The sequence below is a fragment of the Parafrankia irregularis genome (genome assembly GCF_001536285.1).
In the GTDB taxonomy this organism is placed as follows: domain Bacteria; phylum Actinomycetota; class Actinomycetes; order Frankiales; family Frankiaceae; genus Parafrankia; species Parafrankia irregularis.
The window spans coordinates 324,131-380,675 of record NZ_FAOZ01000008.1; the positions used below are offsets into that span (position 1 = coordinate 324,131).

54 protein-coding genes and 1 pseudogene (2 of these 55 cut by a window edge) are annotated in these 56,545 nt (G+C 70.8%); 32 read left to right on the top strand and 23 right to left on the bottom strand.

What is annotated here, in order from left to right:
- The 6 genes from AWX74_RS16080 to AWX74_RS16105 all read right to left on the bottom strand — a co-directional run.
- Nucleotides 1–316, bottom strand: partial view of a thiolase family protein gene (locus AWX74_RS16080; protein WP_091277549.1) — the beginning only. 830 nt of this gene lie to the left of the window's left edge; the window shows 316 of its 1,146 coding nt (coding positions 1–316); the start codon lies at nucleotides 314–316; its stop codon lies off the left edge, out of view.
- 10 nt (nucleotides 317–326) lie between these two features.
- Nucleotides 327–770 carry a Zn-ribbon domain-containing OB-fold protein gene (locus AWX74_RS16085; protein ID WP_091277407.1) on the bottom strand — a complete coding sequence of 148 codons (444 nt, stop codon included), beginning with the start codon at nucleotides 768–770 and terminating at the stop codon, nucleotides 327–329.
- A 67-nt stretch (nucleotides 771–837) separates the two neighbouring features.
- Nucleotides 838–2,019, bottom strand: coding sequence for an NADH:flavin oxidoreductase (locus AWX74_RS16090; protein WP_091277409.1), 1,182 nt, complete (start codon nucleotides 2,017–2,019; stop codon nucleotides 838–840).
- A complete protein-coding gene (locus AWX74_RS16095) occupies nucleotides 2,019–3,170 on the bottom strand; it encodes an acetyl-CoA C-acetyltransferase (RefSeq protein WP_091277411.1) in 1,152 nt (383 codons plus the stop codon). The genes AWX74_RS16090 and AWX74_RS16095 overlap by 1 nt, the downstream gene beginning before the upstream one ends.
- 43 nt (nucleotides 3,171–3,213) lie before the next feature.
- A complete protein-coding gene (locus AWX74_RS16100) occupies nucleotides 3,214–4,035 on the bottom strand; it encodes an SDR family oxidoreductase (protein WP_242666264.1) in 822 nt (273 codons plus the stop codon).
- A gap of 5 nt (nucleotides 4,036–4,040) precedes the next feature.
- Nucleotides 4,041–5,276 carry an acyl-CoA dehydrogenase family protein gene (locus AWX74_RS16105; RefSeq protein WP_091277553.1) on the bottom strand — a complete coding sequence of 412 codons (1,236 nt, stop codon included), beginning with the start codon at nucleotides 5,274–5,276 and terminating at the stop codon, nucleotides 4,041–4,043.
- A 128-nt stretch (nucleotides 5,277–5,404) separates the two neighbouring features.
- On the opposite strand from AWX74_RS16105, the gene AWX74_RS16110 reads away from it, so the two are divergent.
- The 6 genes from AWX74_RS16110 to AWX74_RS16135 are packed head-to-tail and all read left to right on the top strand — an operon-like array spanning nucleotide 5,405 to nucleotide 11,391.
- The gene (locus tag AWX74_RS16110) at nucleotides 5,405–6,331 is read left to right on the top strand and encodes an enoyl-CoA hydratase (RefSeq protein WP_091277413.1); all 927 of its coding nucleotides are present in this window, start codon (nucleotides 5,405–5,407) and stop codon (nucleotides 6,329–6,331) included.
- Complete coding sequence (locus AWX74_RS16115; protein ID WP_091277415.1) at nucleotides 6,328–7,503, top strand: acyl-CoA dehydrogenase family protein; 1,176 nt, start codon at nucleotides 6,328–6,330, stop codon at nucleotides 7,501–7,503. Before AWX74_RS16110 ends, AWX74_RS16115 begins: the two co-directional genes overlap by 4 nt.
- The gene (locus AWX74_RS16120; RefSeq protein ID WP_091277417.1) at nucleotides 7,500–8,567 is read left to right on the top strand and encodes an acyl-CoA dehydrogenase family protein; all 1,068 of its coding nucleotides are present in this window, start codon (nucleotides 7,500–7,502) and stop codon (nucleotides 8,565–8,567) included. Before AWX74_RS16115 ends, AWX74_RS16120 begins: the two co-directional genes overlap by 4 nt.
- Before the next feature lie 2 nt (nucleotides 8,568–8,569).
- Nucleotides 8,570–9,703 carry an acyl-CoA dehydrogenase family protein gene (locus AWX74_RS16125; protein WP_091277419.1) on the top strand — a complete coding sequence of 378 codons (1,134 nt, stop codon included), beginning with the start codon at nucleotides 8,570–8,572 and terminating at the stop codon, nucleotides 9,701–9,703.
- Between the two features lie 39 nt (nucleotides 9,704–9,742).
- On the top strand, nucleotides 9,743–10,621 hold the full coding sequence (locus tag AWX74_RS16130; protein ID WP_091277427.1) for a CoA transferase subunit A: 879 nt from the start codon (nucleotides 9,743–9,745) through the stop codon (nucleotides 10,619–10,621).
- Nucleotides 10,618–11,391 (top strand): CoA-transferase subunit beta, encoded by a 774-nt coding sequence (locus AWX74_RS16135; protein WP_091277429.1) that lies wholly within the window; start codon nucleotides 10,618–10,620, stop codon nucleotides 11,389–11,391. The genes AWX74_RS16130 and AWX74_RS16135 overlap by 4 nt, the downstream gene beginning before the upstream one ends.
- A 91-nt stretch (nucleotides 11,392–11,482) precedes the next feature.
- On the opposite strand, the gene AWX74_RS16140 is transcribed toward AWX74_RS16135, so the two are convergent.
- The 4 genes from AWX74_RS16140 to AWX74_RS16155 form a co-directional block, all read right to left on the bottom strand.
- Entirely contained in the window at nucleotides 11,483–12,253 is a 771-nt protein-coding gene (locus AWX74_RS16140) for an SDR family oxidoreductase (RefSeq protein ID WP_091277433.1), read from the bottom strand.
- Nucleotides 12,254–12,292: 39 nt separating this feature from the next.
- Nucleotides 12,293–13,240 carry a TIGR03619 family F420-dependent LLM class oxidoreductase gene (locus AWX74_RS16145; RefSeq protein ID WP_091277435.1) on the bottom strand — a complete coding sequence of 316 codons (948 nt, stop codon included), beginning with the start codon at nucleotides 13,238–13,240 and terminating at the stop codon, nucleotides 12,293–12,295.
- A 123-nt stretch (nucleotides 13,241–13,363) separates the two neighbouring features.
- On the bottom strand, nucleotides 13,364–14,149 hold the full coding sequence (locus tag AWX74_RS16150) for a MaoC/PaaZ C-terminal domain-containing protein (RefSeq protein ID WP_091277436.1): 786 nt from the start codon (nucleotides 14,147–14,149) through the stop codon (nucleotides 13,364–13,366).
- A complete protein-coding gene (locus AWX74_RS16155) occupies nucleotides 14,146–15,057 on the bottom strand; it encodes an SDR family oxidoreductase (protein WP_091277437.1) in 912 nt (303 codons plus the stop codon). The genes AWX74_RS16150 and AWX74_RS16155 overlap by 4 nt, the downstream gene beginning before the upstream one ends.
- Nucleotides 15,058–15,198: 141 nt before the next feature.
- Between AWX74_RS16155 and AWX74_RS16160 the strand changes: the two genes are divergently transcribed.
- The 3 genes from AWX74_RS16160 to AWX74_RS16170 are packed head-to-tail and all read left to right on the top strand — an operon-like array spanning nucleotide 15,199 to nucleotide 17,718.
- Nucleotides 15,199–15,957, top strand: a complete 759-nt coding sequence (locus tag AWX74_RS16160; protein ID WP_091277438.1) for an enoyl-CoA hydratase family protein — start codon at nucleotides 15,199–15,201, stop codon at nucleotides 15,955–15,957.
- Nucleotides 15,954–17,030, top strand: coding sequence for an NAD(P)H-dependent flavin oxidoreductase (locus AWX74_RS16165; protein ID WP_091277439.1), 1,077 nt, complete (start codon nucleotides 15,954–15,956; stop codon nucleotides 17,028–17,030). The genes AWX74_RS16160 and AWX74_RS16165 overlap by 4 nt, the downstream gene beginning before the upstream one ends.
- A 40-nt stretch (nucleotides 17,031–17,070) precedes the next feature.
- Entirely contained in the window at nucleotides 17,071–17,718 is a 648-nt protein-coding gene (locus AWX74_RS16170) for a TetR/AcrR family transcriptional regulator (protein WP_091277440.1), read from the top strand.
- 46 nt (nucleotides 17,719–17,764) lie between these two features.
- On the opposite strand, the gene AWX74_RS16175 is transcribed toward AWX74_RS16170, so the two are convergent.
- Nucleotides 17,765–18,523: an SDR family NAD(P)-dependent oxidoreductase gene (locus AWX74_RS16175; protein WP_054569900.1), complete on the bottom strand. Its 759-nt coding sequence runs from the start codon at nucleotides 18,521–18,523 to the stop codon at nucleotides 17,765–17,767.
- Nucleotides 18,520–19,710: an acyl-CoA dehydrogenase family protein gene (locus AWX74_RS16180; protein WP_091277555.1), complete on the bottom strand. Its 1,191-nt coding sequence runs from the start codon at nucleotides 19,708–19,710 to the stop codon at nucleotides 18,520–18,522. The genes AWX74_RS16175 and AWX74_RS16180 overlap by 4 nt, the downstream gene beginning before the upstream one ends.
- A 160-nt stretch (nucleotides 19,711–19,870) precedes the next feature.
- Between AWX74_RS16180 and AWX74_RS16185 the strand changes: the two genes are divergently transcribed.
- The 6 genes from AWX74_RS16185 to AWX74_RS16210 all read left to right on the top strand — a co-directional run bounded on the left by AWX74_RS16185 (nucleotide 19,871) and on the right by AWX74_RS16210 (nucleotide 25,875).
- Nucleotides 19,871–20,458, top strand: coding sequence for a TetR/AcrR family transcriptional regulator (locus AWX74_RS16185; RefSeq protein ID WP_165615655.1), 588 nt, complete (start codon nucleotides 19,871–19,873; stop codon nucleotides 20,456–20,458).
- Nucleotides 20,459–20,704: 246 nt separating this feature from the next.
- Nucleotides 20,705–21,109 carry a hypothetical protein gene (locus tag AWX74_RS16190; protein WP_091277442.1) on the top strand — a complete coding sequence of 135 codons (405 nt, stop codon included), beginning with the start codon at nucleotides 20,705–20,707 and terminating at the stop codon, nucleotides 21,107–21,109.
- A gap of 105 nt (nucleotides 21,110–21,214) precedes the next feature.
- Nucleotides 21,215–21,964 carry an enoyl-CoA hydratase-related protein gene (locus AWX74_RS16195; RefSeq protein ID WP_054569904.1) on the top strand — a complete coding sequence of 250 codons (750 nt, stop codon included), beginning with the start codon at nucleotides 21,215–21,217 and terminating at the stop codon, nucleotides 21,962–21,964.
- Between the two features lie 67 nt (nucleotides 21,965–22,031).
- Entirely contained in the window at nucleotides 22,032–23,159 is a 1,128-nt protein-coding gene (locus AWX74_RS16200) for a dihydrodipicolinate reductase (protein ID WP_226930771.1), read from the top strand.
- A gap of 22 nt (nucleotides 23,160–23,181) precedes the next feature.
- Nucleotides 23,182–23,958, top strand: a complete 777-nt coding sequence (locus AWX74_RS16205; protein ID WP_091277443.1) for an SDR family NAD(P)-dependent oxidoreductase — start codon at nucleotides 23,182–23,184, stop codon at nucleotides 23,956–23,958.
- 420 nt (nucleotides 23,959–24,378) lie between these two features.
- Complete coding sequence (locus tag AWX74_RS16210) at nucleotides 24,379–25,875, top strand: recombinase family protein (RefSeq protein ID WP_091277444.1); 1,497 nt, start codon at nucleotides 24,379–24,381, stop codon at nucleotides 25,873–25,875.
- Here the strand turns inward: AWX74_RS16210 and AWX74_RS16215 are convergent.
- From AWX74_RS16215 to AWX74_RS16225, 3 genes are all read right to left on the bottom strand, one after another.
- Nucleotides 25,872–26,174: a hypothetical protein gene (locus tag AWX74_RS16215; RefSeq protein ID WP_091277445.1), complete on the bottom strand. Its 303-nt coding sequence runs from the start codon at nucleotides 26,172–26,174 to the stop codon at nucleotides 25,872–25,874. The genes AWX74_RS16210 and AWX74_RS16215 overlap by 4 nt on opposite strands.
- A gap of 234 nt (nucleotides 26,175–26,408) precedes the next feature.
- Nucleotides 26,409–26,888, bottom strand: coding sequence for a hypothetical protein (locus tag AWX74_RS16220; protein ID WP_193209634.1), 480 nt, complete (start codon nucleotides 26,886–26,888; stop codon nucleotides 26,409–26,411).
- A 1,193-nt stretch (nucleotides 26,889–28,081) separates the two neighbouring features.
- Nucleotides 28,082–28,279 carry a helix-turn-helix transcriptional regulator gene (locus AWX74_RS16225; RefSeq protein WP_063793075.1) on the bottom strand — a complete coding sequence of 66 codons (198 nt, stop codon included), beginning with the start codon at nucleotides 28,277–28,279 and terminating at the stop codon, nucleotides 28,082–28,084.
- A gap of 149 nt (nucleotides 28,280–28,428) precedes the next feature.
- Here AWX74_RS16225 and AWX74_RS16230 point away from each other — a divergent pair, with 149 nt between their 5' ends.
- Both AWX74_RS16230 and AWX74_RS16235 read left to right on the top strand, forming a co-directional pair.
- On the top strand, nucleotides 28,429–28,842 hold the full coding sequence (locus AWX74_RS16230) for a hypothetical protein (RefSeq protein WP_091277447.1): 414 nt from the start codon (nucleotides 28,429–28,431) through the stop codon (nucleotides 28,840–28,842).
- Between the two features lie 572 nt (nucleotides 28,843–29,414).
- Entirely contained in the window at nucleotides 29,415–30,884 is a 1,470-nt protein-coding gene (locus AWX74_RS16235; protein WP_091277448.1) for a DUF6119 family protein, read from the top strand.
- A gap of 421 nt (nucleotides 30,885–31,305) precedes the next feature.
- Here the strand turns inward: AWX74_RS16235 and AWX74_RS40035 are convergent, their stop codons facing one another.
- Nucleotides 31,306–31,578, bottom strand: coding sequence for a hypothetical protein (locus tag AWX74_RS40035; protein WP_165615657.1), 273 nt, complete (start codon nucleotides 31,576–31,578; stop codon nucleotides 31,306–31,308).
- Nucleotides 31,579–31,830: 252 nt separating this feature from the next.
- Here AWX74_RS40035 and AWX74_RS16245 point away from each other — a divergent pair, with 252 nt between their 5' ends.
- From AWX74_RS16245 to AWX74_RS16265, 5 genes and pseudogenes are all read left to right on the top strand, one after another.
- Nucleotides 31,831–33,348 carry a helix-turn-helix domain-containing protein gene (locus tag AWX74_RS16245; protein ID WP_091277451.1) on the top strand — a complete coding sequence of 506 codons (1,518 nt, stop codon included), beginning with the start codon at nucleotides 31,831–31,833 and terminating at the stop codon, nucleotides 33,346–33,348.
- Between the two features lie 14 nt (nucleotides 33,349–33,362).
- Entirely contained in the window at nucleotides 33,363–33,686 is a 324-nt protein-coding gene (locus tag AWX74_RS16250) for a 4a-hydroxytetrahydrobiopterin dehydratase (RefSeq protein ID WP_091277453.1), read from the top strand.
- A gap of 106 nt (nucleotides 33,687–33,792) precedes the next feature.
- Nucleotides 33,793–35,079 (top strand): annotated as a pseudogene (locus AWX74_RS16255) (HNH endonuclease); the annotation flags it as partial.
- Nucleotides 35,080–35,196: 117 nt separating this feature from the next.
- Entirely contained in the window at nucleotides 35,197–36,399 is a 1,203-nt protein-coding gene (locus AWX74_RS16260) for an SfnB family sulfur acquisition oxidoreductase (RefSeq protein ID WP_091277457.1), read from the top strand.
- 146 nt (nucleotides 36,400–36,545) lie between these two features.
- Complete coding sequence (locus tag AWX74_RS16265; protein WP_091277459.1) at nucleotides 36,546–37,736, top strand: LLM class flavin-dependent oxidoreductase; 1,191 nt, start codon at nucleotides 36,546–36,548, stop codon at nucleotides 37,734–37,736.
- A 9-nt stretch (nucleotides 37,737–37,745) separates the two neighbouring features.
- On the opposite strand, the gene AWX74_RS16270 is transcribed toward AWX74_RS16265, so the two are convergent.
- Both AWX74_RS16270 and AWX74_RS16275 read right to left on the bottom strand, forming a co-directional pair.
- Nucleotides 37,746–38,648 (bottom strand): PaaI family thioesterase, encoded by a 903-nt coding sequence (locus AWX74_RS16270; RefSeq protein ID WP_226930769.1) that lies wholly within the window; start codon nucleotides 38,646–38,648, stop codon nucleotides 37,746–37,748.
- Between the two features lie 161 nt (nucleotides 38,649–38,809).
- Entirely contained in the window at nucleotides 38,810–39,574 is a 765-nt protein-coding gene (locus AWX74_RS16275; RefSeq protein ID WP_226930768.1) for a nitroreductase family protein, read from the bottom strand.
- A gap of 379 nt (nucleotides 39,575–39,953) precedes the next feature.
- Here AWX74_RS16275 and AWX74_RS16280 point away from each other — a divergent pair, with 379 nt between their 5' ends.
- Nucleotides 39,954–40,289: a hypothetical protein gene (locus AWX74_RS16280; RefSeq protein ID WP_091277463.1), complete on the top strand. Its 336-nt coding sequence runs from the start codon at nucleotides 39,954–39,956 to the stop codon at nucleotides 40,287–40,289.
- A gap of 97 nt (nucleotides 40,290–40,386) precedes the next feature.
- Here the strand turns inward: AWX74_RS16280 and AWX74_RS16285 are convergent, their stop codons facing one another.
- Nucleotides 40,387–41,070: a TetR/AcrR family transcriptional regulator gene (locus tag AWX74_RS16285; protein ID WP_091277465.1), complete on the bottom strand. Its 684-nt coding sequence runs from the start codon at nucleotides 41,068–41,070 to the stop codon at nucleotides 40,387–40,389.
- 86 nt (nucleotides 41,071–41,156) lie between these two features.
- Between AWX74_RS16285 and AWX74_RS16290 the strand changes: the two genes are divergently transcribed.
- The 7 genes from AWX74_RS16290 to AWX74_RS16320 all read left to right on the top strand — a co-directional run bounded on the left by AWX74_RS16290 (nucleotide 41,157) and on the right by AWX74_RS16320 (nucleotide 49,694).
- Nucleotides 41,157–42,062, top strand: coding sequence for a TIGR03564 family F420-dependent LLM class oxidoreductase (locus tag AWX74_RS16290; RefSeq protein ID WP_091277467.1), 906 nt, complete (start codon nucleotides 41,157–41,159; stop codon nucleotides 42,060–42,062).
- A gap of 256 nt (nucleotides 42,063–42,318) precedes the next feature.
- Nucleotides 42,319–43,629: a cytochrome P450 gene (locus AWX74_RS16295; RefSeq protein ID WP_242666261.1), complete on the top strand. Its 1,311-nt coding sequence runs from the start codon at nucleotides 42,319–42,321 to the stop codon at nucleotides 43,627–43,629.
- Nucleotides 43,626–44,504, top strand: a complete 879-nt coding sequence (locus tag AWX74_RS16300) for an SDR family NAD(P)-dependent oxidoreductase (protein WP_091277471.1) — start codon at nucleotides 43,626–43,628, stop codon at nucleotides 44,502–44,504. The genes AWX74_RS16295 and AWX74_RS16300 overlap by 4 nt, the downstream gene beginning before the upstream one ends.
- A gap of 142 nt (nucleotides 44,505–44,646) precedes the next feature.
- Complete coding sequence (locus tag AWX74_RS16305; protein WP_091277473.1) at nucleotides 44,647–45,813, top strand: aromatic ring-hydroxylating oxygenase subunit alpha; 1,167 nt, start codon at nucleotides 44,647–44,649, stop codon at nucleotides 45,811–45,813.
- Nucleotides 45,810–46,931, top strand: coding sequence for a hypothetical protein (locus AWX74_RS16310; RefSeq protein ID WP_091277474.1), 1,122 nt, complete (start codon nucleotides 45,810–45,812; stop codon nucleotides 46,929–46,931). The genes AWX74_RS16305 and AWX74_RS16310 overlap by 4 nt, the downstream gene beginning before the upstream one ends.
- Nucleotides 46,932–46,963: 32 nt before the next feature.
- Nucleotides 46,964–48,538, top strand: coding sequence for a class I adenylate-forming enzyme family protein (locus AWX74_RS16315; RefSeq protein ID WP_091277476.1), 1,575 nt, complete (start codon nucleotides 46,964–46,966; stop codon nucleotides 48,536–48,538).
- 4 nt (nucleotides 48,539–48,542) lie between these two features.
- Nucleotides 48,543–49,694, top strand: coding sequence for an acyl-CoA dehydrogenase family protein (locus AWX74_RS16320; RefSeq protein WP_091277478.1), 1,152 nt, complete (start codon nucleotides 48,543–48,545; stop codon nucleotides 49,692–49,694).
- Between the two features lie 102 nt (nucleotides 49,695–49,796).
- Here AWX74_RS16320 and AWX74_RS16325 read toward each other — a convergent pair whose 3' ends face one another.
- The 4 genes from AWX74_RS16325 to AWX74_RS16340 are packed head-to-tail and all read right to left on the bottom strand — an operon-like array spanning nucleotide 49,797 to nucleotide 54,614.
- Nucleotides 49,797–50,522, bottom strand: a complete 726-nt coding sequence (locus tag AWX74_RS16325; RefSeq protein ID WP_091277480.1) for an ABC transporter ATP-binding protein — start codon at nucleotides 50,520–50,522, stop codon at nucleotides 49,797–49,799.
- Nucleotides 50,519–51,310, bottom strand: a complete 792-nt coding sequence (locus AWX74_RS16330) for an ABC transporter ATP-binding protein (protein WP_091277482.1) — start codon at nucleotides 51,308–51,310, stop codon at nucleotides 50,519–50,521. The genes AWX74_RS16325 and AWX74_RS16330 overlap by 4 nt, the downstream gene beginning before the upstream one ends.
- Nucleotides 51,294–53,360: an ABC transporter permease gene (locus AWX74_RS16335; RefSeq protein WP_091277484.1), complete on the bottom strand. Its 2,067-nt coding sequence runs from the start codon at nucleotides 53,358–53,360 to the stop codon at nucleotides 51,294–51,296. The genes AWX74_RS16330 and AWX74_RS16335 overlap by 17 nt, the downstream gene beginning before the upstream one ends.
- A gap of 36 nt (nucleotides 53,361–53,396) precedes the next feature.
- Nucleotides 53,397–54,614, bottom strand: coding sequence for an ABC transporter substrate-binding protein (locus AWX74_RS16340; RefSeq protein ID WP_091277486.1), 1,218 nt, complete (start codon nucleotides 54,612–54,614; stop codon nucleotides 53,397–53,399).
- Nucleotides 54,615–55,214: 600 nt separating this feature from the next.
- Here AWX74_RS16340 and AWX74_RS16345 point away from each other — a divergent pair.
- On the top strand, nucleotides 55,215–55,859 hold the full coding sequence (locus tag AWX74_RS16345; protein WP_091277488.1) for a TetR/AcrR family transcriptional regulator: 645 nt from the start codon (nucleotides 55,215–55,217) through the stop codon (nucleotides 55,857–55,859).
- 235 nt (nucleotides 55,860–56,094) lie between these two features.
- A protein-coding gene (locus AWX74_RS16350; RefSeq protein WP_207550341.1) for an aldehyde dehydrogenase crosses the window boundary here: on the top strand, nucleotides 56,095–56,545 show its beginning. It continues 980 nt past the right edge of the window; only the first 451 of its 1,431 coding nucleotides appear in the window; it begins with the start codon at nucleotides 56,095–56,097; the stop codon falls past the right edge of the window.

Genomic DNA, 56,545 nt, shown 5'->3' on the forward strand with positions numbered 1-56,545 from the left:
CCAGCCCGACGGCGACGGCGATCTCGCACTGACCGGTCCGGATGGCACTGGCCGCCTGCTGGATCGCGCTGGCCGCCGTCGCGCAGGCGTTGAAGACGTTGATGAACGGGATACCGGTCAGGCCGAGCAGCCCGGTCAGGGGGTCGGTCTGCGCCACCTCCCAGCTGCCCCCGCAGGCGAACTGGACGTCCTGCCAGCCCACTCCCGCGTCGGCGAGCGCGAGGTCGATCGCCTCCGCGCCCATGGCGAACGCCGACTTGGCGCCGAACCGGCCGAAGGGATGAAGACCGGCTCCGATGATCGCGACATCGTTCATCGTGGACTCCTCAGCGGCCATCGGTGCTGTCGGTGCTGTCGGAAACCGGCGCGAAGGCGAAGGTCATGACCTCGTCACCGGTGTCGTCGACATAGAAGGGAACGATCGACAGCTCCATCTCCATGTCAAAAGCCAGTTTCGCCGGGTCGTTCTCCGTCAGCCTCGACTCGACCCGGATGACATCGTCCAGCTGCACGAGGCCGACCCCGAACGGAGTGAATCCATCCGCCTTGTCGGATCCCGCGTAGGGCAGCTTGGGAACGAAACCCTGTGTCGTCCAGGCCACCAGCCGGCCGCGCCTCGGCAGGAGCAGCTCGGCCATGCTGGACCGCCCGCAGCGGGGGCAGCGGGACTGCGCGGGAAACGTCGTCGCCGCGCAGTCGCCGCACCGACTGCCGATCAGCTGCGGCGTGTCGTGCGGCCAGGTGAAGACTTCGGCCAGTGGCCTTTGCATGAGCGCCTCGCCCTCTGCTCGATCGACGCCGCTCACCATAACACCAAATGTCTAGAGGTTTCACGGGTCACGGCGACCCGTGCGGCCGCTCGACACGGTAGACGCAGCGCGTCCTCGAGTAGATGGTCGGCATGCACTCGTTGCAGTGCACACAGGCGGACCGGGTGGATTCCTCCGCCTGGATCCGCAGGAGCAGGTCCGGCTCGCGCAGCAGAGCGCGGCCCATGGCGACGAGGTCGAAGCCCTCCGCCATCGCCTGGCGCATCATGTCCAGGTTCGTGATGCCGCCGAGCAGCACCAGCGGCATGGACAGCTCGCGGCGGAACTGCCGGGCCCGCTCGAGCAGGTATCCGTCCCGGTAGGGGTACTCCCGGAGGAAGGGGCGGCCGACCAGCCGGAATCCCCAGCGCGCCGGCGGCGGGAGGGCCTGCGCGAAGGACTTCCGCGGTGCGTCGCCGTGGAAGAGCAGCATCGGGTTGAGCAGCGAGCTGCCGGCGGTCAGTTCCAGTGCGTCCAGCGCGCCGTCCGTCTCCAGCCAGACCGCCACCTGCAGCGACTCGGGAACCGTGAGGCCACCCGAAACCCCGTCCTCCATGTTCAGCTTCGCGATCACCGCCAGCCGGCCGCCCACCGCCTCCCGCACCGCACGGGCGACCTCACGCGCCAGTCGGGCCCGGTTCTCCAGCGGCCCGCCGTAACGGTCCCCGCGCCGGTTCAGCCTGGGGCTCAGGAACGAGCTGACCAGGTAGTTGTGGCCGAAGTGGAGCTCGACCGCGTCGAACCCGGCCTGCTCCGCCAGCTTCGCCGCATCCGCGTGGGCGGCGACGACCCGCGCGATCCCGTCGATGTCGGGAACCTGCACCGGCCGCATCGCGAGCGGGCTGAACATCCGGCTGGGTGCGAGGGCGGGGGCCCGGTTCGAGGCCGCGTTGGCCACCGGGCCGGCGTGCCCGATCTGCGCGCTCGCCGCCGCGCCGTGCGCGTGGACCGCGTCGGTCAGCCGGCGCAGTCCCGGGACGGCCTGCGGGCGCATCCAGATCTGGTGGCGGTCGGTGCGCCCGCCCGGGGCGACCGCGCAGTAGGCCACGGTGGTCATCCCGACCCCGCCGGCGGCGACCTCCCGGTGGAACTCGATCAGCTCGTCGGTCACCAGGGCGTCCGGGGTGCGGCCCTCGAACGTCGCCGATTTGATCACTCTGTTGCGCAGGGTGATCGGGCCGAGCGCGGCCGGAGCGAAGACCTCGTTCATCAGAGGCGTTCGATGATGGTGACGTTTGCCTGGCCGCCGCCCTCGCACATCACCTGCAGGCCGTAGCGGCCGCCGGTGCGTTCGAGCTCGTGCAGCAGAGTCGCCATCAGCCTGGTGCCGGTGGCACCGATCGGATGCCCCAGCGCGATGGCGCCGCCGTTGACGTTGGTGCGGTCGTGGTCGGCGCCGGTCTCCCGCAACCAGGCCAGCACGACGGAGGCGAACGCCTCGTTGACCTCGAACAGGTCGATGTCGTCGATTGACATCCCGGCGCGTTCCAGCGCCCGCCGTGTCGCCGGGATCGGCGCGGTGAGCATCCACACCGGGTCGTCGGCGTACGCGCTGAGGTGGTGGACGCGGGCCCGCGGGGTCAGCCCATGGGTGCGCACCGCCGCCTCGGACGCCACCAGCAGCGCCGAGGCCGCGTCGCTGATCTGGGAGGCGACGGCGGCGGTGAGCCGGCCGCCTTCGGTCAGGGTGCGCAGGCCGGCCATTTTCACGAGCGAGGTCTCCCGGCGCGGCCCCTCGTCCACCGCGAAGTCGCCGACCGGCTCGATCTCCCGCGCGAAACGACCCTCGTCGATCGCCGTGAGCGCACGCTGATGGCTGGCGAACGCGAACTGTTCCATCTGCTCACGGGAGGCGCCCCACTTCTCGGCGATCATCTCCGCGGCGCGGAACTGGGAGACCTCCTGGTCGCCGTAACGTTCCCGCCAGCCGGGTGACTGTGCGAACGGCGTGCTGAAACCGAACTGCGCGCCGACGGTCATCGCCGCGGAGATCGGGATCGCGGACATGTTCTGCACCCCGCCGGCGACGACGAGATCGGCCGTCCCGGACAGGACGCCCTGCGCGGCGAAGTGCACCGCCTGCTGGCTGGAGCCGCACTGCCGGTCGACCGTCACCCCCGGGACGTGCTCGGGCAGGCCGGCGACCAGCCAGGACGTCCGGGCGATGTCGCCGGCCTGGGAGCCGAGGGTGTCGGTGCAGCCGAAGATCACGTCGTCGACGGCGCCCGGGTCGATCCCGGTGCGCCGCATCAGCGCGCGCAGCGCGTGCCCGCCGAGGTCGGCGGAGTGCACCCGCGCCAGCGAGCCACCGCGGCGGCCGACCGGCGTCCGCACCGCGTCGATGATGTAGGCCTGACCCACCTGAGTCTCCCGTCGCTCACGGATACCGGCCACGAATCGCCGGCTATGGATGCTGGCTGCTGACCGAGACGACCTCGCCGGTCAGGTAGGACGAGTAGTCGCTGGCGAGGAAGACCATGACGTTCGCGACCTCCCACGGCGCCGCGGCGCGGCCGAACGCCTCCCGGCCCCTGAGCTCGGCGAGCAGGTCGGCGCTCGTCACCTTCTCCAGGAACGGATGCATCGCCAGGCTCGGGGCGACCGCGTTCACCCGGATGCCGTGCGCGGCGACGTCGATGGCCGCGCACCTCGTCAGCGCCATCACGCCGGCCTTCGCCGCCGCGTAGTGGGCCTGGCCTTCCTGCGCGCGCCAGCCGACGACCGAGGCGTTGTTGACGATGACCCCGCGGGTACCGCGCTCGATCATCCGCCGGGCGGCGGCGCGCACGCAGCGGAACGTGCCGTTGAGCGTGACGTCCAGAACCTTCGACCACTGCTCGTCGGTCATGTCCACGATGGAGGCGGTGCCACCGAGACCAGCATTGTTGATCATGACGGAGACTCCGCCGAACCGTTCCGCCGCGTCGATCAGGGCGGCGACGTCGGCCTCGCGGGTGACGTCGCAGACCAGCGAAGCGACACGCTCGGTGCCGAACTCGGCGCCGAGGGCCTCGGTCGCCTCGGCGAGCCGCCGGGAGTGGGTGTCGCTGAGCACCACGGCGCGGGCGCCCTCCTCCAGGCAGCGGCGGACCACGGCGGCGCCGATGCCGGCGCCCGCCGCGGCCGTCACGACCACCGTCCGCTCCGCGAGCAGCCCGTGCCCGGGCACGTACGGCGGCGTCGGCGGCACCTCCGCCGGCCCGCCACCGCTGCTGGTTCTGGACACCCCGGTCAACCGCGTGGCTCCTTCGGGAGACCGAGCACCCGCTCGGCGATGATGTTGCGCTGGATCTCGTCGGAGCCGCCGTAGATCGTGTCGGCCCGGCTGAACAGGTACAGAGCCTGCAGCCGGTCGAGGCCGTAGGGCGGCTCCGCGACGGTCAGGCCGGCGGCGCCGCGCACCGCCATCGCCAGCTCGCCGAGGTCACGGTGCCAGCGCCCCCACAGCAGCTTCGAGACCGAGGCGGCGGACGCCGACACCGCCGACTGCGAGGACGCCGCCGACGACGACACCGATGCCGCCGGCACCGCGGAACCGGCGTCGTCGGCGCTCAGCGTCCGCAGCGCGTGGGTGCGCAGCACCTCCAGACCGAGCCGGGCCCGCGCGAGGCGATCGGCGAGCACCGGGTCGTCGACCGCGCCGGTGCGCCGCGCCTCGGCGACCACCGCGTCCAGCTCCCGGGCGAAACCGACCTGCTGGCCGACGGTGGACACCCCGCGCTCGAACCCGAGCGTCGCCATCGCCACCCGCCACCCGTCGCCCGGGGCGCCAACGACCAGGTCGGCGGCGGTCCGCGCGCCGTCGAAGAAGACCTCGTTGAACTCCGACGTCCCGGTCAGCTGCACGATCGGACGGACCTGCACCCCGGGCTGGTCCATCGGAACCAGCAGGTACGACAGGCCGGCATGGCGACGCGAGCCCGGATCGGTGCGGACGACGGCGAAACACCAGTCGGCCTGCTGCGCCAGCGACGTCCACACCTTCTGCCCGTCGATCACCCACTGGTCGCCGTCGCGCCGCGCCCGGGTGCGGACGGAGGCGAGGTCGGAGCCGGCGTCCGGCTCCGAGTAGCCCTGGCACCACAGCTCGGTCGCCGCGGCGATGCCGGGCAGGAAACGGGCGCGCTGCTCGTCGGTGCCATGCGCGATCAGCGTCGGGCCGAGCAGCTCCTCGCCGAGGTGGTTCACCCGGGCCGGCGCGTCGGCCCGGGCGTACTCCTCGTGGAAGATCACCTGCTGGAACAGGCTGAGCCCACGCCCGCCGAACTCGACCGGCCAGCCCAGGCACGTCCACCCGGCGGCGGCCAGGTGCCGGTTCCAGGCCACCCGGGCCTCGAACGCCTCGTGCTCGCGGCCGGAGCCGCCGAGCCCGCGCAGGGCGGCGAACTCTCCAACGAGGTTCTCGGCGAGCCACTGCCGCACCTGCTGACGGAACTCCTCGTCGGCAACGGAACTGGTCAGATCCATGGCGACCTCCCGGCCCACCGTCCGGTGCCGGCAGCGGGCGGCCACACACTATCCCACCAAGCACTTGTTTGGTACGGTCACGGCCGGCCCGCACAGTCTGGAGACCCGCACGGCCTGGAGGCGCGACCTTGAAGACGCAGGAGCCCGCCGACGACACCGACTCAGTCGTCACCTACGAGGTGCGCGGCCCGGTCGCGGTCGTGACCGTCAACCGCCCGCAGTACACCAACGCGCAGAACTCGAAAGTCACCTACGCACTGGACGCCGCCTTCGTCCGCGCCACCGATGACGACGATGTGAAGGTCATCGTGCTTGCCGGCAATGGCAGACACTTCAGCGGCGGGCACGACATCGGCACCCCCGGCCGTGACATCGACGAGACCTTCGACCGCCGGGCCGTGATCTGGTGGGACCACGTCGGCCGGCCCGGCCTCGACGGGCGCTTCGCCCGCGAGTCGGAGGTCTACCTCGGCATGTGCCGGCGCTGGCGCGAGATCCCCAAGCCGATGATCGCCATGGTGCAGGGCGCCTGCATCGCCGGCGGCCTGATGCTGGCCTGGAGCTGCGACTTCATCATCGCCTCCGACGACGCCTTCTTCTCCGACCCGGTGGTGCGGATGGGCATCCCGGGGGTGGAGTACTTCGCCCACCCCTGGGTGATGAACCCGCGGGCGGCCAAGGAGTTCCTCTACACCGGCGACCGTTTCCCGGCGTGGCGGGCGCACCAGCTCGGGATGGTCAACCACGTCGTGCCCCGCGCCGAGCTCGCCGACTTCGTGTTCGCGATGGCCGGGCGGATCGCCGCGATGCCGAGGCTGGGCCTCGCGCTCACGAAGAAGGCCGTCAACCAGGTCGAGGACATCCAGGGCCTGCGCACCGGGATGGACTCCGCGTTCGGCCTGCACCACGCCGCGCACGCGCACAACGCCGAGGTCGGTGCCGACTCCCTCGGCGGCCTGGACGCGAAGGCCATGGCCCGCACCAACAAGCAGGCGGCTGGTGAGGCCATGCCGGACGAGGCCGCCGCGCGCGGGGCAACGGCAGGCGACGCATGAGCCTGGAATTCACTCCGCGGGAGCTGGCGTTCCGCGCCGAGGCGCGGGCCTGGCTGACCCGGAACAACCCCGGCCGGCTGCCGTCGATGGACACCCCGGCCGGTGCCGCCGAGCACCGGGCCTGGGAGCGGGCGCTGGCCGCCGGGCGCTGGTCGGTCGTCGCCTGGCCGGCCCGGTTCGGCGGGCGCGACGCGACGCTCACCGAATGGGTGATCTTCGAGGAGGAGTACTACCTCAGTGGCGCGCCGACCCGGATCGCCCAGAACGGCATCTCGCTGCTCGCCCCGATCCTGTTCGAGCACGGCACCGCCGAACAGCGCCGGCGCTACCTGCCCCCGATGGCGGACGGCACCGAGGTCTGGGCGCAGGCCTGGTCGGAGCCGGAGGCCGGCAGCGACCTCGCGGCCCTGCGTGCCCGGGCGCGCCGCGACGACGAACGCGGCGGCTGGCTGCTGACCGGGCAGAAGACGTGGAGCTCCCGGGCCCCGTTCGCCGACCGCGGGTTCGGCCTGTTCCGCACCGACCCGGGCGCCGAGCGCCACCGCGGCCTGACCTACTTCCTGTTCCCGCTCGACGCCCCCGGGGTCACCGTCCGTCCCATCGCGCAGCTCGACGGCGACGCCGGCTTCGCGGAGATCTTCTTCGACGACGTCCTCGTTCCCGACGCCGACGTCCTCGGCGCGGTCGGCGACGGCTGGCGGGTGGCGATGAGCACCGCCGGCAACGAGCGTGGGCTGTCACTGCGCGCCCCGGGCCGGTTCCTCGCCGCCGCCGGGCGCCTGCTCGAGCTGTGGCAGGAGCGCGGCGCCGACGCCGGGCACCTGCGGGACCGGGTGGCCGACGCCTGGATCGGCGCGCAGGCCTACCGCTGGTACACCTGGGGAACCGTCGACCGGCTGCGCGCCGGCGCGGACATCGGCCCGGCGGGCAGCGTCAACAAGCTGTTCTGGTCGGAGCTGGACGTCGACCTGCACGAAACCGCCCTGCAGCTGCTCGGCCCCGACCAGGAGCTGCGCGGCCCGGGAGCACCGGCCGGGGGAGCCTGGCTCGACGACTACCTGTTCGCCCTCGGCGGCCCGATCTACGCCGGGACGAACGAGATCCAGCGCAACATCGTCGCCGAGCGGGTGCTGGGCCTGCCCCGCGGGGACAGCCGGCGGGCCGGCGCATGAGGTTCTCGCTCTCCCCCGAGCAGGGCGCGTTCGCGGCGGCGCTCGACGACCTGCTCACCGCCTCGGACGTACCAGGCGCCCACCGGGCGTGGGCCGGCGGTGACACCGCCCCGGGAATCGCGCTGTGGGAGCGGCTGGCCAAGCTCGGTGTCACAGCCCTCGCCATCGGGCCGGAGCACGGCGGCCTCGGTGGCAGCCCTCTCGACCTGGCCGTCGCGTTCGAACGGCTCGGCTACCACGCCGTTCCCGGGCCCTGGGTCGAGACGGTGGCCCTCGCCCCGGTCCTGCTGCGCACCACTGCGGATGAGCGCCTGCTGCCCGAGATCGCCGACGGCGCGGCGCGGGTCACCTTCGCCCTGCCGCCGACCGCCCCCTACGCCCTGGACTGCGACGTCACCACCCACGCCTACCTCGTCGACAGCGTTGACCGCGTCGACCGCGTCGACCGCGTCGCCGACCGTGCGCTGCTGCGCGGGCGGCCGGGCGAGGCACTGCGGTCGGTGGACCCGGCCCGGCGGCTGCACGTCCTGACCGGCGGCGCGCCGATCGCCGGCCTCAGCGGGGGCACGGTACGCGCCGGGCTCGATCGGGCCGCCCTCGCCGCCGCGGCGATCCTGGTCGGCGCCGGGGAGCGCCTGCTCGCCGAGTCCGTCCAGTATGTCGGCGCCCGCCGCCAGTTCGGGCGGGCCATCGGCGAGTACCAGGCCGTCAAGCACGCGCTCGCGGATGTCCGCGTCGGCCTCGACTTCGCCCGCCCGCTGCTGCACGGCGCCGCCCTCGAGCTCGCGGCGGACACCACCGGCGGGGCTGGAGCCGGGGTCGCGACCGCGGCGGACTCCGCGACCGCGGCGCGGGAGGTGTCCGCGGCGAAGGTGCTCGCCTCGACGGCGGCGCTGCGGGCGGCCCGCACCGCGCTGCAGGTCCACGGCGCCATCGGCTACACCCTGGAATGTGACCTGAGCATCTGGGTCCTCGGAGTCCGCGCGCTCGTCGGCGCCTGGGGCACACCCGCGGACCACCGGGCCCGCGTCCTGCGCTCCCTGATGGCCCAGACAGGGGCCTGACCATGCACTTCGCTCTCAGCGACGAACAGCAGGAGCTCGCCCGCGCGGTCCGCCAGCTGGTCGACCGTCGGGCGGCCGTCCTCGGCACCCGGGACGCGGCCGCGAGCGGCCTCGGCTACGACGACATCCTGTGGAAGACCCTGTGCACCCAGATCGGCGGCGCCGCGCTGGCCATCCCGCAGGAGTACGGCGGTGCCGGCGCGACTCTGCTGGAAAGCCACGTGATCCTCGAGCAGCTCGGCGCGACGCTGACCCCCTCGCCCTACCTGGGCTCCGCGGTCCTCGCCGCGCAGGCGGTGCTCGGTGCCGCCGGGCCCGAGCACCGCGAACGACTGTTGCCCGCGCTGGCCGACGGCACCGTCGGGGCACTCGCCTGGGCCGACCGCACCGGCCGTTGGCGCACGGACGGCGCGGGCGTCCGGGCCACACCGACCGGCCGCGGCACCGGTACCTGGGACGGCGGATGGCGGCTCTCGGGCCGGTCCACCCTGGTCCTGGACGGCTCGCACGCCGAGATCCTGCTCACGGTCGCGGAGAGCCCCGACGGCCTGGACCTGTTCGAGGTGGACCCGACCAGCCCCGGAGTCACCCGCACCCGTGTCCGCGCGCTCGACCTGACCCTGGATCTGGCGACCGTCACCTTCGACGAGGTCCCAGCCGTCGCGCTGACGTCCGAGGACGCCGGAGTCGGGCCCGCGCTGCGCCATCTGCACGCCGTCGCGGCGACCGCGGTCACCGCGCTGCAGGTCGGCGGTGCCCAGCGCGCACTCGACCGGACCGTCGGCCATCTGCGCGACCGGGTCCAGTTCGGCCGCCCGCTGGGCTCCTTCCAGGCGCTCAAACACCGGGCCGCCGACATGTTCGTCGCGGTCGAGACAGCCCGGTCGATGTCCTGGGCCGCCGCCTGGGCCGCGGCCCACGACCCCGCGGACCTGCCACTGCGGGCCGCGCTGGCGAAGGCGTGGTGCTCCGAGGCGTTCGCCGCGGTCGCCGGCGAGTCCATCCAGCTGCACGGCGGTATCGCCATCACCTGGGAGGACGACACCCAGCTCTACTTCAAGCGGGCGCACGCCACCGGCCAGCTGTTCGGCCAGGCCCACGAACACCGGAAGCTGCTCCTGGACGACCCCCGCTGACGACACCGACAGCTCGATACATCCGACGGAGGAGGTCAGGTGCGGGACAAGACCATGTCCCTGGCAGACGTCTCACAGCAGATCGAGTCGGGGATGACCATCGGCATCGGCGGCTGGGGCTCCCGGCGCAAGCCGATGGCCCTGGTGCGAGAACTTCTGCGCACCGACATCAAGGACCTGACCGTGGTCTCCTTCGGCGGCCCGGACGTCGGCCTGCTGTGTGCCGCGGGCCGGGTGCGGCGGGTGGTCTACGGCTTCGTCTCCCTCGACAGCATCCCGCTCGACCCGCACTTCCGCGCCGCCCGCGAGAACGGCTCCGTCGCGACGTCCGAGTACGACGAGGGCATGTTCGTCGCCGCGCTGCGCGCCGGTGCCAGCCGACTCTCCTTCCTGCCGACCCGGGCCGGGCTGGAAAGCGACGTCATGGCCATGAACCCGCAGCTGCGCACGGTCGCGTCTCCCTACGACGACGACGTGTACGTCGCCGTGCCCGGCATCCGCCTCGACGTCTCGCTCATCCACCTCAACCGGGGCGACATCCACGGCAACGGGCAGTACCTCGGCCCGGACCCGTACTTCGACGACCTGTTCGCGATGGCCGCCGACCGCTGCTACCTCAGCGTCGAGCGGATCGTGGACACCGCCGAGCTGACCGCGGCCGCCCCCGTGCAGTCACTTCTGGTCAGCCGCCTGTTCGTGACCGGCGTCGTCGAAGCGCCCAGCGGCGCCCACTTCACCAGCTGCGAACCCGACTACGCCCGGGACGAGCCCTTCCAGGCCGCCTACGCACGGGCGGCCCGCGACGAGCAGTCCTGGCGGGAGTTCACCGAACGGTTCCTCGCCGTGGACGACGCCGGCTACCAGGGGGCCGTCGAGAAGCTGCGCGCGAGCGCCGCTGCCTCCGGAGGGAAGCCATGACGACGACCAGCCGGACGGACGCCACCCGGGCCGAGATCTGCGCGGTGGCCTGCGCCGACGCCTGGCGGGGCGCCGGCGAGGTGCTGGCTCACGCGGTCGGCACGATCCCCGCCGTCGGCGTCCGGCTCGCCCGGCTCACCCACTCCCCCGATCTGGTCCTCTCCGACGGCGAGGCCTTCCTGATGAGCGACCCGCCACCGCTCGGCCGGACCGCCGCCTCGGGCGGGACCATCGAGGGCTGGGTGCCCTTCCGGCGGATCTTCGACATCCTGAGCTCCGGGCGCCGCCACAGCATGATGGGCGCCAGCCAGGTCGACCAGTACGGCAACCAGAACATCTCCGCGATCGGCGACTGGCGGCGACCGGAACGGGCGCTGATCGGGGTCCGCGGCGCGCCCGGCAACACCGTGAACCACCGCACCGACTACTGGGTCGCCAGGCACACCGCCCGCGTCTTCGTCCCGGCCGTGGACGTCGTCTCCGGCGTCGGCAACGACCGCGCGCGGGCACATTCCAGCACCTCGCTGCGGTTCCACAACCTCGGTGTGGTGATCTCGAACCTCGGCGTGTTCGACTACGACGACCAGGGCCGGATGAGGGTCCGCTCCCTGCATCCCGGGGTGGGCGCGGACGAGGTCGCGGCGAACACCGGCTTCGAGCTCGACGCCTCCGCGGCGGTCACCACCCGGCTGCCCGACGACCACGAGCTGGAGCTCATCCGCACCGTCATCGACCCGACCACGGCCCGCGACCGCGAGGTCCCCGGCTGAGGACCGCTCTCGGGCGGGCTGCGTCAGCCGTTCGGGGTGTTCAGCCGTTCGGGGTGTTCAGCCGTTCGGGGTGTTCAGCCGTTCGGGGTTTTCAGCCGTTCGGGGTGTGCTGCAGGAACGCCGGCCATTCGCCGCCGCCGTCGACGTTGAGGACGGCGCCGGTGACATGGCTCGCCAGCGGCGAGGCGAGCAGCAGGCAGGCCGCGCCGACCTCGGCGGGGGTCGCGAAGACCCCGCGCGGAATCGTGGCCGCGACCTTGGCGACCTGCTCGGCGTCACCGTAGTGGTCCATCGAGCCCGGCGTCGCGACGATGCCGCAGCGCACCGCGTTCACCCGGATCCGCGGCGCCCACTCGACCGCCAGGCTGCCGGTCAGGCTCTCCAGTGCCGCCTTCGCCGCGCCGTAGACGGCGGTGCCCGGGCTCGGCCGGCGCGCCGAGATCGAGGTGATGTTGAGCAGCACTCCCTCCCCCGCGTAGGCCAGCAGCGGATGCACCGCATGCGCGACATGCACCGCCGCCATGAAGTTCAACTGCGCGATCTTGCCGTACAGCTGTGCCGACGATGTCGCCAGCGGCGCGTACGGGGAGCCCCCCGCGTTGTTGACCGCGATGTCGAGGCGCCCGCGGCGCTCGGCGATTTCGGCCACCCAGGCCTGGACCGCCGCGGCGTCCCGGACGTCGACCGGGCTGAAGTGCGGCCGGCGCCCGTCGACCTCACGCAGCGAGCCGGGGGCCCGGCGACCGCAGATCTCCAGCTCCGCACCGGCTCGCAGGAACGTCTCGACGATCCCGTCGCCGACTCCGCGACTGCCGCCGGTGACCAGGACGACCTTCCCGGACATGTCGATGGTGAAGGACACCGTGCTGTTCTCCCTCCGCTGCGCCTGACGGAATCGATCTCACTCAGCGCCGCGCCCCGGCACGGCGGGAATGATCTCCGCCGCGAACCACCGGAGGAAATCGAGGTACTCCGCCAGGGAGTCGACACCGCGCGGCTGCTCGACGGAGGTTCGCGTGATTCCCAGCGCCGGATACTGTTCCGTGTACGCCTCGAGGAGCCGCTCGCGGTAGGCCCGGCGCTCGCCGGGGCCGGCGGCGGTGAACCCACCGGCCGGTTCGACGCCGGCCGGCGGTTTGAGCCAGTTGACGTCGAAGGTCTGCTCCTTGCCCGCGAAGTCGGGCTGGGCCCGGATGTAGTCGAGCAGCGGCGGAATCCCGGTGGCCTCGAAGCCGACCGGATTGGGCTGCCAGCCGTCGTACCGGGCCGCCCGGCGCAGCGCCGGCAGGGAATTCCCCCCGACGCGGATCGGCGGGCGCGGTTTCTGGGTCGGCCTCGGCTCGATCGCGAGCCCCTCGATCGCGAAACGCTTTCCCTGATGGTGGGGCGGATCGCTGGTCCAGAGCGCGTCGAGCGCCGCGAGGATCTCGTCCGCAATGGCACCCCGTTCGGCGAACGGGACACCCAACGCGGTGAACTCCGCCTCCGCATGGCCGACCCCGACCGACACGCCGAGCCGTCCGCCGGAAAGGACGTCGATGGTCGCCAACGCCTTGGCCAGCCGCAGCGGATGGTGATAGGGCAGGACGAGTACGGCCGTGTCGAGGCGGATCCGCTCGGTCGCGGCGGCGATGAACGCCAGCACGGTCAGCGCGTCCTGCCAGTAGGGCCCGAGTCGCCCGACCTCGGCGTCCGGCATGCCGAGATGCTCGGAGACCGACACGCTCGCGAATCCGAGAGTGTCCAGCACTGTCAGCATCTGACGGATCTCCCGTGGGGAGAGGTGCCGGGCCCAGGGATACATGTCCGGGAGATGGCTTGTGCCCGGCAGGATGACGTCGAACTTCATGGAGCCTTTCCCCCTCGCATTCCGCACTCCCGCATGGACGGTTCTCCGGTGGCACCCGGACGGTTCCGCGGTTCCGCGGAACCGCGGAAGGCTTCCGCGGCGCCGCGGGTACCCGTGGCGCCGTCAGCCGAACAGCGCTCGGCCGGCGTCGAGCGCGGGGCCCCGCTGTGACCGGACGTCGAAGCCGCCATCGGTCCAACCACGCAGCGCCAGCGTCTCGCCCGGGATGACCGGCCCGGCGAAGCGCCCCTCCAGCAGCGTGAGATCCGCCGGATGTGCCCCGGTCCGCGCGGCGACGACGAGTGTCGACGCGGCGAGAGTGGCCAGCCCGTGCAGGATCGGCCGGTCCTGGCCGATCGCCGCCGCGGCGGCCGGGTCGATATGGATGTGATGCCGGTCCCCCAGCAGTCGGTAGAGCGCCGCGGCGTTGGCGGCGACGGTGAGGTCACACGCCCACTCCGGGTCAACGGCCGGCGCCGGGGGCCGGCCTGGGCCGCGCGCGCCCCCGAAACCGCCCGCCCCGGGCGCGAACAGGGACCAGGTGGCGACGAAGTACCCGCTTTCCACCACGACCTCGAAGACCGCGGCGCCGCCCTTGTCCCACACGTCACCGACCCGCGCCGCCATGGTCAGCTCTCCCTCCGTCGGCAACGGCGCCAGCACCTCCAGCCGCTGGGCGCCGTGCAGCGTCGTGCCGACCTCGAACGCGCCCGCCGCACCGAGCTGGTCCGGTGCCCACTGGGCCAGCGTCAGCGCGAACGGCGGCAGCACCCGCAGCCGCTCCTCGAAGACGAGATCAAGCTGGTCGGCGCGGGCACCGACGGCCAGCGCGAACAGGATGACGTCCCGGTCGACCCACCCGACCGTCCGCTCCCCGAGGGACCGCCCGCGCCAGTCACCAGCGGTCATCCGCGGGCCCCGTAGACCGGCTCGGGGCGCGTGGCCTGCGCCAGCAGGCTGCGCAGCGTGCCCCCGACCGCGGCCGCGTCCCACCGCGCGCCCAGGTCCTTCGCCGGCCCGTGCCGCCAGCCCTCCTCGACGCAGATCCGGCCGCCCTCGATCTCGATCAGCCGCCCGGTGACATCCGCGGCGTCGACGCTGGCGAGCCAGGCCACCACCGGGGAGACGTTGCCCGGGTGCATGGCGTCGAAGCCTTCGGCGGGCGGGGCCATCCGCTGCGCGAACGGCCCCTCGGTCATCCGCGTGCGCGCCGACGGCGCGATGGCGTTCACCGTCACTCCGTACGGACGCAGTTCCTCGGCGGCGACCAGGGTGAGCGCGGCGATCCCGGCCTTGGCCGTGGAGTAGGTGCCCTGACCGACACTGCCCTGCAGGCCCGCGCCGGACGAGGTGTTGATCACCCTGGCCGCCCGCAGCCGCCCCGCCTTGGCCTGGGCCCGCCAGTACGCCGCAGCCTGGCGCAACGGCGCGAAATGCCCGGTGAGGTGGACCCGCAGCACCGCCTCCCACTCCGCCTCGGTGGTGTTCACCAGCATCCGGTCCCGCACGAAGCCGGCGTTGTTGACCAGGATGTCCAGGCTCCCGAAGGTGTCGATCGCCTGCTGCACCAGGGTCTGCGCCGCCGCGAAGTCGGCCACGTCGGCACCGTTGGCGACCGCGATACCCCCGGCGAGCCTGATCGCGTTCGCCACCTCCTCGGCCGGGCCCGCCGACGCTCCCTCACCCGAGCCAGAGGTGCCGAGGTCGTTCACCACGACCGCCGCGCCCTGACGGGCCAGCTCCAGCGCGTGCTCGCGACCGAGCCCCCGCCCGGCGCCCGTCACGATCGCGACCCGGCCACGGAGAATGCCGCTCACCGTTGAATGCCCCTCATACCAGCGCCGCTCCCGTCCGCCGTCGTCGGGTGTTCTCACGGGCTCCGCCCTTGCCGCGCAGGCCTTCCCACCGCGGCTGGCACTGCTACGCTACCAAGCAATCGCTAGGTTAGGAAGACGCTCATGGGCATCACGACCAACCTGCTGGACGGCACGATCGCCGTCGTCACCATGAACTTCCCGCCCGTCAACGCTCTGCCGGTCCAGGGCTGGTACGACGTCGCCGAGGCCGTCCGGGCCGCCGCCGAGACACACCACGCCCGCGTCGTCGTGCTGCGCGCGGAGGGCCGCGGTTTCAACGCGGGTGTCGACATCAAGCAGATGCAGCGGACCGCCGGCTTCGACGCCCTCATCGGCGCCAACCGCGGCTGCCACGCGGCCTTCAAGGCCGTCTACGAATGCCCCGTCCCGGTGATCGCGGCCGTCCACGGGTTCTGCCTCGGCGGCGGCGTCGGGCTGGTCGGCAACAGCGACACCGTCGTCGCCAGCGACGACGCCTACTTCGGCGTGCCCGAGGTCGACCGCGGCGCTCTCGGCGCGGCCACCCATCTCGCCCGGCTGGTGCCCCAGCATCTGATGCGCACCCTGTACTTCACCAGCCGCACCATCAGGGCCGCCGACCTGGTCCAGCACGGCTCGGTGCTGGAGGTGGTCCCCCGCGGGAAGCTCGACGACGCCGCACTCACCGTCGCCCGCGAGATCGCCGCCAAGGACCCCCGGGTGATCCGGGCCGCCAAGGAGGCCCTCAACGGCATCGACCCGGTCGACGTCAACCGCAGCTACCGCTTCGAGCAGGGCTTCACCTTCGAGCTGAACCTCGCCGGCGTCGCCGACGAGCACCGCGACGAGTTCGTCGACAACGCCCGGAAGCCGCGCGCATGACCGTCCAGCGCCTGCGCACCGCCCTGACGGACCTCACCGGCGTACGGCATCCCGTCGTGCAGACCGGCATGGGCTGGGTCGCCGGGCCACGTCTGGTCAGCGCGGTCGCCCGCGCCGGCGCGCTCGGCATCCTCGCTTCGGCGACGATGACCCTGGACGAGCTCGACCAGGCCATCCGCAAGGTCCGGGAACGCACCGACGCGCCGTTCGGCGTCAACCTCCGGGCCGATGCCGGTGACGCCACCGAACGTGTCGACCTCCTCATCCGTCACGGAGTGCGGGTCGCGTCCTTCGCGCTGGCGCCCAGGCCGGAGCTCATCACCCGGCTCAGGGAGAACGGCGTCGTGGTCATGCCGTCGGTGGGCGCCGCGCGGCACGCGAAGAAGGTGGCCGCGTGGGGCGCCGATCTGGTGATGGTCCAGGGCGGCGAGGGCGGCGGGCACACCGGGCCGGTCCCGACCACGCTGCTCCTGCCGACCGTGCTGGACGCGGTCGACATCCCCGTCGTCGCGGCCGGCGGCTACTTCGACGGCCGCGGTCTGGCCGCCGCGCTCTCCTACGGCGCCTGCGGCATCGGGATGGGCACCCGCTTCCTACTCACCAGCGACAGCGCCGTACCCGAACCGATCAAACGCCACTACCTCACCTACGGCCTCGACGGAACCGTCGTCACCACCCGCGCCGACGGTATGCCGCACCGGCTGCTGCGCACGGACTTCATCCGGTCCATCGAGGACACCGGGGCGCCACGGCGGCTCTGGGCGACGCTGCGCCGCACCCGGCAGTTCCGACGCCTGAGCGGGCAGTCCTGGGGTGGGCTGGTCCGCGACGGCTGGCGGATGAAGCGTGCCGGCGATCGTTCATGGGCGCAGCTGGTCCTCGCGGCCAACACGCCGATGCTGCTGCGCGCCGGTCTCGTCGAGGGCGACCTCGGCGCTGGCATGCTGGCCTCCGGTCAGGTCGTGGGCCTGATCGACGATCTGCCCAGCTGCCAGGAGCTGATCGACCTGGTGGTCGGTCAGGCCGTCGAACGCCTCTCGGCCAACGCCACCACGCTGGTCTCGGAGCACTGACCTTTTCCGCCAGCCGAACCAGAAGGGACGGATCGGCTTCGTGAGTGCGACCCGGCCGGAGCCGCGGACCAGGCGTCGCACGGCCTCCGAGGGCACCGGGACCGCCCGGCGCGCGGAGATCCTGGCGATAGCGGCACAGCTCTTCGCGACCCGGGGCTTCCCGCAGACGACGGTGCGCGATATCGGCGACGAGGCCGGAATCCTCTCCGGCAGCCTTTACCACCACTTCGACTCCAAGGAGGCGATGCTGGCGGAAATCCTACGTGACTTCATGGAGAGCCTGCGCACCCGCTTCGCCGAGGTCGTCACCCAGGACCGTCCACCACGGGCCAGGCTCGACGAGCTGGTGCGCGGGAGCTTCGCCACCATCCATCAGCAGCCGCACGCGGTGGCGCTGTACCAGAAGGAGTCCGGCGCGCTCGCCGGCGTGCCGGAGTTCCGTTTCGTGAGCCAGATCAGCCTGGAGATCGAGAAGATGTGGGTCGACGTCATAGTCGCCGGCCAGCAGGTCGGTGATTTCCGTACCGGCCTCGACCCGCAGCTGACCTACCGTTTCATCAGGGACGCGGTCTGGACCTCCGTCCAGTGGTACCGGCCGCGCGGCCGGCTCCGGCACGACGTCGTCGCGGACCAGTACCTGCTGCTTCTCCACGGCGGCCTACTGGCGGACGGCACCGATTCGGCCTGACACCGGCCCGGCCTCGTCCGCCAGCGGGCGATGAGCTCCTCCGGCCTCAGCGGGGAGCCATTCTCAGTGCGCCGTCCATGCGGATCACCTCGCCGTTGAGGTAGTCCTGGTCGATGATCGACAGCGCCAGCCTCGCGTATTCATGTGGCTGGGCGAGCCGCTTCGGGAACGGCACCGACGCCGCGAGACCGGCGCGGAACTCGTCCGAGACCGTGGCCAGCATCGGAGTCTCCACGATTCCCGGAGCGATGGTGCAGACCCGGATTCCGTACTGGGCGAGATCACGCGCGGCCGCGATGGTGAGCCCGACCACGCCCGCCTTCGAGGAGGCGTAGGCGGCCTGCCCGATCTGGCCCTCGAACGCCGCGATGGAAGCCGTGTTGACCACGACCCCGCGCTGGCCGTTCTCGTCCGGCTCGGTGGTGGCGATCACTCGCGCGGCCGTGGAGAGCACCGCGAACGTGCCGACGAGGTTGATCTGGATGATCTTGGCGAACAGGTCGATGTCGTGCGACTTGCCCTTGCTGAGGATACGCTGCGAGGGGCCGATCCCGGCGCAGTTGACCACCGTGCGCAGCGGCGGGCCCTCCCCTGCCGCCGCCTCCACCGCCGCGGTGACCTGCGCCGGGTCCGTCACGTCGGCACCCAGGTACTGGACGCCGGTGACCGACGGAGCCTTCTCGATGGACGACGGCAGGTCGAGCGCGAAGACGGTCGCGCCCTTCTCGGCGAGAGCGGCGGCGGTGGCCGCCCCCAGACCGGAAGCGCCGCCGGTGACGATGGCGGCGGTGTCGGTGAGCTTCATTGCGCGGCTCCGGGTGTGCGTTCGGCGATGTGGACGGTGGCGGGGCGACCGGCCGCGAGCGCGCGGCCGACCACCATGCGCTGGATCTGGTTCGTTCCCTCGAAGATCTGCATCACCTTGGCTTCCCGCATGTAGCGCTCGACCGGGAAGTCGCGGGTGTAGCCGTAGCCGCCGAGGACCTGGACCGCGTCGGTGGTCACCTTCATCGCGTTGTCCGTCGCGACCAGCTTGGCGATGCTCGCCTCGGTGGCGAACGGCAGGCCCAGGTCACGCAGCCGCGCGGCGGCCAGCGTGGTCGCCCGCGCGGAGCCGACGGCCGCGGCCATGTCGGCGAGCAGGAAGGCGAGGCCCTGATGGTCGATGATCGCCTTGCCGAAGGCCTCCCGTTCCTTCGCGTAGGCCACCGCGTGGTCGAGCGCGCCCTGGGCCAGCCCGGTCGCCACCGCGGCGATGCCCAGGCGACCCGAGTCCAGGCCGGCGAGCGCGATCGACAGGCCCTCACCCTCCGCGCCGATCCGGCGCTCGACGGGCACCCGCACCGCGTCGAACCGCATCGTGGCCGTGTTCGAGCCGGTCAGGCCCATCTTGTGCTCGGGCGGGTCGGCGGACAGGCCCGGCGTGCCCGCCGGCACGAGGAAGCAGCTGATCCCCCGCCGCTCGTCGCTGGTGCGCGCCATGACGGTGTAGAAGTCGGCGTCGCCGCCGTGGGTCGTCCAGGCCTTGGCGCCGTTGATCACGTAGTCGTCGCCGTCACGGACGGCACGGGTACGCATCGCGGCCGGGTCGCTGCCGGCGTGCGGCTCGGACAGGCAGTAGGCGCCGAGCAGGTCGCCGCCGAGCATCTCCGGCAGCCACCGCTCGCGCTGCTCCTCGCTGCCGAAGTGGGCGAGCGGGAAGCACGACAGCGCGTGCACCGACACGCCGACCCCGACGCTCGCCCAGACGGCGCCGATCTCCTCGAGCGCCTGCAGGTAGACCTCGTACGGCTGACCACCGCCGCCGTACTTCTCGGCGTAGGGCAGGCTGAGCAGCCCGGCGGCGCCGAGCAGGCGGAACAGGTCCCGGGGGAAGCTGGCGTCCCGCTCGGCGTCGACCACGCGGGGGGCGAGCTCACGCTCGGCCAGGTCGCGGGCGAGACGGATCAGTTCCGCGGCCTCGGCGGTGGGCACGACCGGACGATTGGGCATGGTCACCTCAGGGCTACTCGGTCGATCTACCTGGCAGCGGCCACCCGACGGGGACGCCTCGGCACCGGGCGGTTCCGCGGCACCGCCCGATACTCCCGACAGTACCACGGTACCCGTTCTGGTACCCGACACCTGGTACGCTGCGACGATGGCGGATCGGATGCGGGCACAGCCGCCCACGCGCACCGACCTCCGCCGGCAGGAACTGCTCGCGGAGCTGACGACACTGTTCCTGCGCGAGGGGTTCTCGGTCTTCAGCCTCGCGATGCTCGCCGAACGCCTCCACTGTTCCAAAACCACGCTCTATCTGGTGGCGGGCAGCAAGGAGCAGATCGTCGTCGCCACCGTCCGGCACTACTTCCGCACCGCGGCGGAACGCATCGAGACGCTCGTCGCCGCCTCCGACGATCCGGTGCGAAGGCTGCGCGGCTACCTGCTCGGCGTGAGCGCCGAGCTGAAACCGGCGTCGGAGGCCTTCTACGCCGACCTCACCGCCTTCGCGCCCGCCGACGCGGTCTACCAGGAGAACACCGTCCACGCCGCCCGCCGGGTACGCGAGCTCGTGGACGAAGGTGTGGCCGCCGGGGTCCTGCGCCCGGCCCACGCGGCGTTCGTCGGCGCGGCCGTCACCCAGGTGATGACGGCGATCCAGCGCGGCGACATCGCGGCGGCGACCGGCCTCAACCACGCGGACGCCTACCGCGAGCTGACCGATCTCGTTCTCAACGGCCTGGGCACCGGCACCTGACCACCGGACCTCGCCCGACGTTCGGTGCCGGCCGTTCGGTGCCCGACGTTCGGCGCCAGCCGTTCGGCGCCTGCCGTCTCCCGCTCTCGTCGCCGCCTTCGTGCGACGTCCCGACTTGTCGCAGCCGGGGAGTATTGTTCGGCCCGTCATGATCACTGCTCGCCGTGAACGAGGCGGTCAGCAGGCCTCCCCGCGCGCCGCGGCAACGCCCGCCGCGGGCAGGCAGAGAAAACGGGAGGAACACCGATGGTGCGGGAAGTGATCTCGATCATCAACATCTGGTGCGACAACACCGGCCGGCACCCCACGGACAAGGCCGCCGCGAAGAGGTCGGTGGCACTGGCCTACGACGGCAAGCTCGTCCGGCTCGACCTGTGCGACGAGTGCCGAGACGAGATGGCGGCCGTCCTCGACGAATACGCGGGCTACGGCCAGGTCGTCGACGCGCCCCGCTCAGGCCGGCTCGACACGGCCTGGACAGCGGTGGAGGACAACAACGCCACGGATGAGGACACCTCGGCGGCCACGCCCCCGGCCTCCGCCTCGAAGCCGGCGTCGAAGCGCTCGTCATCCCCGTCGGCCTCCGGCGCCCGCCGCTCCCGCACCGCCACGCCCACACCGCCCGCGCCCGCACCGGAACCCGCCATCTGACCTCCTGCCGGGCTTGACCCCCACCCGCGACCATCGTAGGTTTTCGACGATCCGAAGGTTGGATTTCGAATATTCGATGACACCAGCTCTGAAGGCGGTGGCGCAGTGAGTGTCGTGACCAGCAGGCACGGCCGGGTTCTGATCATCCGGATCGACCGGGAGCACAAGCGCAACGCGCTCAACGCCGAGGTCACCGCCGGTATCGACCAGGCCATGAACGAGCTGGAGGACGACCCCGACCTGTGGGTCGGCATTCTCACCGGCGGCCCCCGGATGTTCTCCGCGGGTGCGGATCTCGCCACCGGCCCGGGTGAGCCCACCGAACGCGGCGGCCTCGTCGGGATCATCCACCGCCGGCGGGTCAAGCCGATGATCGCCGCGGTCGAGGGGCTGGCGCTGGGCGGCGGGGTCGAGCTCGTGCTGTGCTGCGACATGGTCGTCGCCGCCCGCACCGCCCAGTTCGGGCTCCCCGAGGTCAAGCGCGGGCTGATGCCCGACTTCGGCGGCGCCTTCCGCGTCACCCGGGTTCTGCCCCGCAACATCGCCAACGAGATGCTCGCCACCGGCGACAACCTCACCGCCGAACGCGCCGAACGGCTCGGTTTCGTCAACCACCTCACCGAGCCCGGCGCCGCCCTGGACGGCGCGCTCGCCCTCGCCGAGCGGATCGTCGCGAACGCGCCGCTGGCCGTCCGCGCCGCACTCGGCACCGCCCACCGGGAGGTCGCGCCCGACGAGACCGCAAGCTGGGAGTACAGCGACGCCACCCACGCGGAGCTACTGAAGACGGCCGACCTCACCGAGGGCCTGGCGGCCTTCTTCGAACGCCGCCCACCCACCTGGAAAGGCGAGTAACACAGGGGACTTACAAAACATCTAAATATTTACTAGGCTCTCGCTCCTGGAGTTCGACGGAGGAGGCATGGTGACGCTTCGGGTGGTTCACAGCGGCACGGGACTGATCGGCCGAGCAACGCTGGACGGCATTCTCAACCACCCGGACCTCGAGTTGGTGGGCATGTTCGTCCAGTCCCCGGAGAAGATCGGCAAGGATGCCGGCGAGTTCGTCAGGCGCCCCGCGACCGGCGTCATCGCCACCAACGACTGGGACGAGCTCCTCGACCTGGCGCCGGACTGCCTGTCGTACCAGAGCGACAGCATCGGGCGTGAGGTCGACGCGGCGAACGACGTGTGCCGCTTCCTCGAAGCGGGCGTCAACGCCGTCACCGCCTCGATCTTCGCCTGGGGATACCCGGCCGACGTGCCGGCGCGGTTCGCCCACGTCCACGACGCCTGCGCCCGCGGGAACAGCAGCGCCTACTTCTCCGGCTCGGACCCGGGCTGGGCGACCACCGACCTGGCCCTCGCCGCCTTACGGATGGCCGACGAGGTCGAGTGCATCCGAGTCTGCGAGCTCGGCTACTGGGGCGGTTACACGGCGGAGTACGTCTGCCGGGAGTACTTCGGGTTCGGCCAGCCCTCCGGCTTCGAGCCGATCCTCGTCAAAGGTGGCTTCCTGCGCCAGATGTGGGAGCCGACCCTGAAGGAGCTCTGCGACGCGATGGGCGTCGAGATCGAGGACTGGAACATCGTCTACGAGTCCGACTCGCTCGACCACGACGTGACGACCGGCTTCGGTGTCGTCCGGGCCGGCACCGCCTCCGTCATCCGCTTCGAGCTGCAGGCGCTCAACGGCGGACGTCCCGTCGCGGTCGTCGAGCACGTCGACCGGGTCGGCATGGGCGCCGGCCCGCAGTGGAAGGCTCCCTTCGGCCCGGAGGTGTTCGCGTTCCGGATCGAGGTCGAAGGCCGCCCGTCGTTCACCCTCGAGCACCAGGTGTCGAGCCGTCCGCACGGGTCCGACGCAGGCGCCGCGGGCGACCCGAGCGGCAGCCTCATGCGCGGCGGGCTCGTCATGGCCGGGAAGAGCACGGCCATGCCGCTCGTGAACGCCATCCCGGCGGTGTGCGCCGCCCGGCCCGGCCTGCTCGGCCCGCGCGACATCGGCCATCCCGTCAGCCGCAACGTGCGCCGCACGGCACCGGCCTGAGCAACTGGGGAAACATCATCCCATGACGATGGAGCTTGATCTCACCGGCCGCCGGGCACTCGTCACCGGCGCGGGCCAGGGCGTGGGCCGGGGAATCGCCCTCGGCTTCGCCGCCGCGGGCGCCGAGGTCGTCGTGAACGACCTTCGGCCCGAGCGCGTGGCCGAGGTCGTCGACGAGATCGCGGCAGCCGGTGGCAGCGCGCTCGGGAGCCCGTTCGACGTCACCGACTACGCGGCGGTCACCACCGCCATCGAGGCGCTCGGCGGAGTGGACGTCCTGGTGAACAACGCCGGGAACGCGGGGGCGGAGGGCTGGTCCGGCCTGGCGAGGTTCGTCGACACCGAGCCCGCGCAGTGGGAGCCGTTCCTGCGGGTGAACCTCTACGGAGTCCTGCACTGCTGCCGGGCCGCACTGCCAGCGATGATCACCAGAGGCTTCGGCCGCGTGATCACGATCATCTCGGACTCCGGCCGCACCGGCGAGGCGAACATGGCCGCCTACGCCACGGCGAAGGCAGGTGCCGCCGGCCTCACACGAGCACTCGCGCTGGAGAACGGCCGCCACGGCATCACCGTCAACAACATCTCGCTGGGCACCATGCGCACGCCGGTGACCGAACAGACCTGGTCCGACCCCGACAACCCGACGGCCAGGAAGCTGATGGCCCGCTACGCCATCCGGCGCCCCGGCCTGCCCGAGGACGTCGCCGCGCTCGCGGTGTTCCTCGCGAGCCCGCAGGCCTCCTGGATCACGGGCCAGACCTATCCACTCAACGGCGGTATCTCCTTCGCGCAGTGAGATCTCAACCGTGGCCGGTACCGCTTCTGACCAGCCACAGTGCGTGGGTCTGGGCAGTTCCGCTGAACCGCCCCGTGCCCGTCGTGGGTGGTCGCGGTCGGACCTGCTGCCACCACCGTCAGCGCTGGAGGCGGGGTTGGGTTGCGCCTGGGTCGTGAGAACTGTCGGTGGTCGGTGTGACGATGCGCGGGACCGATGGACCGACGACACCCCTGGCCCGGTGACCCTCATGATCAAAATTGCTGCTGTTCCTCCTGACGACACCCCCACCGCCGATACCGCCGCTGCCGCTGCCGCTGCCGATGCCGCTGCCGGCGATGCTGCCTTCCTGGTGGATCCCGAGGCCGTCCCGATCGCGGAGCTGGAGACCGCGATCTGCCAGTGGGCCGGCCGGATCGCGGCCGCGACGTGCGCCTGGCTATGCGCACGATCATGCCTGCCATCTACGGGCCCACAGCGTCGTACACTCCGCACATGTCCGGTTACGTCCCGGTCGCGGTCTACGTCCGGATCTCCTATGACCGGTACGGCAAGCGGCACGGGGTCAGTGACCAGACCTCCGACGTCATCGACCTCATCGAGCGGACCCCCGGCCTGGTGTTGGGGGAGGTCTACGAGGACAACGACATCTCCGCGTTCAACAAGGACGCTGAGCGCCCGGAGTACAACCGGCTGATCCGGGACGTCCGGGCGGGCAGGTGGACGGCTGTGGGCTGTGTCCGGGGCAGCCGTCTCGTCCGGCAGCGTCTGCAGCGGGCGGAGTTCATCGACCTGATGGAGTCGGTGCACGGCAAGGTCTACACGACCGACGGGACGGTCTACGACTTCGCCAGTGAGGTCGGCCGGGGCCAGTTCGACTCGGATGGGGTGAAGGACACCAACGAGTCGGAGAAGATCTCCGCGCGGGTGACCCGCGCGCACGTCCGGATGGCGGACCAGGGCCGGTTCCCGGGCGGGAAGCGGCCGTACGGCTATCAGCGCAAGCGCGAGATCATCGGCGATGAGATCGTGGTGACCTGGCTGATCCAGCCGGAGGAAGCCGAGATCCTGCGGGAAGTGGCCCGGCGGGTGATGCGCGGCGAGTCGGTGCACGCGGTCGCGATGGACCTCAACCGGCGCGGCGTGCCGACCGCGCAAGGTCGGAAGTGGTGGGACGGCCCGGTGCTGGGACGGATGCTCGTCCGGCCGGGCATCGCCGGGCTGCGCAGCTTCAAGGGCTACGACAACATCGTGGCCCCGGGCGATTGGGAGCCGATCCTGCCGGTGGAGGAGTGGCAGGCGTTGAAGGCCACCATCGAGGAGCGGGCGGCCCGCCGGATCGTGCCCGGCAACGAGGTGAAGCAGCTCCTCGCCGGGTTCATGGTCTGCGCGACCTGCGGCACCCGGATGCGTAGCTCCGTCAGCAGCCGGCGGCCGGATGCGTTCCGGTGCTCGGTGATCGGCGACTCGTGCGCGACGAAGGTTCACGTACCGGCACGGCCGGTCGAAGACCTGCTGACCGACCTGATCGGACGCCGGTTGCGGGAGTACGCCGAGTACACGGCCGAGGAGGGTCCGTCGACCAGCGCGGCGAAGCTCGCGGAGCTGGCGTCGCGGATGGACCGGCTAGCCGGAATGTGGGCGCGCGGTGAGCTGTCAGACGAGGCGTACGGCAGCGCGCACCGCGCCGCGGAGACCGAACGCAACGACCTGCGCCGGCAGGCCGAGCAGGAGGCCCTGCGGCGGGTCGTCCTGCCCGGCCCGGACGCGATCGCCGCGTGGGAGTCGGGTGACCTGATGCGGCGCCGGTCGATTCTCACGCTGCTGGTCGACCGGATCGTGGTCGCACCGACCCGGTCGGGGCGTAAGCCGTTCGACCCCAACCGGGTGACGGTGCACTGGCGGCAGCACGAGACCGACGCCGCCGATCTGGATTAGTCGTCGGCGGGCGGGTCGTGCAGGATGCGCGCGATCCGGGCCCGTACCGGCGCGGGTAAGTCCGGTGCACGGGCGAGTGTCTCGGTGAGCCATCGTTCCCGGGCGTCGTCCGTGCCGGGGGTGGGCGCCGGGTCGGGTGTCCGCTGGGTGGGGATCGTGGTCGTCGTTGCAGCCGCGCCGGTGACGGCGCGGCTGTTGCGTTTCCGGGTACGGGTCCGTCGTGTCGTGCGTGTGCAGGCGAGGTCGGGCGACGCGACCGTGGTGGCCTCCAGAACGGCGAAACGGGGCAGACACGCCACCGCCCGCCGGGCAGGTGCTGCCGGGCGGGCGGGTCCAGAACCGGAGAACGCCGATCAACCCTGACCGACAGCATCTCCCACTTATTACAACGAATGGCGACCTTGAATTAATCCCATTTCCGGGCGCGGAGTCCGGCCACCGGCGGACCCGGGGCCAATCGGTGCGCCGTGCGGCGCGGCCCGGTGAGTGTCAGGCGATGGTTGAACTGGCCTGCAGGGCGCTGTGAGCCGGGTTCAGTCGTTCGTGGTGTCGGTGTCGGGATGGGGCCCAGTCATCCGGTCTGGCTCTGCGCCGAGGAACCACGCGACTGGAGCGTCGCTGGCTGGATCGGCGACGCGCCGCACACGCCCAGGCCGCCCTGGCGACGCTGGCCGGGCAGGTTCGGCGGTTGGGGCGGAGCCCATGACGAAGGTGCCGATGACGGTCACGCCGTCCTGCTCGTAGACCGGGATCAGGGTTCGCTCTCCGGCCGCACGCCGTGCTTCGGCTTTCCTGTTCCATTCGGCCCGTTCAGCGGGCGGCAGATCGGTACCGCGCGCAGCTTCCATTTCGGTCCGCCTGATGTAGCCGCGCTTCCCGTCCCTGAGCCCAGCCGAGATCAGGTCCGGCCAGTCGCTTTGAGGCAGGCCGAGCTTCACGGCCGGCACTGCCGAGCCGTAGGTCTCTCCGGCCGCATTGGTCGGCCAGACTGGTCGTGACTCATCATCGGGCATAGCGCCATCGTCTACGCCCATCCCGCCGACGCCGTGCGCCGCCCCCGACGCCAGGCCCGGGTCGCCGCGATCAGTTGGAACGGACACTTGAGGGGCCACCCCAGGCCAGACCGGATGACGTAAGGCCACCACCACAGACGCAAGACCAGATGCGGCGACGCTTGACGAGTGAGGTAGCGCGCTGGCCGCCACGGGTAGCGGTGGCGCTACCCGTGGCGCTACCGGTCAGACCGGGTCTGACCTGCGGACATCGGCGAAGGTAGCGGGTAGCGGCCGGCACCGCCGACCGGCCGCGATCGGCCGTAGATGGGGGTGCGCCGGGCGGCATTGCCGCTACCGCTACCACCGGCGGCCCGCCCGGCCGATGGTCGCGCCCATCGACAACCTTGACAATCAATCACTCTAAGCAACTATCGCAAGCGGGAGGGTCGGACCGGCCTGCCGCACGCGTCCCGGCACGAGGAGGGGTCAGATACGCGTTTCGGCGGCTTTTCGCGGATCCGACGAGGCACCCGCTAACACGCTAAGTCCCAGCTCAGAAGCACTATGGCCCGCTAACGGTGGTGCTAACAGTTAGCACCCCTGCCGCTAACAACTCGTGCTCCCGACGACGCGCCGACCATTACGATTCGTAGTCGGAATGGTCGTGCGCACCGGCCGAAGTGACCACGACGCGCACCCCGGGGCTTCGGCACCAGCCGACCAACAAACCGCGCACCGTCGCCGGGCGCACCGCGGCCGAGAACCGGTCCGCCGCAACCTGCACCGATCATCACGTGATGACCGTGGCGCCATGCGCGACCGGTAAGGACATCCACGGGGGCCACGGCCCGCGAACGCGCCGAGACCGTCCCCAGATGCACCGTACGGCCACCCCGCCGGCTACCTTCGGTGATCGACCGCGCGGCGGACGTCCGATCGCCAGACGGTTTGCAGTCGGACGCGGGGAGAGGTCTCAATGCTGGTTTTCCCCGGTTCTCGCGATTCCGCCGACCTGGCCGCTTACACGAAAACACCCAGCTCAAAGCCAGTTTCACCCGCTTTACAGGGGTGCTTACGTAAGCAGCCGTGCCGCTTGCGGCAAGCACCAGCGACCCGCGCCCAACGCAGCCTCATTCGTCACTGTCCGCCAGCTCTCCGGGAGCAGGAGGGGCTGTCGGGCGACGACCGACGGTCGGATCTCAGGCCACAGTTCACGTGCCGTCGTCAGGGGCAGGCCGACGGCGGGCGATCCACTCCTGAACGTCCGACGGGCGCCACAGCCGGAAGTGCCGGACGGTCTGCACCGGGACCGGGAAGTCCGGCCGGTGCGAGAGCTGACGCGCCCGCTCTGTCGTGACCCCAAGCTCCTTGGCGATGTCGCCGGTCGTCCACAGCGATTCGTCGGTCACGGGCGCGATGGTATAGCCCAACCCCAAACAGCCACCTACTATTGGGGTTGCCCTACCCCAAGAGGTCCACGCAGCGGTCCGAGGTCAGTGCTGGCACACCGTCCCCGGACCTGGACCACACCCCTGCCACTGACAGGAGACGTGACCCTGTGCCCAGTATTCAGCCCCCCGACCACGGCCCCTGGCGCAACCCGTTCGACGGGCAGCGCTTCGTGTCCGTCCGCCGCACCGACCGGGGACTCTACGAACTCACCCTCACCCCCGGCGCCGACCTCCACGACCTCATCGACGTCACCGCAACCCTGCCCCGCGTCGTCTACCTCGACCACCGACCCGCAGAACCCACCGACCCGACCGTCATCCTGACCTTCGGCCCTATCCCCACACCCGCCCGGCGCCCGGCCCACCCCGACACCGACGGCCCCGTCGGCTGGACACCCACCGTCGACACCACCACCGACCCCCCGACGCTGGCCGAGGCCGACTTCCGCTCCATCCTCGACGCCCGGATCTACCGCCTGTACGGACGCCACCTCAACGACATCGCCCACCCGACCACGTAGATCGTCTAGCAGGCAGGAAGGGGCGCCCCCGGGCGCCCCTTTTCACATCTCTGGGGCAGTGCGCCAGACAGCTGCTAGACCACTAGAGCCCAGTTCACGGCTCCAATCAACCGCTAGACCACCTGCTAGACCTAGCATCCCCACCTGCTAGACCTAGCAGGGCCCCCTGTACAGAGCAGGTGCCCCCAGCAGCGTCCGCCAACGCGTTCGGGAACCTCTATGCACGCCCGATTCGAGGAATTCCCTGCGAGCCGACCAACTGTAGAACGCCGTCCGAGTGGCAGGCTCCGCCGTCAGACTCCACCCACCACCGAGACGATCTTCCGGCGAGCGTGTTGCGAAGGCTACAGCGCGGTCGAACGCGCCGAGATGAGTCCGCCAGCGGACCCTTGCGTCGTAGTTCGCGCGAAGAGCGGGGCGCAGCGGATCGCGCACAGTCGGTCGAAGCGTCCGATGCGCCATATTGACGGCAAGTAGCTCACTGGGCACACTGTGCGTGGAGTTGACTGGATCTGCCGGGGGGAAAATTGAAAGTCAACATATTTTTGATTCCGCCTAGAAGTGTTCCCGACATGAAAGAGAAATTTGAGGATGTCGGGCTTCAGGTAATTCACAGTGGAAGTCTTTCGGGCTGGTCATCCTCTTTCTATTTTTCGGGAAACGAAGAGGCGATGCCATGGGTCGAGATATACGCAGAGTTCTTCCCTGAAGGTGTAGATCCGCTAAATCGAACGTACTATGCGGCCTATGTGCTGGAGAAAGGACTACACTGCTTCGTAATCACGTACGGAAAAAGTCATTTCTATGTGCGACCATTTTGCGATCATGATTTCGGCATTGAGATGGCGAAGCGTGTAGCAGATCCAGACTGGATTAGACAGAAGTCCTCAAAAAGGTTCGCCGGTCGTAGGCGAAAGGAGATAAACGCCTACATCAGCAACAGTGCACTTGAGATCGAAAGCGGCGAGTCAATCGACTATCTCCATGCCACACTGGCGGATGAGCTAGAGGAGAGCTTCGGAAAATACGGAAAATTTGGTTCTTCGATACTCATTAATCCTTCCATCGGAAAAGAAGACCTAGGAGTACTCCTAGACAGGATCGTGTCAACCCTTCGAGAGGCGTCCCGCTTCACACTCCCACGAACAACTTACATAACCGATGAGAACGAGATCCAGAAATACGATGCGCGACTCCGTGCTTCCATCCTTGGCCGCGAGCCGGAACAAGCGGAGTTCAGTGGAGCAAGCCATGAGATTGTCGGCGTCGATTTCGTGTTCAGTGGGAATGAAGACTTCTCACTCTATGCCCGGGGGCACAGAAAGGTTGCCGTCGACGAACTCGACATGAACTCGCTCCGGCAATATATTCGAGTTCAAGGGGTACCCTCGGATAAAGTTCTCGACATTAGGGTAAAGGTCGACCGGGAGGGCCAGAAATCCTACTCGCGGAGCCTTAAAGCGTCGCTCGACTTTGTGGTCGATGGCGCAAATGTCACTCTCGCTCAAGGGAAATGGCTCCGATTCAACGAAGATTATCTCAACCAACTCAATGCGCAGGTCGACCGGATCCTTATCGAAGAGGTTGAGCCGGACCTTCTCGTGATCGTCGGCGAGGAAGAGGATCTTAACGCCGCCGCGACAGAGAGGCACGGCTACACGTCGGCGGACAAGGATTTCTCGAAAATTAAGGTAGGAAAAGGGACTCTAGTAGAGGCCTGGGACCTCTATCGCGATACAACAGCGTACGCCGTGAAGTTCGGGAAATCTCAGAAGCTTGGCTACGTCGTCGACCAGGCAATGAATGTGCTCGAAATCCTGCGGAACAACGCCAATACGGTTGAACTTGATATAAATCTCAAAGCTTACACCCTCTGGCTCGGGTTCGATCTAGTCAAAGTACCCGAATCCCTGTCGGCTTCAAAGTCGATCATCCTGAAACAAAAGATTGACGCCTGGGCTAGGCAGTGCCGAAACATGAACATCGAGCCGCGCATAAAAATGTCGCTGTGCCGCAAGAAAAGCAGGGATCAGCTAGTATGAGCGGCGGCGCATTCACCGACGTGACTGCACTTCCTCAAGTGCAGTTGCATTTCATCTACACGCCCCGAACCTGATGCGCGCGAGGCTTTGATGTCGCAAAATAATTCTATGCCGCGCCTCAATTTTGTACATTAGTCTTAATTCGGCGACTTTTCGGATAGCGCTTCATCGACACCGGACTCTCGGATCATCGGCTCGCAGCCGCCGACCTTCGTGAAAATCGTCCACGCAATTAGTTCGCAGGTCTCGCGGGTGATGCGCCGCGTGATCCGCTGGGTTCGGTCTTCCACTTCCAGGGGAAGAATAACGTTTGGGTCTTGCAGTTTCTCGTGTGCCCAGATGTGGGCTTCGTTCCAGGTGGCGAAGATAGCGACCTGGACTCCGTAACCGTTCAGGACGGCGTAGGGTCGGATGCGTTGGGCTACGGCTTCGCCGAACGTCCTTCCTCTCGGCCGGTGATCTTTGCTAGCTGGTCCTTGATCCACCTGACTTCCTCCGTGGCGTTTTCGGCTCGCTCCATCAGCGCGGCGTATTCGAGGGGTTCGACGGGAAGGCGGTCTCGGTAACCGATGAGCCTGCCTTCCAGCTCCTCCACCGCGGTCACGGCGACGTCACCCTGCAAGTTCAAAAGCCTCAGCGGGAGATCGGCGCCGAGCTTAGGTGCGCCCGAACGGCCACCGCTTATCTGTTCCACTGCCTGCCCTTTCTTTCGCCCGGGGTATCGCGTGGAGCGGCACCCGAGGCCGAGGAGCGCACCGCCGCATGCTGGTGTGCGGCCTTCTCGACCCGGCCCCGGGGCCTGAGGCAAGCGTGGGATCAACAGCTCGTGATCACTAGAACGGGCACGCATGACCGGCATGCGCCGGGCGCATAGGCGACCGACCGTGGTGGATAGACTACGCAGGCAAGATCCGGACCCGGGAGGTCATGAAGGGGCGCCCTTGCGATGAGCGACCACGACGGCGATTCTCGCTACTGTCGGTGCGGAACCCGCCTTGCTCGCGATAACGACCGGGGATCATGCGGACCCTGTCAGCGTCAGGCGCGCAACCTCGGCACTGGCGCACCGCAGGTACCGGCCGGATTCTGGGACGCGTCCGAGCAACTCCGGGACGCCCTCGATGAACGCCACCTGGGCCGAGTGATCACGGCCTACCGCAACCATCCCCACCACCCGGTTGCCCTGTCACAGGAGACGGTCGCCGGATGGATGGGCATCACGCAGACGCGGCTCAGCAGAATCGAATCGGGCGATCCGATCACCGATCTCACGAAGCTCATCCGATGGGCCGAGGCTCTGCGCATCCCGGAAGACCTGCTGTGGTTCAAACTCCCATCACGACGCACCGGCAAGCCGTCCCAGACCGGCACCGACGCCAGACCATCGGCCGCGCCGGAGTTTCCCGGCGTCGCCGGACCGGCGGGTGCGGGCGGCACGAGTCCGCCGGTTGATCAGTACCGGGTTATCGCCGATGTAGGGGAGGTGGTCATCGTGGCCATCGACCGGCGCACCTTCCTCGCCGGAAGCGGCGCGGGATTCCTGGTCGGGGGCAAGGTCATGCCCCTGGCGTCGTATCAGCAGGTCGCGCCCGAGGCCATCGAGCACCTGGCCGCCCAGCTTGACGGCTACTACCGTGCCGACGCCGCACTCGGCCCGCACACCGTGATCCCGTCGGTGCTCGTGCAGCAGGAGCTGATCCGGCAGTTCTTGCGGGTCGCACGGGGGCCCGAACGGCAGGCTTTGCTGCGTACCAGCGTCGCCTACGCGGGTCTGACGACCTGGCTGTACCAGGACGCCGGAGACCTGGCGACCGCGTCGCAGTGGGCGAACCAGGCGCTCGAACTCGCCCACCGCGTGGGAGACACCCAACTCGTGCGGCACACGCTGACCAACAAGGCGATGATCTGCACCGACCAGCAGGACGGACCGGGCGCACTCGACCTGACCAGTGCCGCGCTGGCGGATGAGGACAGTCTCTGCGCGAAGGTCCGGGTGCAGGCGATGCAGCAGACCGCCCACGGCTACGCCCTTATCGGTGACCGGCGCGGAGCTGACTACGCCCTGGACAAGGCCGCCGCGCTGCTCTCGCGCGTCGATGACGACTACCCGTGGTTCAACGCCTGCCGACGTACCCCCGGCTACATCGAGGTCCAGCGGGCCACCTGCTACAACCGCCTCGGCCTCGGTCGCGAAGCCCTGCCCCTGTGGGAGCAGGTCATCTCGGCTCTGCCCACCACGGCCCGCCGTGACAAGGGTGTGTACCGGGCCCGGCAGGCCACCGCGCACGCTCAGGCCGGGAATCCGGACGCCGCCGCGGACGCTGTGACGCATGCCGTCACCGTCGCTCGGGAGACGAGTTCGGCGCGGCTTCGGCAGGAACTCCACGGGGTGTGGCGCCACCTCACACCGTGGCATGACCATGAGCCCGGACGGCAGGTCAAAGCTCTGCTGGCGACGCTGTAGGAAGGGACACGAGCATGGGACTGCGCGACCCGCTACCGGCCGACGAGGTCACCCGACGTCTCGCCGCGCTGGACGGATGGGTGAAGGCCACCGATCGCGAAGAGATCCACAAGACGTTCCCCGTGGAGTACTACGCCGCGATCACAGCTCTCGGAGCGGTGGCCGAGTCCGCGAAGGAACTGGAGCACCACCCCGACGTCGAACTGCACTGGGGAGAGCTGACCTTCAGCCTCACCACCTACAGCGCCGGGCAGCGCATCACCGAACTCGACTTCCGGCTGGTCGACCGCATCGAAAGCGTGCTGGCCGGCTACGTCCAGACGGAAGCGGCCGGATAGCCGGAGTGCACCGACCGGCGGGCGGGCCACCTGACCTGCGTAAACGGACCGTCCGCCGCCGTCCGGTCAATACCCCAACGAATGCAGCCATGATCGCGTAAACTGCTGGCTCGGCCTGCTCGCCGCCTTCGACCGCCATCGCGGCTGGTCCGGGATCGGGATGCGGTCGTGCGCGCACTGGTTGTCCTGGCGGTGCGGGCTGAGCCCGCGCACCGCCCGTGAGCATCTCGCGACCGCGCACGCCCTCGAGCAGTTGCCCGCGATCCGGGCCGCGTTCGCCGCGGGAACCCTGTCGTACTCGAAGGTCCGGGCGATCACCCGGGTCGCGCGTCCCGACACCGAGCGGACCTGGCTCAACCACGCCGAGCACTGCACCGCCGGCGCGTTGGAACACCTGGTCGGTGCCTACCGGCAACGCAACGCCGACCCCGACGACCGGGCCCGTACCCGGGCCGCCCGCCGGGTGTCGTGGCGCACCGACGAGGACGGCATGGTCCACCTCACCGCGGTCCTCCCCGCCGACGAGGGCGCGCGGCTGATAGCGGCGATCGAGACCGCCCGCGACAGCCTCACCACCACCGAACCCAGCCCAGCACCACCCAGCCCAGCCAACCCCGGCACCGCGGAACCGGCCACCGAGCCCACCACGGACGAACGCCCCCACCCCGAACCGGAACCAGCACCGGAACCGGACTCGGGGCCGGGGCCGGGGCCGGGGCCGGGGTGTCAGGGTGACGCCGACGGTCTCGTCGCGCTCGCCGAAAGCTTCCTGCACCACGGCCCACCCGGACTCCTCCGGCCCGCGCACACCCTCGTCCTGCACCTGCGCCCCACCGACCTGCGGCCAGGCACCACCGACACCGCCACCCCGGCGACGCTGCCCCCGGCGGTCCTGCAACGCCTCGGCTGCGACGGCCTCGTCCAGGCCCTGCTCACCGACCCCGACGGCAACCCCCTGCGCCTCGGCCGGCGACACCGGTTCCCCACCCGCCGTCTCCAGGCCGCCGTCCACGCCCGTGACCACGGCACCTGCCAGTACCCCGGCTGTGCCCACACCCGCTGGCTGAACATCCACCACCTCACCGGCTGGGCCGACGGCGGCCGCACCGACCTCGACAACCTCACCCTCGTCTGCGGCACCCACCACCGCCACCTCCACGACGAAGGCATCACACTCCGCAGGACCAGCAACGCAACGATCGTCGCGCTGCTCCCCGACGGCCGGACCCTCACCCCAGCACCACCGGTGACCCCCGGGGAACAGCCCACCACCGCACTCACCGACATGACCGGGCATGTCGCACCGGCCGCGATCACCACCCGCGACGGCGGCCGGCTCAACCTCGGCGAATCCCTGTTCGTACTCCTCCAGGACCGCGAAGCCGTCGCGTAGCCCGCGCCCCGGAACAGCAGTCGTCTATCCGATCAGAGGGCGTGCCCGGCCCAGCAGGCGTGTTCTGATCGATGCCTCCTGCCTGTCGAGGCGGCCCACCTCACTGGAGAGCGACCCATGGCTGAAGGCGGTCCGCGCCCTACCACCGCGCACGTCATCCGCGACTCGGCCGAGGCCGAGGAGGTCGCCGGCAAGCTGGCGGCCGAGTTCGCGGCCCGGGCCGGTGAACGTGACCGTGACCGCAGGCTCCCGGCGGCCGAGGTGGAGCGGCTTTCCGCCACCGGCCTGCTCGCGATCTCGGTGCCGAAACGCTTCGGCGGCGCGGACGTCCCGGTCACAACGCTCACCGAGGTCTTCCGGGTACTGGCCGCCGCCGACGCGAGCCTCGCGCAGATCCCGCACAGCCACTTCGTCTTCCTCGACGCGCTGCGCCGGCAGGGGACAGAACAGCAGCAGGAGCGATTCTTCACCGCGGCACTCGCCGGGGCACGCTTCGCCAACGCGCAGTCCGAGAAGGGCGGCCGCACGGTGGCCGACGACGCCACCTCCCTGCGCCGGGACGGGACGCGCCACGTGCTCGACGGTGACAAGTTCTACTGCACCGGCGCGCTGTTCGCGCACTATCTCGTGGTGCGGGCGGTGCTGGAGGACGGCAGCAAGGCGCTTGCCTACATCAGCCGCGAAACCCCGGGAGTCACCGTCGAGGACGACTGGGACGGCATCGGGCAGCGGACCACCGCGAGCGGCACCGTCCGCCTGCGCGGCGTCCCGGTCGATACGGATGAGATCGTGCCCTTCACCTCGATCTTCGACAACCCCACCACCTACGGTGCTCGCGCGCAGGTCCTCCACGCGGCCCTCGACGCCGGCATCGCGCGTGGCGCGCTCGACGCGGCCGTCGCCGCGGTGGGCAAGGCCCGGCCGTGGTTCGAGTCCGGCGCGGCGAGCGCCGCCGCCGAGCCACTGGTGATCCAGCAGGCCGGCGAGCTGGAGATCACGGTGCGCGCGGCCGAGGCACTGCTGCGCGAGGCAGCGGGCACGATCGACGCCGCCGACGCCGAACCGACCGACGACAGCACCGCCAGGGCGTCGATCGCCACCGCCGCCGCCAAGGTCGCCGCCGCCAGGGCCGCGGTCGAGGTGGCCGGCGCGCTGTTCGAGCTCGGCGGGACCCGATCGGCGTCCGCTGCCCTGGGCCTGGACCGCTACTGGCGGGACGCCCGCACGCACACCCTGCACGACCCGACGCGCTGGAAGGTGCAGCACATCGGCCGCTGGCTGCTGTCAGGCACCCGCCCGCCGCGACACGGCCAGCTCTGACGCGGACGGGCCCTCGCTTCCTGCAGCGAAGCAATCATGTCGCTATCTCGATCGGGATTGTAGATAATCGCACTCGCGGACCGCGGGGCCGAGGCACTGCCGCGCGAGGCAGCAGCCGCGGCATGGCCGGATCTGAGAGGTTCCCGATGACACTCACGCTGCACTGGTTCCTGCCCACCTACGGCGACTCGAGGTACATCGTCGGTGGTGGGCACGGCCTGCCGGCCGGCGGTGATCGACGGGCGACGATCGGCTACCTGTCCTCGATCGTCCAGGCCGCCGAGGAGTTCGGCTTCGCCTCCGCGCTGACCCCGACCGGGGCCTGGTGCGAGGACGCCTGGCTGACCACGGCGATGCTCGCGCGCGAGACCGAGCGGCTGGCGTTCCTCGTCGCCTTCCGGCCCGGCCTGATCTCGCCCACCCTCGCCGCCCAGATGGCGGCCACCTTCTCCCTGCACGCACCCGGCCGGCTGCTGCTCAACGTCGTCACCGGCGGCGAGGCCCATGAGCAGCGGGCCTACGGTGACCACCTCGACAAGGAGGAGCGCTACACCCGCTGCGCCGAGTTCCTCTCCGTGGTCCGGCGGCTGTGGGCCGGTGAGACGGTGACCCACCGCGGGACGCATCTGGACATCGAGGCGGCGTGCCTGCCCACCCTCCCCGACCCGGTGCCGCCGCTCTACTTCGGCGGCTCCTCCAGGGCCGCCGGTCCCGTCGCGGCCGAGCACGCCGACGTCTATCTCACCTGGGGCGAACCGGTCGACGCGGTCGCCGACAAGATCACGTGGATCCGCGGCCTCGCCGACCGCCACGGCCGCAAGCCACGGTTCGGGATCCGGCTGCATGTCATCACCCGTGACACCGCCGAGGAGGCGTGGACCCAGGCCGGCCGGCTCCTCGGCGCCCTCGGCGAGGACGTCGTCGCCGCCGCGCAGGCCGGCCTGGCACGCAGCGAGTCGACCGGACAGCAACGGATGATCGCGCTGCACCAGCAGACCCGCGGTGACGGCTCCTGGCGCGACGCCCGTGCGCTCGAGGTGGCGCCCAACCTGTGGGCCGGCGTCGGGCTGGTCCGCGGCGGGGCGGGCACCGCCCTGGTCGGCAGCCACGCCGAGGTCGCGGACCGCATCGCCGACTACGCGGCGGCCGGCATCGACGAGTTCGTGTTCTCCGGCTACCCGCACCTGGAGGAGCTCTACTGGTTCGGCGAGGGCGTGCTCCCCCACCTGGTGCGCCGCGGCCTGTTCCCGGGCAGCGCCACCGCCTCGACGAGCTCGTCGAGCTCGTCGAGCCACAACGCCTTCCTGCCCGCCCCCGGCCGACGCCGGCCAGGGTGATCTTTCTCGCTAGCCCTTTCGCAGGGTGACGGTGGCGAGGGCGAGGAGCTGGTCCCCGTGGCCGGCGTCGGTGACCCGCACCGTCACCACCGCGTGGTCGCCCGCGTCCCGCAGGACGGTGCCGGCGGTGCGGGCCGGGCCGGTCCGCACCTGGGACAGGTAGTGGATCTGCAGGTCCGTCGCCACCAGGCCGGGGCACAGGGCCTCGGCCGCGGCCTCCACCATGACGGCCAGGGCGCCGCCGAGGATCGTGCCGATGCTGTTGGTCACGAACGGGGTGCGTTCCAGGTCGAACTGGCCGGTGCGGGCGTCGACGAGCTCCAGCCCCATCCGTTCGTACAGGGAACCCTGGACCGGGGGGCCCGCGGCGGGGCGGTGGACCTGCCCGATCCACTGTCCCGGGTCGTAGTCGTCCATGCCTGGCGCCGCCGCCCGGGGGATGCGCGCGAAGGTGAGCAGGCCGCTGCCGGCCCGGGTCAGGCCGGTGGGGGCGTCCGACGACGGCCCGGCCTGGTCGATCAGCCGGACGAGCTTGTCGACGTCATCCAGCCCGTGCCCGTCGTAGACGGCCGTGGACGCGATGACGGCCTTCTTGCCGACCCGTACGAGCTGGTTGTCCAGCACGATCGGACCTTCGGTGACCGGCTCCGCGCCGTGCAGCGAGATGTCCTGGGTGGCCGTCCAGTCAGGCCGGCTCGCGATGATGGCGGGGTGTGACGCGCCGACGTCGAAGACGGTCAGGACCATTCCCGCCGAGACCGAGCCTCCCGGCGACCGGACCGCGTCGCTGGCCGGCACGACCATCAGGCAGCGCTGGTCGGAGACGAGGTACTGGGTGATGGCCGCGTCTTCGATGAAGGAGCGGGACGGCTGTGCCGTGTCAGGCGCAGCCGCCTCGGGCGTCGGCGTCATGGTGCGCTCCCCCACATCCCACGCGGCTCGCCCGCCGCAGGGCGCCAACGGCCCCGACGCGAATACTTGCCGTCTCCAACCCAATTGCTTGCCGACAGCATTTTCCGGCCCGCGGATCGGCCGGCGCAACGAATTGACGGCAGAGGCTGCCATCGACCCGCCTACAGGGTCGTCCCGCGGCTGGCGGGGCCGGGAAACGCCGGGCCGTCGAAGGTGTCGAGGCGGGCGAACTCCTCGACGGGGCGGCGGGTGAGCCGGGTGGCCCGGCGCTGGGGGTAGCCGAGGGCGATGACACCGGCGATGGCATGGTCCGCGGGGATTGCGAGCAGCTTCGCCGCCGCCGGTTCCCGGCGCACCAGGAAGGTCGTCAGGACCCCGCCGAGCCCTTCGGCCCGCGCCGCGAGCAGCACGTTCTGGGCGAACGGGTAGACCGACCCGCCACCGACGATGCTCTGCCGATCCAGGTCGACGTCCGCCACCGCGAGGGCGGTCAGCCTTGCGCACAGGACGAGCAGCACGGGCGCCCGGTCGAGACTGTCGATGAACGTCATCGGCTGGGGTGTCGCCGCGGCCTCGGCGAGGTCGATACCCGGGCCGTGCCAGCGGCCGTCCGGCCCGGGCGCGAACGGGCGCAGCCCGGCCTTGACCTGCGCCCGGTACTCGCGCCAGCCGAGCACGGAAAGCTCGCGAACACCGCGGCGGATCTCCGGGTCACGCAGGACGATCACCGTCCACGGCTGCGCGTTGGCACCGCTGGGGGCGAACCGGGCGTCGTCGAGCACGCGGGCGAGCACCTCGTCCGGCACCGGCTCCTCGGTGAACGTTCGTTCCGCGCCCGACGTGCGCATCGCCTCGCGCAGGCCCATGCCACCCTGGTCCCCGCCACCCGGTTTCAGGCCGTTCGGCCCCGTGCCGCTCGACTGCATGCCACCCGCCTCCGTCCGCCCGGCCGCGACGCCGCCATCCCCTGCCCGCCACGACGGTAGCCCTGGCGGGCGAGCTGGCGGATGAACATGCCGACCGGCAGGTCGTTTGAATCCCTCCGGAACACCGATGGACGCCAGCCGGGACACCGACGGACGCCGGCCGGCGGGACCCCTTCGCGACGGAACCGATCCGAAGGCGTCCGAGCAGGTCACAGGCCTGCCCCTAAGGGGAGCAATGGGCAGGCACGTGGACCCGTCCGGATGGCAGGATCACCCCACGGAACATCGCCGGCGGATTCCCGACGGTCGTCACCCGCCCCACACGCCCCACGCGCTTCACCCGTCCCGCACGCAGTGCGTCAGAGAGGATGTCCCCGTCGTGCCTGAGCAGGCTCCCCGTCGCAGCATCGAGTCCTGGGCACGCGACCTGCCCGTCAGCTTCGTCGAATGCCGCACCATGGGTCACCGCTGGCAGCCGCACAGCGCCACCTGGGACCGCGAGGCGCGTGCCTACCATGTGGTCCACACCTGTGACCGCTGCGACACCCATCGCAAGGCCTGGTGGACCCGCAACGGCGAGATCACCGCCGCCGGCTACGACTACCCGGACGGCTACCTCACCCGCGACGTCGGTTACATCGGCGCCGACGGCCGCGGCGTACTGCGCACCGAATACCTCGCCCGGATGTTCGACAAGAGCAACAAGCCGCAGTAGCGAGGAACGGAGGGTTCTGGTCGCTGGAACGACGAGAACCCTCCGCTGTTCGGACGGGCCGGGCCCCCGGCGCCTTGAGGCGAACGGGGGATTCCGGCTAATGGGACGGCGCCGGTTCCGTCCAGTCCGCTCCGTGTTCCGCCGGCACCAGCGCCGACATCGACGCCGGTGCCGACCCCGGTGCCGGTCCGGCCTCGGTTTCGGGCCGGCGAACGCGTAGGCCGTCCATGAGAACGGTTGTGAGCGCGTCGTCGGGCTGGGCACCGGGTCGGCATACCGCCACGCTGATCACCTGGACGACCTCCGCCGGCGCGATGTCGTCCCGAAGCGTCCCTTCAGCCTGCGCCGCCTCGACGATTCCCACCAGCATCTCGTTGACGTCGGCGAGCAGGCGGGCGATCTCGGGTTCGTCGCTCGCACTCTCGTTCAGGGTTTTGATCAGGGTGAGTGGCGCGTGGGTGCAGTGGTCGACGACCTCTCGCAGCGCCGCCCAGGCGGCGCCCGCATGGGCGCCGTTCCGCTCGTTCAGCTCGTTCAGCTCGGGGTTCCGCAGCCTGCCGACGCCCTGCCGCTGACCGACGGCGTGCAGCTCACGGAGCGTGTCGACGGTGATGGTGTCAAGCAGCGCCTGTCGGTCCGGGAAGTGCCGGTAGAGGGTGCCGACGCCGAGACCCGCGACCCGCGCGATCTCGTCCATCGACGCGAACGACCCGCGCTCGGCGATCACCGCCAGCGCCGCCGAAACGATCAGCTCCCGGTTGCGCCGCGCATCCGACCGCATCTGATCGCCTCCCCAGGCGGAACCACAGATTCAGGTTACACTCACAGCCAGAAGCTGAGGTTCCTGTTCAGGTTAGGGGCGAACGCATGCGTCTCGGTGTCCACATAGCCGACGGTCCAGGTCTGGAGGCGCTGGTCGGAGAGGTCCGCCAGGCCGCCGACGCCGGGCTGGCCAGCGCCTACTTCGGCCAGCTCGCGTCCTGGGACGCAGCTACCGCGGCGGCGCTGTGCGCCCAACGGGTACCCGGCATCGAGGTCGGCACGGCGATCGTCCCGACCTACCCGCGGCACCCACTTGTCCTGGCCGGGCAGGCACTCACCGCGCAGGCGGCCAGCGGCAACCGCTTCGTGCTGGGTATCGGCCCAGGGCACCGGCCGATCGTCGAGGGGCAGTTCGGCCTTTCGTTCGACCGACCGGCCCGGCATATCCGCGAGTACCTCACCGCGCTGCGACCACTGCTGCACGGTGAGGACGTCGAATTCCACGGCGAGACGCTCACCGTCGTCGGCCGGGTGGACGTACCGGGCACGTCGGCGCCACCCGTCCTGCTCGCGGCGCTGGCACCGAAGCTGCTGCGCCTCGCCGGTGAGCTCGCGGACGGCACCATCACCGTCTGGACCGGTGCGCGCCACCTGGCGGAGACGATCACCCCCGCGGTCACCGCGGCCGCCACGGCTGCCGGCCGCCCCGCACCCCGCGTCGTCGCGGGTGTTCTCGCTGCTGTGACCGACGACCGACCCGGCGCGTTGCAGACGCTTTCGGAGCAGCTTGGCTTCGTGGCCGAGCTGCCGAGCTATCGGGCGTTGCTGGATCGGCAGGGCCTGACCGGCGTGCACGAAACCGCCGCGGTGGGCGACGAGCGCGAGGTCGAACGCGAGATTCGGCGTTTTGCCGCTGCCGGTGCCACCGATCTGGTGGTCGGCCTGTACGGCGACGAACCGACCCGGAAACGCACTCTCGCCCTGCTCTCCGATCTCGCCACACAGGTCTGAGCCCGCCGGCACCGGCCATCCCGGCCGGTGCCGGACGGGTCAGGACCGATCGAAGATCTTCTCGACCACCGTCGGGCCGGAGACCGTCAGGGTTGACCGCCCGTCAGCCGGCCGCTAACCTACAGCCAATAGGTTTATGTTCCCCGGTACGGAGCGATGGAATCCCCTCCCCCGCGGAGCGCCTCGACGACTTTCCGCGCCCGGCTCGTCCCCGCCCGCGGAAATGCCGCCCGGCTGGAAGGAGAAGCGCAGCGTCGTGGTCACTGAACTGGCGGACGTCCCGCCCGACCTGATAGTGGATTTCGACGTCTATGATCCGACGTTAACAATGCCGGTCGACCGTATGCAGGAAAAGGTCGCCGAGCTGGCGAGGCGCGGGCCGGTCGTCTATTCGACCGCCTACGGCGGCCACTGGGTCGTCACCTCCTATGATGCCGTGCACCGGGTGCTGCGGGAGCACGAGACCTTCTCCAGCTACCCCAACAACCTGGTGGACGCCGGGCAGGGGAAGTTCATCCCGCTGGAGCTGGATCCGCCGGAGCACACCCTCTACCGGCACGCCCTGCAACCACTTTTCAGCCCGAGCCGGATAAAGGTGCTGGAGCAGGGGATCCGCAGGACGGTGAACGAGCTGATCGACGGCTTCGCCGCCCGGGGGCACTGCGAGTACGTCGCCGAGTTCGCCCACCAGCTGCCCACCCGGGTCTTCCTGGAGCTTCTCGGCTGGCCACTGTCGGACGCATCGATGTTCGCCGAGGCCACGGAGATCCTGCTCAACGGCCGCCCGGGCGACACCCCGGAGCAGGCTGTCGGCTCGCGCACCGAGGCGGCGATGTCGCTGTTCGGCTACTTCCAGCGGATGGTGGACGAACGCCGGGGCGCGCCGGCGGACAGCGACGACGTCACCGCCCAGGTGATGCAGGCGATGGTGACCGCCGACGGTGCCCAGCGGCCGCTCGACGACGACGAGCTGCGCCGGGTCTTCCTGCTCCTTCTCATCGGCGGGCTGCACACCGTGCGCGGCTCGTTGTGCTGGGCGCTCATGCACCTGTCGGCCCACCCGCAGGAACGCAAGCTGCTCGTCGACGATCCCGGGCTCATCCCGAACGCGGTGGAGGAGGTGCTGCGCTACGAGGCGGCGGTGTCGGCCGGCCGCCGGGTGCGGCATGACACCGAGCTCGGTGGGGTCGCGCTGCGCGAGGGCGACCAGCTGCTGGTGATGCTGTGCGCGGCGAACCGCGACGGCGAGCAGTTCGACGGCCCGGACGAGCTGCGGATCAACCGCACCCCGAACCGGCACCTTTCCTTCGGTTCGGGTCCGCACCGGTGCATCGGCTCCCATCTGGGCCGGATCGAGCTGCGCATCGCGCTCGAGGAGATTCACCGCCGCATTCCGGACTACGCCCTCGACCCGGCCGATCCGCCCGTCATTCTCCCGAGCCAGGTGCGTGGCTTCCAGCGCATGGGCATCACGTTCGGCCCGGAGCGGGAAACCCCCGGAAACGCCCAGAACGCCCAGAACACCCCTGGAAACGTCGACGTCGAGGTCACCGAGGTGCAGGTATGAAGCTCGCAGGAAAAGTCGCAGTCATCACCGGGGCCGGTTCCGGGCTCGGCCGGCAGAGCTCCCTGCTGTTCGCGCAGGAAGGCGCCTCGGTTGTCGTGGTCGACATTCTCGCCGACCGCGCCGAGGAGACGGTCAGGCTCGTCACCGAGCAGGGCGGCAAGGCGTTGGCGGTGACCGCCGACGTGTCGGTGGAGGCCGACGTCGCCCGTGCGGTCGCGACCGCCGTCGAGGAGTTCGGCGGCCTGGACATCATGTTCGCCAACGCCGGGGTCGTGTCGCGCGGTGGCGTTCCGTCGGTCGCCGGCGGGGAGCCGGTGGCCTTCGAGGACCTGACCGAGGCCGACTGGCAGCAGGTGCTGGGCGTCAACCTCAGCGGCGTCTTCTTCTCGTGCAAGCACTCGGTGCGCCCGATGCGGGAACGCGGCGGCGGCGCGATCGTGGTGACCTCCTCGGCCGCGTCCCTGGTGGCCTACCACAGCATCTCCCTGTACTCGGCCACCAAGGCCGGGGTCAACGGGCTGGTCCGCGGCCTCTCCCTCGATCTCGGGAAGTTCGGCATCCGGGTGAACGCGCTGGCGCCCACGCACGGCATGTCACCGAACTTCCTGATGCCGCCGGGCTCGCCGGTCGTCGGCCAGTCCTACGAGGAGGTGGCCGGCCCGTGGAACCCGGGTGTGTCACCGATCCCGCTCAAGCTGCGCCGCCCGCCGTCGCTGCTGGACAACGCGAAGGTCGCGCTGTTCCTGGCGAGTGACGACTCGGCGTACATGTCGGGAGTGGTGGTGCCCGCCACCGACGGCGGGACGCTGTCCCGGGTCGCGATGACGTTCGAGGAGGACGCACCGCCCGCGGACGCCGTCGCCGCGGCTGGCTGAGCCTGGCACGTAACGCCTGATCTCCGGGTGGGCAGCCCGATCGCCCACCCGGACCAGGCATCGGAACTTTTACCTACATCCGTTAGTTTTATGCGATGGCCGCCCCGGTGGCTGCGCGACGGGGATCCCTCGAGGAGGAGTCTTGACCCAGTCGATCGTGTCGAGGGAGGCACGGATCAGGCGCGCGCTCGAGCATCTGCGCGGGCAGACCACGGACGAGTACGACGAGGTCACGCCGTTCGGCCCGGCGGAGTTCACCGATCCGGCGGTCGCCGCGCGGGAACGGGACCGCGTGTTCGGACGGGTCCCCTCGATCGTCGCGCATGGCTCGGAGCTGCCCAGGGCCGGCGACTTCGTCACGCTGCAGCTGCCGCGTAACCGCGTGATCGTCGCCCGCCAGCGCGACGGCGGGGTGAAGGCCTTCGTCAACCTCTGCCGGCACCGGGGAGCGCTGCTCGAGGACCAGGAGAAGGGCCGCTGCCGCCTGTTCTCCTGCCAGTACCACCGCTGGTCCTACGACCTCGACGGATCGCTGCGCACCATCACGCTCGACTCGACCTTCGGGGAGGTCGACCGCTCCGGGCTGGGCCTGGTGGAGCTCCCCTGCGAGGAGCGCCACGGCTTCGTCTGGGTGATCGACAACGCCGAGGCCACCGACATCGACGTGGCCGCGTGGCTCGGCCCGGAGATGGACGGCATCCTCGGCGAGTACGACCTCGGCGGGCACCTCTGCTTCCAGGCCGAGGGCTTCGACGAGCCGGTCAACTGGAAGATCATGCAGGACGCCTTCCTGGACGGCTACCACGTGCAGTACGCCCACCCCAACACGGCGGGGCTGCACATCCACACGAACGTGATGGCGTTCGAGGACTTCGGCCGGCACTGCCGGTTCGTGGTGCCGCGCAAGAGCATCGACCGCTGGCTGGACGAGGATCCCGGCGACACGCCGCTGGGGCGCTACGTGACCGAGACCCACTTCCTGCTACCGAACAGCACCCTGCTGCGTCAGCCGGACCATTTCGAGCTGCTCACCTTCCGGCCGCATCCCACCGACCCGGACCGTTCCCGGATGGAGATGCGCCTGATCGTCCGCGACGTGGCGGAAAGCGGGCTCGACGAGCAGAAGTGGCGGTCGCGCTGGGAGAAGAACTGGAAGATCCTGCTCGCCGTGCTGCACGCCGAGGACTTCCCGCTGCTGCGCGCCTCCCAGGCGGGGCTCGCCAGCGCGGACGCCGGCGGCATGGTGCTGGGCCGCAACGAGGTGGCGAACCAGGTCTTCCACCGCGAGATCGGCAGGCTGCTGTCTTGATCGAGCACGGCTGGCGGACGGACCTGTCGGCGCGCGAGGCCGCCGAGCTGGCGTCGCTGCTCGCCGAGGCCGCGCGGGAGGACGAGGAGACCGGCTACCTGCAGGCGGGCATCACCGAACCGCTCCCACCCGGCACGACACAGCTGCTGGTCTGGATGTCCGGCGAGGGTGGCAGGGGCCGCTGGATGTCGACGCCCGCCTCAGCCGCCTCGGCGTCGGCGACTGCCGCGGCGGCGGTGCCGCCGCCAGCCCTCGCGCCGCCACCAGCCCCCGCTCCGGCGCCGGTTCTCGCGGCCTACCTGCGGATCGAACCGGCCGGCTCGGGGCAGGCTGTCGCCCGCTATGTGGTCCGTCCCGCGCTGCGCTCCCTGGGTGTCACGACCCTTCTCCTGGAGGAGCTCGGCCCGTTCGGCGGACCCGGCTGGGCCGGCGGGGTCTCCGCCCTGGACGCGGCGCAACTGCGGATCTGGGCGCAGGGTGGCCATCCCGCCGCCGCCCGGGTGGCCCGCCGTTTCCGCCGGCTCGGTGTCGAGGTGAACGATCGGCGCTGGTGGCTGCTCGCGGATCTGCGTGCGGCCGTGGACGGCGACCGGCCGCTCCCCCGGCCCGCCGACGGCGCCGCGACACCGGCCCGCCCACCCGCGACCGACCGGGAGCGGGCCCGCGCCGCCGACCTGTGGCAGGCGTCCGCCACGTCGTCACCGCCGTCGGGCGGTGAGCTGCTCGTGGTCCCGACGGACGGCGAAGTTGCCGGCGCGATCTGGTTCGACCCGGGCCCCGTCGAACGGACCGAGTACGGCACCGCCGGGCGGATCGAGGGCCTCGCGGTGGCCGGCGCGGCGGCGCGGCCCGGGACCGTGCGGGGCCAGCTACTGCGCGCGGCCATGGAACGGATGGCCGGGCGCCACCGCATGGCGGCCGTGATCGTCGTGCCGGCGGCGGAGAGCCCACTCGTGACGAGCGCCCGGCTGGCCGGCTTCGAGCACCGTCGCACCGATGTCGAGTACATGTTCGCGGACCGGCCGGCCGCGCCGGGCATCTCAACCACTGCCGCGGGCGAACAGGCGGGCCTCTGTTCCGCTCTGGCCGGCCCCGCGCTGCCGCGACCGAAGACCTGAATCGCGGAATCCATACAAAAAGGAGGAAAGAAGTGGCCACGTCGGTTGTTTCGGTTCTCGACTGGTGGGCGCGCGCCAAGCCGGACCGGATCGCGTTAGTCTTCGGTGACGACCAGGTCGACTACCGGCGGTATCGGGACTGGACCAGCCGGGTGGCGAGATCGCTCGTCGCTCGCGGCGTCGCACCCGGTGACCGGGTGGCGCTGCTGGCCAACAACTCGCTGGAGTGGGCGGTCACCGCGATCGGTGTCCTGCGGGCCGGCGGCGTGCTGGTTCCGATCAACCCGCGGCTGGTCGCGGGGGAGATCCGGTCCTTCTTCGAGGAGGCCGGGGTCAGGCTGGTCATCGCCGAGGGCGCTTTCACCGCGACGCTGAAGGAGGTCGCGGGCCAGCTCGACGGCGATCTCGACATCGTCGAGATCGCGGCCGTCGAGGCGCTGCGTGCCGGCGAGACGGGCGGCGAGACGTGCGGCGAGGCCGGCGGCGTGAAGGGCGGGGAGACGGGCGCCTTCCGGGTGGACCGCGACCAGCACGAGCCGATGACGGTGCTGTTCACCAGCGGCTCCACGGGGCGGTCCAAGGGCGTCATCTGCACCAACCGGACGATGCTCGACATCGCCTTCGAGGCCTCGCTGCGGGAGGACGCGCTCAACACCGGGGTGCGGACCCTGCTGGTGCTGCCGCTCTGCTTCACCCCCGGCGTCGTCTACGGCCTGTTCATGACCGGCGTCCTGGGCGGCACCCTCGTCATCGAGCCGGGGTTCGACGCCGCGCGGGCGGTCCAGCGGCTGGCCGAGCATCGCATCCAGGCCATGTTCGGTGTGCCGCTGCTGTGGGAGTCGATGGCGCGTACGCCCGGGTTCGCCGAGGCGGACCTGTCGAACCTCGGTTCGGCAGTGGTCGGCGGCGCGGCGGTTTCGGTGCCGCTGCTGCGGGCCTGGGGCGCCAAGGGCGTGGTGCTGCGCCAGATCTACGGCATGACCGAGGTCGGCGGAATCGCCACCGCGACCCTGCCCGAGGAGGCCGAGGAGCATGCCGCCACCTGCGGCGCCGGCTCCCCGTTCACCGACCTGCGGGTCGTGCGGCCCGACGGCACCGACTGCGAGCCCGGCGAACCCGGCGAGATCATCATGCGTGGGCCGGGGGTGACCCCCGGCTACTGGGCGGCGCCCGAACTGACCGCGCAGGCGATCCGGGACGGCTGGCTGTACGGCGGTGACCTCGGCGTCCGCGACACCGACGGCCGCATCGGCTTCGCGGACCGGCTCAAGGATCTGATCATCTCGGGCGGCATCAACATCTCCCCGTTCGAGCTGGAGGCCGCCCTGATGACGATCCCCGGCATCTCCGAGGTCGCGGTCATCGCCGCCCCCGACGAACGGTTCGGCGAGACCCCGGCCGCGATCGTCTCCGTCGCCGCGGACTCCGACCTCGACGAGGCGGCGATCGTCGCGGCCTGCGCGACACGCATGGCGGACTACAAGGTGCCGCGGTACGTCGTCATCCGCCGTGATCCCCTGCCCCGGCTGCCCAGCGGCAAGCTCGCCAAGCCCGCGATCCGGGACGAGTACCGCGACGTCACCGAACGTTTCCCGAAGGTGCGATGAACCTGTGAACACAGATCTTTTCGAGTCCGACCACGAGCTCTACCGGGAGACGGTGCGGGCGTTCGTCACCCGTGACGTGGTCCCCAACCTGGAGCGGTGGGACGCCGAGCGTCTCATCGACCGGGAGACCTGGAAGCGGGCCGGCGCCGCCGGGCTGCTGGGCCTCGCGGTACCCGAGAGCCACGGCGGGGCCGGGGAGCGCGACTACCGGTTCCGCGTCGTCCTGCAGGAGGAGATCGCCCGGGTCGGTGCCTCGTCGCTGCAGTCGTCGTTCTCCACCAACGACGACATCGTCCTGTCGTATCTGCTGGAGATGGCCACCGAGCAGCAGCAGGCCCGGTGGCTGCCCGGCTTCGCCACCGGCGAGACGGTCGGCGCGATCGCGATGACCGAACCGCAGACCGGCAGCGACCTGCGCGGCATCGCCACCACGGCGGTCCGCGACGGCGACGACTGGGTGATCAACGGGTCGAAGACGTTCATCACCAACGGCATCCTCGCCGACCTGGTGATCGTCTTCGCCCGGACCGGCACCGACGGCGGCAGCCGCGGCTTCAGCCTGTTCGTCGTCGAGCGCGACACCCCCGGCTTCGAGCGCGGCCGCAAGCTCGACAAGGTCGGCCTGGCCGCGCAGGACACCGCCGAGCTGTTCTTCCGGGACGTCCGAGTGCCTGCCCGCAACCTGCTCGGCGTCGAGGGCGGCGGGCTGCCTGCGCTGATGCGCAACCTGCCGCGGGAACGGCTCGGGATCGCGATCGCCGGGCAGTGCTCGGCGGAGGCCGCGTTCGCCTGGACGTTGGACTACGTCCGCCAGCGCCAGGCGTTCGGCCGCCCGGTCGCCGAGTTCCAGACGGTCGGGTTCGCCCTCGCCGAGCTGCGCACGCGCATCGAGGTGACCCGCGCCTACATCGACCGCTGCGTGCGCGAGCTCAACCGGGGCACCCTGAGCGCGGTGGACGCGGCGAAGGCGAAGTGGTGGGCCACCGAGATGCAGTGGAAGGTCGTCGACACCGGGGTCCAGCTGCACGGCGGGTACGGCTACATGACCGAGTACCCGATCGCGCGGGCGTTCCTCGACGCCCGGGTCCAGCGCATCTACGGCGGCACCAACGAGATCATGAAGGAGATCATCAGCCGGGACCTCGTCCGGAGCTGACGCCTCACAGCACAGTGGCCCGGGCCGCGACGAACCTCGTCCGCGGCCCGGGCCACTCTCGTTGGATCTGTCTGTCGTCGGAGCCGTTCGAACGCCGCTGTCTCAGGCGGCCGCCGCGCCGGCGGTGACCGAACCGAGGTAGGCGGCTTCCAGCTCAGCCCGGCGCTCGGCCAGCTCGGCCCGGGTACCCGACAGGGTGATCTCCCCACGGTGCAGGACGTACGCCCGGTCGGCGGCTTCGAGCGCCAGGAACAGGTGCTGTTCCACCAGGACGACCGCCAGCCCCTGCTCGGTGGCCAGCCGGCGCAGGATGTCGACGAGCCGCTGGCAGATCTTCGGCGCCAGGCCCAGGCTCATCTCGTCCACCAGCAGGACCTTCGGCCGCTGGTGGACGGCGCGGGCCAGCGCGAGCATCTGCTGCTCCCCACCGGAGAGCAGGCCGGAGCGCCGGTCGAGCAGCCGTTCGAGCTCGGGGAACAGCTCGAGCACCCGGCGCAGGTCACGTGCCCGGCGCGCACCCGCGACCGCGAGGTTGTCGCGCACCGACAGGTTCGCGAACAGCGCGCGCTCCTCGGGGACATGGCCCACCCCGGCCCGGGTCACCGCGCGTGGATGGTGCGCCGCCACGGCCTTGCCACCGACCGACACCTCCCCCGCGCGGGCCCGGACCAGCCCCGAGATCGTCAACAGGGTGGTCGTCTTGCCCGCCCCGTTGCGCCCCAGCAGCGCGACGATCTCGCCCGGGAGGACCTCGAACGAGATCCCCCGGATCACCGGGGCCGAGCCGTACCCCGCGGAAAGTCCGGTCACGGCGAGTGCAGCTGTCATGGTGACTTCTCCTGTCTCTCGCTCTGCCGCTCGTCCAGGTCCACGCCCGCCCCGGCCCCGTCGTGGTCCGCACCGTCGTGGTCCGCGCCGTCTCCCGCGGTGCCGAGGTAGGCGGCCCGGACCGCGGCCGACGCGCTGACCTCGGCCGGCCCGCCGGCGGCGATCACCCGGCCGAACTCGAGGACGTACACCCGGTCGCACACGGAGAACACGAGATCGACGTCGTGGTCGATGAGCAGGACGGCCCGCTCCCCCGTCGCCATCGCCCGGATCGGATCGGCGAGCGCCGCCGACTCCCGGCTGTCGAGGCCGGCCGCGGGCTCGTCGAGCAGCAGCAGCCGCGGCCGGCTGGCCAGCGCACGCGCCAGCGCCAGCAGCCGCTGCTGCCCGTGGGACAGGTCCGGGGGGAACGCCCCGGCATGGTCCGCGAGGCCGAACCGGTAGAGCAGCGCGGCGGCCTCCTGCCGCCCGCCGGGACGCCGGCCGTGCCCGATCAGCACGTTCTCGGTGAGGGACAGGTCGTCGAACAGCTCCAGGTGCTGGAACGTCCGCACCAGGCCGAGGGCCGCCCGCCGGTGCGCGGGCAGCCCCTGGATCTGCTGGTCACCGAAGTGGATGGTGCCGGTGGCCGGCACGAACCCGCTGACGGCGTCGATGAACGTCGTCTTGCCTGCGCCGTTCGGCCCGATCAGCCCGACCACCTCGCCCGCGGCCACGGACATCGTGACCTCGTCGAGCGCCCGGATCCCACCGAAGGCGACACCGACCCGCTCAGCCCGCAGCAACATGCGGATTCACCTCCTTCGTGGTGGTGGTCGGCTCCGCCCCAGCGATCGGCTCCGTCGTGACGATCGGCTCCGCCCCAGCGATCGGTTCCGTCGTGACGGTCGGCTCCGTCGCCGTGGTCGTCCGCCTGGCCAGCTGCCGCAGCCGCGGGGTGAGCCGCTGCCGGGTCAGGCCGGCGAGCCCGTCCGGGCTGCGGATCGCGACGATGATCAGACCGATCGAGAGGATCAGGGTCTCGTAGTCACCCAGGCCCGCCCACTCGTGCAGGGCGACCGAGACCAGGCCGCCCGAGTAGAGGGTGCCGCCGACCAGTGCGCCCGACACGCTGGTGATCCCGCCGAGGTAGACCGCGACGAGCAGGCCCAGCGAGGTGAAGGTGCTGTAGGAGGCATACGACAGCTGGCCCTGCTGGTAGGCGAGCAGGGTGCCGCCGACGCCGGCGAGCGCCGAGGAGATCGCCGCGCCGGTCAGCTTCACCCGGGCGGCGTTGATGCCCGCCGCCGCGGCGGCCCGTTCGCTGCCGCGCACCGCGAGCATTCGCCGGCCCAGTTCGTGGCGCCGCAGCGCGGCGACCCCGAGGGCCGCGGCGACGGTGACCACCAGTACGAAGTAGCCGAACGTGACCCGGGGGAAGTCCTCGGCGCCGCCCCGGATGCCCAGCGAGAACCCGAAGATCTCCGGCTGGGGCACCGTGGAGCCGCTCAGGCCGCCGGTGACCTTGGGATTCTTGAAGATGAACTCCTCGATCGCCACCGCGGCGGCCAGCGTCACGACCGCCAGGTGCAGGCCACGGACCCGCAGCGCCGGCACCGCGACGAGCAGGCCGAGCGCGGTGGCCGCCAGCACGGCGATCAGCGGCCCCACCGGGAACGGCACGCCGCCGTCGGCGGTCACCTTGCTGAGGGTGAACCCAGCGACGCCCGCCAGCGACATCTGCGCCAGCGAGATCTGGCCGACGAAGCCGGTCAGCACCACCAGGGAAAGGCACAGGACCGCCGCCACCCCACTGGTGATCATCCCGAGCCGCCACTGGCTCGACAGCAGGGGCAGCAGGATCGCGGCGGCGACCACCGCCGCGGCGATCGGCACCGGCCGCAGCCGGCCGGCGGGTGCCGGCGGGAGCCGGTCCTGGGCGGTGCCGCGGCCGGGCAGCCGCCGGCCCGCCACCATCAGCATCAGCACGACCAGCAGGAACGGCAGGCCCTGCTTGAGGCCGTTCTGCGGTAGCCAGCTGAACTCACGGGTCAGGTAGAGCAGCCCGGACTGCAGGCCCCCGAGCGCCAGCCCGGCGACGGCGGCGACGGCCACCGAGCTGAGCCGGCCGACCAGCGCCGCGCCGAGCGCGGGCACGATCAGCAGCGTGAAGCTGCCCGCCTCCAGCGAGGTGGTCGGTGCGATCAGGATGCCGACCACGGTCACGACGGCCCCGGCGAGCAGCCAGCTGACGGCGGCCAGCCAGCGGGGCCGCAGGCCCAGCAGGATGGCCGCCTTCTCGTTCTCGGCGGCACCGCGGGTGGCCTTGCCGAACCGGGTGCGGGTCGACCACAGATGCAGCGCGGCGGCGAACAGCAGCGCGATGGCGGCGAGGTACAGGCGGTCCCGCGGCAGCGTCGCCCCGAGGACCGTGACCGGCTCGTTCGGCAGGATGGCCGCCACCGACCGCGGCGCGGACCCGAAGCGCTGCAGAATCAGTGCCTGCACCGCCAGCATCACGCCCACCGAGGCGACCACCCGCGCCAGCGGCGGCGCGGCGTGCAGCGGCGCGAAACACAGCAGGTAGATCAGAAGTGTGAACAGCAGCGCGTGCGCCAGCACCAGCAGCATGCACAGCGCCACGGACGGTTCGGTCCCGAGGTCGATGTGGCCGACGGGCAGCACGAGAATCCCGTGCCGGCGCAGGTCCGCGTACTGCAGGACACCGAACAGGGCGGTCGCCCCGAAACCGAAGTGGATGACGCCCGAGGCTCGGTGGACGAGCACGATCCCCGTCGCGAATGCGGCGTAGATCGCGCCCGACCCGAGTCCCAGGATCACGAACGACAGGAAGTCCACCGAGCACCTCTCAGGCCGGCCGGTCCAGGGGAACGCTCAGGAGGTCGTCCAGTCGCTGGCCGGCACCGGCTTCCCGCCCTCGATCCGGACGATGCGGACGCTGCCGTTGCACACCGTCGACACCCCTGTCAGCGCGGTCCCGTCGCAGGAGTAGCTGTCGTCGAGGAAGCCGTCCTGGTCCTTCGAGGCCTTCAGGGCGTCGAGCACGGAGGCGGCGGTGATGTCCTTGCCAGCGCGGCCGAGGACGCCGAACACGGTCATGGCCACGCCGAAGCCGTTCGTGTGCGAGGACGTGATCTCGTCCTTGGCGACGTCCGCGTAGTCCTTCATCGCGGTCACCAGGGTCGACACGTCCGGGTCGTCCGGGTCGGTCTGCGGGGAGAGCTGCTCGGTGGTGATCAGAGCGCCGTCGGCGGCGGCCCCGGCCGCCTCCAGGTTCGCCGGGTCGAGGCAGCTGCTCGGGTAGATCATCTGGGTCCTGATGCCGAGCGACTGGGCCGACTGCATGATCAGCGAGCAGGAGGGCGAGACGAACATGACGACGATCGCGTCCGGCGATCCGTCGTTGGCGGCGGTGACGGAGGCGGTGAAGTCCGTGGCGGTCGGGGACTCCTTGACGATCTGGACGTCGCCCACCTTCTTCGCGGTCAGCAGCTTCTGGAGGCTCTCCGCCGCCGCGACGCCCGGCGGGGTGTCGTTGGCCAGGATGGTGACCTTGCCGGCCTTGATCTCATCGGTCACGTAGCTGGCCACGCCGGCGAACTGGCCCGGGCTGCCGCCCAGGAAGGCGAAGACGCCGTCGCCGGTCAGATCCGTGCCCTGGATCGGCAGGATCGGCACGTACGGGATGCCCGCCGCCCGGATGATCGCGGTGGCGGACGGCCCGGAGAAGTCGAGGCCGGAGATGACGAGCGGAACCTTCGCCTCGACCATCTGGTTGGCACAGCGCTGGGACGCCTCGGGTGATCCGTCGACGGTGCAGTTGACGAACTCGACCGGCCGGCCGTCGACGCCGCCCTGCTGGTTGTTGACGTACTCCGCGGCCGCGGACGCGCCCGTGCGCAGGTCCGGGAAGGAGCCGGAGGCGGCCTGCTCCTGGTTGATGAAACCGATACGGATCGGTTCGCCGGTGGCCTTGTTCGCGGCGGCCGGGGCGCTGCCGCCGTCGTCACCGCCGTCGCCGCATGCCACGGCACCGGAAAGCAGCATGGCCGCCAACGCTAAGCCGCCGACAAGCCTCTTGGGTCGCGTCATCTATCTCTCCAATACAAGACCGGGGTTCGAAGGCATGCGAAAGGAGCACCTGGCCGCCGCCTGGCGCCGGACAGGTACAGGAACACACGTCGAGGAATGCCTGTGGGCGCCTTCCGCGGCGGGGTCCCGGGTCCGACCAGAGGAAGGCGTGCAGGTGGGTGGGTACCAGTGTCGGAACAACCTAAAGGCATTTGGTTAACCTGGCAAGACCCATCCCGGGGACATCTGGACGCCCCCGGATCGGCACGACTGCCAGCCCGTCAGGCCGGACCGAGCCGGCCTCCAGCCCGCAGTCGCCAGCGCCCGGCGCGCGAGCAGGCGAGCAGGCGAGCAGGCGAGCAGGCGAGCAGGCGAGCAGGCGAGCAGGCGAGCAGGCGAGCAGAGGGTCACCCAGGGCGACGGCGGGCGTCATCCCACCAGGAAACGCACAGGAGCCCGACCGGTGGGCAGCCGGCCCCGGACCGGCTGCGGCGCCGATTCTCACCAGCGCCCGGCGACCAGCCTCCCCAACAAAGCCCGACTGTGACGGCGGGCACATTTCGGCCGCATTGCAAAGATGACCGGGACCCGACACCGGGCCATCCGGGCATAATCCTCCCCATGCCACGCCCGAGCCGCCCGCTCCTGAGCCGGAAAAGCATTGTCGCGACATCCCTCGAACTTATCGACAGGGACGGTCTCGCGACTTTCAGCATGCCGGGCCTCGCCAGCGCGATGTCCGTTCGGGCGGCTTCTCTTTACCATCATTTCCGCGACAAGGCGGAGATTCTCTCCGAGGTCGCCCGGTACATGGTCTCGCAGACCGCGATCCCGGCCCGGCCGAGCCGGGACGAGTGGCAGGAGTGGTTCGTGTCACTGGCGGCGAACCTGCGGGACGTCCTGCTGGAGCACCCCCACGCGGCCCCGCTGATGCTGCAGTTCCCGCCCCGCGACATCCTGGTCGCCGTCACCGAGAACTCCGCCGCCGTGCTGGTCGAGTACACCGACTTCCCGAGCTACGTGCACATCCTGATTCTCGACACGCTGGAGAAGGTCACCCTCGGCGCCGCGCTGTCGGAGGTCATGAAGGCCCCGGAGAAGCGGGATCTCATTTATCCGCACGTTGACCACGTCGAGCACCCGATCCTCACCCGCGGGCTCGCGTCCAATCCGTGGACGGTGGACGAGATATTCCGCGAGTCGGTACGGGCACTGCTCGCCGGAGTCGCGACCCGGTTCGAGCAGCCGCGGGTCGGCTCTCCGTGACCGCCACCTGATCACCCCCGGATCGCCCACACCCGACATCGCGCACTCGTCACCGGCCGCAGCGATCAGGCGACCGGTTGACCGGCCATCCCGACCCCATTAACCTACAGCCTGTAGGTATCTGGCGTCGGGATGAGGACGAGTGCCGTCCCGCCGCCAGACCGATTCCCTGAGCACGAGCCGATCCGCCGCACCGCGACGGATGGCCGGCCGGTCGGTTCGCGGAGGTGCCGGATTGGACAGGTCGACTCTCTTCATCGACGACCAGTGGCTGGCTGCGCCACGGACGGTGGACGTGCTGGAAGCGGCCACCGAGAAGACGCTCGGCCAGGTCGCGCTCGCCGGGCCCGCCCAGATCGACCTCGCGGTGGCGGCGGCACGGCGAGCGCTGCGCGGCCCGTGGGCCGTGCTGACCGGCCCCGAGCGCAGCGACCTGCTGAAGCGCTTCGCCGCCGAGCTGCGCGCCCGCGCGGCCGACACGGCCGTACTGGTCAGCCAGGAGAACGGGATGCCGATCCGGCTGTCCCGCGCCGCCAACGGCTACAGCCCCGCGATGATGGTCGACTACTACGCGGATCTGATCAGGGACGAAGCACCCGACGAGATCCGGGCCGGCGTCCCGCGCGGGAGGACGATCGTCCAGCACCGCCCGGTCGGCGTCGTCGCCGCGATCACCCCGTGGAACT

Bases quoted from the DNA above. Each gene is read 5' to 3' on its own strand.
- AWX74_RS16160 (WP_091277438.1), top strand. From the start codon at position 15,199: ATGGGCATCACGACCAACCTGCTGGACGGCACGATCGCCGTCGTCACC.
- AWX74_RS16175 (WP_054569900.1), bottom strand. From the start codon at position 18,523: ATGAAGCTCACCGACACCGCCGCCATCGTCACCGGCGGCGCTTCCGGT.
- AWX74_RS16135 (WP_091277429.1), top strand. From the start codon at position 10,618: ATGACGACGACCAGCCGGACGGACGCCACCCGGGCCGAGATCTGCGCG.
- AWX74_RS16275 (WP_226930768.1), bottom strand. From the start codon at position 39,574: ATGCAGTCGAGCGGCACGGGGCCGAACGGCCTGAAACCGGGTGGCGGG.
- AWX74_RS16150 (WP_091277436.1), bottom strand. From the start codon at position 14,149: ATGACCGCTGGTGACTGGCGCGGGCGGTCCCTCGGGGAGCGGACGGTC.
- AWX74_RS16190 (WP_091277442.1), top strand. From the start codon at position 20,705: ATGGTGCGGGAAGTGATCTCGATCATCAACATCTGGTGCGACAACACC.
- AWX74_RS16165 (WP_091277439.1), top strand. From the start codon at position 15,954: ATGACCGTCCAGCGCCTGCGCACCGCCCTGACGGACCTCACCGGCGTA.
- AWX74_RS16105 (WP_091277553.1), bottom strand. From the start codon at position 5,276: ATGGATCTGACCAGTTCCGTTGCCGACGAGGAGTTCCGTCAGCAGGTG.
- AWX74_RS16235 (WP_091277448.1), top strand. From the start codon at position 29,415: ATGAAAGAGAAATTTGAGGATGTCGGGCTTCAGGTAATTCACAGTGGA.
- AWX74_RS16120 (WP_091277417.1), top strand. From the start codon at position 7,500: ATGAGGTTCTCGCTCTCCCCCGAGCAGGGCGCGTTCGCGGCGGCGCTC.
- AWX74_RS16125 (WP_091277419.1), top strand. From the start codon at position 8,570: ATGCACTTCGCTCTCAGCGACGAACAGCAGGAGCTCGCCCGCGCGGTC.
- AWX74_RS16270 (WP_226930769.1), bottom strand. From the start codon at position 38,648: ATGACGCCGACGCCCGAGGCGGCTGCGCCTGACACGGCACAGCCGTCC.
- AWX74_RS16145 (WP_091277435.1), bottom strand. From the start codon at position 13,240: ATGAAGTTCGACGTCATCCTGCCGGGCACAAGCCATCTCCCGGACATG.
- AWX74_RS16290 (WP_091277467.1), top strand. From the start codon at position 41,157: ATGCGTCTCGGTGTCCACATAGCCGACGGTCCAGGTCTGGAGGCGCTG.
- AWX74_RS16115 (WP_091277415.1), top strand. From the start codon at position 6,328: ATGAGCCTGGAATTCACTCCGCGGGAGCTGGCGTTCCGCGCCGAGGCG.
- AWX74_RS16245 (WP_091277451.1), top strand. From the start codon at position 31,831: ATGAGCGACCACGACGGCGATTCTCGCTACTGTCGGTGCGGAACCCGC.
- AWX74_RS16250 (WP_091277453.1), top strand. From the start codon at position 33,363: ATGGGACTGCGCGACCCGCTACCGGCCGACGAGGTCACCCGACGTCTC.
- AWX74_RS16300 (WP_091277471.1), top strand. From the start codon at position 43,626: ATGAAGCTCGCAGGAAAAGTCGCAGTCATCACCGGGGCCGGTTCCGGG.
- AWX74_RS16180 (WP_091277555.1), bottom strand. From the start codon at position 19,710: ATGCCCAATCGTCCGGTCGTGCCCACCGCCGAGGCCGCGGAACTGATC.
- AWX74_RS16340 (WP_091277486.1), bottom strand. From the start codon at position 54,614: ATGACGCGACCCAAGAGGCTTGTCGGCGGCTTAGCGTTGGCGGCCATG.
- AWX74_RS16205 (WP_091277443.1), top strand. From the start codon at position 23,182: ATGACGATGGAGCTTGATCTCACCGGCCGCCGGGCACTCGTCACCGGC.
- AWX74_RS16345 (WP_091277488.1), top strand. From the start codon at position 55,215: ATGCCACGCCCGAGCCGCCCGCTCCTGAGCCGGAAAAGCATTGTCGCG.
- AWX74_RS16265 (WP_091277459.1), top strand. From the start codon at position 36,546: ATGACACTCACGCTGCACTGGTTCCTGCCCACCTACGGCGACTCGAGG.
- AWX74_RS16285 (WP_091277465.1), bottom strand. From the start codon at position 41,070: ATGCGGTCGGATGCGCGGCGCAACCGGGAGCTGATCGTTTCGGCGGCG.
- AWX74_RS16325 (WP_091277480.1), bottom strand. From the start codon at position 50,522: ATGACAGCTGCACTCGCCGTGACCGGACTTTCCGCGGGGTACGGCTCG.
- AWX74_RS16210 (WP_091277444.1), top strand. From the start codon at position 24,379: ATGCGCACGATCATGCCTGCCATCTACGGGCCCACAGCGTCGTACACT.
- AWX74_RS16185 (WP_165615655.1), top strand. From the start codon at position 19,871: ATGCGGGCACAGCCGCCCACGCGCACCGACCTCCGCCGGCAGGAACTG.
- AWX74_RS16260 (WP_091277457.1), top strand. From the start codon at position 35,197: ATGGCTGAAGGCGGTCCGCGCCCTACCACCGCGCACGTCATCCGCGAC.
- AWX74_RS16220 (WP_193209634.1), bottom strand. From the start codon at position 26,888: ATGCCCGATGATGAGTCACGACCAGTCTGGCCGACCAATGCGGCCGGA.
- AWX74_RS16085 (WP_091277407.1), bottom strand. From the start codon at position 770: ATGCAAAGGCCACTGGCCGAAGTCTTCACCTGGCCGCACGACACGCCG.
- AWX74_RS16200 (WP_226930771.1), top strand. From the start codon at position 22,032: ATGGTGACGCTTCGGGTGGTTCACAGCGGCACGGGACTGATCGGCCGA.
- AWX74_RS16330 (WP_091277482.1), bottom strand. From the start codon at position 51,310: ATGTTGCTGCGGGCTGAGCGGGTCGGTGTCGCCTTCGGTGGGATCCGG.
- AWX74_RS16090 (WP_091277409.1), bottom strand. From the start codon at position 2,019: ATGAACGAGGTCTTCGCTCCGGCCGCGCTCGGCCCGATCACCCTGCGC.